This is a genomic window from Rudanella lutea DSM 19387 (genome assembly GCF_000383955.1).
In the GTDB taxonomy this organism is placed as follows: domain Bacteria; phylum Bacteroidota; class Bacteroidia; order Cytophagales; family Spirosomataceae; genus Rudanella; species Rudanella lutea.
The window spans coordinates 4,395,442-4,453,112 of sequence record NZ_KB913013.1 but is presented as its reverse complement, the minus strand read 5'-3'; the positions used below and the strand labels follow the sequence as shown (position 1 = coordinate 4,453,112).

Genomic DNA, 57,671 nt, shown 5'->3' with positions numbered 1-57,671 from the left:
AAAAACGTTTCATCCGGCGGATTAATTCGTCCGCCGGATGAAACGATGCGGTTGATTACTCAACCGTGGCGTTTTTCACGCTTGATTTTACCTGCTCAACAAAAATTTTAGCCGGCTTGAAGCTGGGGATAAAATGTTCGTCGATTACCATGGCCGTATTTTTGGAAATGTTCCGGGCGACCTTCTTAGCTCTCTTCTTATTGATGAAGCTGCCAAACCCTCTCACGTAAATCGGCTCCTCTTTGGCCAGCGACTCCTTCACCACCGTGAAAAAGGTCTCTAACGTGTGCGTTACTTCCGCCTTGTCGATCCCGGTTTTCTCGGAGATTTCTGCGATTACGTCTGCTTTCGTCACGACTTATTAAAACTTTAACGTTTACTGAGTTGTTGAAAATTCAGGTGTCAAAAATGGGAGTACAAAGGTAGAGCTTTCCGCCCAAAATCAAAAAGTACTGCTCACTGTTTTTCCACCTAACGTCTTATTGCTCTTAATATTTTGCCTTCACAATCAGACTTTAATCAACCGGAAGAGTCCAATTTTGCCCCCGTTTTAGCCCATTGGTATGAGCATCACAAACGTGACCTTCCCTGGCGGCATACGCGCGATCCTTACCGCATCTGGCTGTCCGAAATCATCCTTCAACAGACCCGCGTTGCGCAGGGAATGCCGTACTATAAACGGTTCGTCGAAGCCTACCCAACCGTAACCCACATGGCCGAGGCTGATGAGCGTGACGTACTCCGACTTTGGCAGGGGTTGGGCTATTATTCGCGGGCTCGCAACCTTCATCAGACCGCCAAACTGGTTGCTAACGAACATGCAGGTCTATTTCCGGGCACATACCATAAACTTTTGACCCTCAAAGGCATTGGCACCTACACAGCAGCCGCCATTGCTTCCTTTGCTTTTGGTGAACGGGTGGCCGTAGTCGACGGCAATGTGTACCGGGTGCTGGCCCGTGTTTTTGGCATCGAAGACGACATTACAACTACGTCGGCGAAGAAGCGTTTTGCCGCGCTGGCAACCCGGCTGATTGCCCACGCCGACGACCCGGCCACCTTCAATCAGGCCATCATGGAGTTCGGTGCCATTCAGTGCACGCCAACATCGCCCGACTGCCTGTTGTGCCCCTTACAGCAACAGTGTGTTGCCTTCCAGACCGGCCGACAACAGGTGCTGCCCGTGAAGGCAAAAAAAGCGGCTGTCAGGGAGCGATTTTTCCACTATTTCGTTTTTCGGAACGGGGACCGGCTGGCTCTTCGCGAACGAACAGAGCGCGACATCTGGCAAAACCTGTACGATTTTGCCCTTGTGGAAACCGACAAACCCAAAACGGGGTTTCGCCAACTGGAGTTGGAAAAAAAACTCGAACAACTGGTGCTTTACAGTACGCAAACTGCCGCACCGACCAAGGCCACGCAGTTGCTTTCGCACCAGCGAATACGGGCCACATTTTATGAATTTGTCGTCCCTGATCGCCTGACCGACGACTTATTCGATGGTTTAAGCTGGTTTTCGGTCGATCAGGTAGCCGCTTTACCGAAGCCTCTTTTGATCGTAAATTATTTGAAAACTCACTTGGAAAAGTGAGCCTGACTGAGTAACTTTAGTACGCTTAAACCCACAGTGGGTTTTACATTTAACCAGCAAAACCAAGCATGGCAAGTCTGAACAAAGTCACGTTGATTGGCAATTTGGGGGCAGATCCTGAAGTCCGCTACCTCGACGGTGGAGCCGTAGTTGCCCAGTTTAACGTGGCCACTACGGAAAAGTACACCAACCGTAATGGTGAGAAGGTTGAGCAAACCGAGTGGTTTCGGGTCGAGTTATGGAACGATCAGGCCAAGATCGCTGAGAAATATTTGAAAAAAGGTAACCCAGTTTACATTGAGGGCCGTCTGCGGACCGAAACCTGGGTAGATAAAGAAGGAAAAGAACGATTCTCGCTTCGGGTGCGGGCCAATACCATGCAATTGCTGGGATCGCCCGGCGAGCGCGACCAAAACGAAGGTGGATACGAGGCTCCACGTCAGCAGCAGGCAGCACCGGCACCACGTCAGCAACAAGCGGCACCGGCACCCTCGGCACCCGCTCCACAGCGGCAGGCCCGTCAGCCCGAACCAACCCCCTTTGATGGAAACAGTGGTGACGACGATTTGCCGTTCTAACCCCTGTTATTGTCCCACTTAATTTGACCTGAATGGACCCTGGTGATCCACTTCCTCGACAGGTGCTCCCGACGGACGACGTCTGGAGCACCTATTTTACTTCATACGGCCCTGTGGCTGCCCTCATCCTTCTGTTAGTGACGCTGGCCTCGCTGGTGTCGGCAACAGAAGTTGCTTTTTTTACCCTCTCTGCGGACGACCGGTCTTCGTGCCGGGAAAGTGCCGCCCCGGCCGACCGGCGCATTGCCATGCTTCTTGACCGTCCGCGTCGGTTGCTGGCCTCACTCGTGATTTTCAATAATCTGCTCAACATTGCCATTGTGGTTATGGCAACGTATCTGACCTGGGAGCTGTCGCAACTGGCTCACGCGTCGGCGGTTGTTTTATCGGGTATCACGTTTGTACTTACCCTCGTCATTGTACTCTTTGGAGAGATTATTCCCAAAGTATTTGCCAGCGAAAACAGCCTGGCCGTAGCCCGCCGAACTACTCCACTGGCCCGTATGGCACTGCTGGTGTTTCGGCCGCTTTCGTCGATGCTGGTCAACTTGAGTACACAAATTGACAAACGACTCCCCAAGCAAGGCTACAAGTTATCCGTAGAAGAACTGAATCAGGCGGTTGAAATGACCGGGGCCGAAACCACCGTCGAGGAGCGCGAGATTCTGAAAGGAATCGTCAACTTTAGCAATCTGACCGCACGGCAGGTGATGCGCTCACGCATGGATATTACGGCTTTTGAAGACGATCTGACTTTCTCCGAACTCATGAGCCGGATCAATGCGTCGGGCTACTCACGGGTACCGGTATTCAAAGAAACCATCGATCAGATTGAAGGAATTCTCTACCTCAAAGATTTGCTGCCCCACCTCCACAGCGATGATTCTTTTGCGTGGCAAACGCTGCTGCGACCCGCTTTTTTCATCCCAGAGACGAAGAAAGTAGACGATCTGATGCAGGACTTTCAGCGTCGACGGGTGCACATGGCTATTGTAGTTGATGAGTACGGTGGCACCCGCGGGCTGGTTACGCTTGAAGACATTATTGAAGAGATTTTCGGAGACATCAACGACGAATTTGACGACGATACCCCAGCCGGGTTTCGGCGTATTGATGACCATACAGTCGTGGTAGAAGGGAAATTGCCTCTGACGGACGTATGCCGGGTTCTCGACGTAGATGCCACAACGTTTGATGACGTTCGGGGAGATAGCGAATCGCTGGGAGGCTTGTTGCTCGAACTGTTTAGTCGGTTACCACAGCCCGGGGAAGAGGTACAGTACGAACAGTTTCGTTTCCATATCTTATCAGCTGACAACAAACGCATTAACGAGGTGCGAATTACCGAAACACCCTTATCGCTTCAGTAACGTAACAAATACGATTTAGTTAACGGTTTGATACTTATGGTCAATTAAGTTAGTTTTATCACCTGACTAACTTAATTTGTCTACATGACTACGTTTACCAGCCGTTTAAAATCAGCCGTCAAACGCGTGTTTCGCCCAGCGCCGAAACCTATGCGCGAGTTTGACTACAACACCCTGCCCTGGATCGACAAGAAACAGGCCGATATAGGCGGGTTTGTGAAGCAATATAATCGCCAGCAAAACCTACCCTACGACCTGACCGAGAAACTCGAATTCTGGCGACAGAACGGCTACGTGATTTTGGAGCAGGCCATCCCAGCCGCCTGGGTCGATCAGCTTTGGAGTGAGGTCGAAGAATTATTCGAGCACAATGAAAAATATCGACTGAAGGTTCAGGTGGACTTACCCGAGTATGCGGGCCGCGAGGTGCAGGAAGCCAAAGATCTGCCCAAAAACGTAATAAACGGGAAGCACATTAAGATTATGGACTTCCACAACAGCTCTGTGATAGGCAAGAAGATTATGCTTCACAACAGTATCGTGGCGTTTCTGGAAGCGGTTTTCGGTGAGCGGGTTGTGGCCATGCAGAGTTTGTTGTTTAAATACGGAAGCCAGCAGCCCACTCATCAGGACTTTGCCTATGTGGTTTCTGAAAACCCCAGTCACCTGGCCGCATCGTGGATAGCCCTCGAAGATGTGCAGCCCGACTCCGGGCCGCTCTATTACTATCCCGGCTCACACGTAAACAAGAAGTTTGATTTTGGCAACGGGATTTTTTACAACCACGAATCGACCCACGACCCGAACGACTTTGCCCGTTTTATTGAGGCCAATTGCGAACGGCTCGGGCAAACCCGTAAGCCGTTGCTCATAAAAAAAGGGGATGTACTCCTGTGGCATGCCGCCCTGGCACACGGTGGCGATGCCATTACCAGTCCTGACCAAACCCGCAAGTCATTTGTGAGCCACTACTCGTCGGTTAATGCATACCGGCACCACCGGCAACAGCCGGATGCCGAACCTGTGCGACATTCTTACAACGGGGCCGATGTGTTTGCTCATCCCAAACTACAGGATCACGAGGATATTTTCGATACAGGTCGGGGAATGAACTGAGATTGAATACGTCAGGGTTGCAGCCCTGCACTCGGTAAGAGGCTATACCCAAAGCCCTTTGCCATTGTTGTACTGCTTGCCAATCTGCCGGATATCAGCAATGGTATAAGAGACAATGCCTTGGGTGTGTAAACGCTCAAGGCATTGTTTTTCGGCCCATGACAGACGTCCGTCAACAAGGGCGGCAAAAATAATCAACCGCTCAAGCCCGCTACGTGCTTCAGCCGACAAGCCAGGCACCCGGTTGAACCATTCGCCTGAGGGAGTGTCCAGTTTGATACCGAAACGGTCTTCGATCGACTCAAACAGGAACAGGTGCGCGTAATTGTATTGTCGGCGTTGCACCCCAATACACCGGAGGGCTTCCGGAATAAGTTGGCAGAATGCTTCATCGCCCCCCAGTTCTTCGTGAAGCTCGTCGACGAAGCTACGAATGGTCAACGGCGCCATGACCCGTACCTGTGCTTCACGTAAAATTTGAAACGAAGCGAAGGCATTCCAGAACGCAAACACGGGCATTCCGATCAGATCGGTTACCTGCCGGAAAGCAAACCGACCCAGAAACCGGAACATCAACGTGCGCAATACCAGATCACTGGCAAACGCCTTAGCTGTATTGAACCAGAAAAACGACGTGAGACCCCAGCCGGGTCGGCCGAAGTGCGGATCGGAACCCAACGAAAAAATACCGCCGTATTTCCAGCTTAGGGCCACACTGGCAATCGCTTTCAAGTGCCGGTCGTACTGCGCATCATGGGCACGGGGAAACTGGCAGATAGCCATGATTGTCCGAATAGCGTTGAGAGTGACGTACATGAGCACGTACACTTCCACGTATACGAGCAACATGCCATACAGAATCGAGATAACCGGCACATCGTAGCTCTCGCCCAGAATCGTAAACGTGAATTCCTGAAAAAAAGCAGGCCAGAAATACTGAGGCAGATATAACAGCAAAACCGCCAGGGCACCCAGCGCAGCCGCCAGCGCGATGGTACGACGGCGTACCCGTCGGATAACCCACGCTTCAACCTCGTTCAGGACGTACGGCTCGTCGGTCGGGTGCGACACATCGAGCACCCGGCGGAGATAACGCAGGGAAAGATGGTCGAGTGGGCCGGACGAATCGTTCGGGGGTTGATTAGACATACAAAGTGATCGTGGTGGTACTAAACTACCAACTACCGATAAGGCCGAGTTGTTACGGCAATACCACTTGGGCCTATCGACTAATCGATATTAATGTCGTTCTGACGGGTTAGAACGGCCGTTTCAGCCAAAATTCTTACATTTGCCTACTTCACAACAAACTGTTCATTGTTTCTGGCAACGTACTTAGCGTAGCTCCGGTTGTTGGCAACTCTCTGATACTGATAACAACCCGCTTACCGGGTGTTCAGAAACCATGAGCAAACAATTTAAAACCACTGATTAAAGGGACAAAACCTGATTATTTATGACAACGGACGTGATGCAGATTGAATTTCGGAAGACCGAGCGCTCCCGGATTCAGGAAGTTGACTTCAATAACTTACCGTTCGGCAAACACTTCTCGGATCACATGTTTGTGGCCGACTTTGTGGACGGACAGTGGCAGAATGGGCAAATTCTGCCGTTCGATAATTTTACGCTGAGCCCGGCCCTTTCGTCGCTGCACTACGGTCAGTCGATCTTCGAAGGTATGAAAGCCTACAAAAACGAAGAGGGCGAAGTACTCATGTTCCGTCCGTTGGACAACTTCAAGCGGATGAACGAATCGGCTAAGCGGATGTGCATGGCCACCCTCACCGAAGAGGTGTTTATGGGTGGTTTGGAGGCTCTGCTCCGCGTGGATGCCGACTGGGTTCCGTCGACACCCGGTAGCTCCCTGTATATCCGTCCGTACCTGTTTGCTACAGACACGTTCTTGGGGGTAGCTCCTTCTAAAACATATCGGTTCTGCATTTTCACCTGTCCGGTAGGCACCTATTACGCTAAGCCGCCTAAGGTAAAAGTAGAAACCGAGTACATCCGGGCGGCTGCCGGTGGTGTGGGTTACGCCAAATGTGCGGGCAACTACGCCGGTTCTATGTACCCAACCATGCTGGCCCAACAGGCTGGTTACGATCAGATTCTGTGGACCGACGCTAAAGAACACAAGTACTTTGAGGAGTCGGGTACTATGAACGTGATGTTTGTGATTGATGGCAAACTGGTAACACCCGCCGTTTCGGATACCATTCTGAAAGGCATCACCCGCGACAGCATTCTCCAGATTGCCCGTCAGCTGGGTATTGAGGTCGACGAGCGCCGGGTATCGGTCGAAGAGGTCATCAGCGGCATCGAATCGGGCCGCCTGACCGAAGCCTTCGGGGCCGGAACAGCCGTGGTAGTTTCGCCTTTCTCGGTTATTGGCTACCAGGGTAAAGACTACATGCTGGCCGAGCATCCGGCCGAGAAGTCAATTGCGGTACGCATCAAAAATTACCTCACGGATATCCGTACCGGTAAGGTAGATGATACATTCGGCTGGGTGTACAAAGTGTAATTGCTACCCGTACAACTCAACCTAAGAAGGCCCCGAAACGCTCAGTTGCGGGGCCTTTTTGATTTTACAACGATGGGCCTCAGGCCGACGTACTACCCGCAATGCGGACTTTAAGGCCATAATCTTTACCCTTCGATACGTTTTTAAGCGTGATCGTCTGCCCCCGGTCGCCCTGCCAGATACCAGCCGTAGCAGTAGCCTTGTAGCGGGCATCAAAGTACCGCTTCAGGTCGGTTTGGTAAGCATCTACCGATTGGGCATCGTTCAGGTACAGGTCAACCTCGATACCACTCACGGTTTGGTTCGCACCCAGCAGATACAGCATATCGATGGATTCGAGATTGGCAAATTCGACAGTGTAGCCCAGATGTTTGGCGTCCGTTTCAAACAGGGTCGCCTTTTCTTTTTCCTTCACAGTAGCAGCGGCATCGCCCAGCCGGATGCCGCGCCAATCGCTATCGGTGGTTAGGCCAATATCGCGCAACCGCGACGAAAGAGCGGCCTCGGAAGCAGGCGGCACGGCCGATGTACCGGCGGCCGTCAGGGTGCTATCCAGATTGGTTTTCTCCGATTGTGAGGTACTCTGGCATGCCTGACTCAGCAGAGCCATTGCCAGCAAGACTTGTAACAGGTGTTTTTTCATGAGCGTCAAACGAATGGCACAAAGGTATGTGGTAGTTGCACAACTGTTGTAAGAATGCCCCGAATCCACAGCGGCTCCAGAACGGGCCTGATGCTCACTCTTGCCGCACCAGCCTGGTTGGTGCCATAGTCCTCAGGGAAACCACCGACGCAGAAAATACGGGCGAAAAAGGCAAAATATGGGGCTTCGAGCAAACAGGAGTCGTAGTCTATTCGTTTTATAGATAACAGTTTACAACAACGATCAGGTTTTGAATTTCTCGCATACAGAGACCCGCTTCACAGCCGAAACATCTGTAAACGGGAAAAGAAAAACCGCCAACTACCTATGAGAACGAGTAAATTTAAATCCGTTGGCGCGGGGGTAGCCCTCGCGCTCTGGGCAGCTTTGAGCACCACACTTGTCTCCTGCCGCGATCAGGCCCTCCGCGATCTATCGCCCGACGATAGCCGGGTGTACATCACCAACTACGACCGGTCAGCCAATTTCAGTCAGTTCCGTACGTTTAGCCTGCCCGACTCCGTCGTGATTGAATCCAACGACCGGGTTCGTACGTCGCTTTCACCCGTTGAGGGCCGGTTTATCGACCGGCTGGCCGAAACACTCACCAGCCGGGGGTACCAGCGGGTCAATATCGGGCAACCGGCCGACATGGGCGTGGCCGTGATCCGGGTTTCGAACCGATACACCGGCGTAACAACTAACCCCTACGCTGGCTACTATACGAACTACTGGTACGGGGGCGGTTTTGGCTTTGACCCGTTTTACCCGTACTACCCCAATTATTACCAGTTCTATACCGTACAGGAGCAATTCTGGCAAATCCAGATTGTGAACCTACGGGCTCAGCCCGGTTCGGGCAGCAACGGCCAGAACCAACTTCCGGTTATTTTCCAGGCCGACATCCGGGGTGATAACCTGACCGACAACGAGGCTGTTGACCGGGCCGTTGAAGCCATTTTTGCCCAATCTTCATTCTTACAGGCCGGTCGGTAAGCGGCTTGCTCATTCAGACACACATCAACCATGAAACTCTTTCAGATAGCAATAGCCTTGCTGGCATTGGGCGGAGCGGCCCATGCGCAGGGATACGACGATAGCGACCTCCGGCCTTACTCGCCCTACAGTGTGGGCGTCACCTACAGTGTTTCGGCCAGGTACGGCGTGAGCTTGCCCATGGGTAGTCAGGCCAATTATATCGACAAGGTGTCGCCTACGAATTTGGTGCTTGAGGGGCAGTGGAATTTCCCCGGCAAACTCTCGGTCGGGATTCAGACGGGCTACCAGTACAACCAACAGCGACTGGGGCGTAGTGTGACGCAGTTTGGCGACGAAACCGTTTCGGCCGTACAGACCCGCACCCTCACAACCATTCCGGCACTGGCCACTGTGGCCTATAATTTTACCAATGCCGGGGCCGCTTTTCGGCCATACGTGCAGTTGGGCGCGGGCGGTGCTTACGTCGATTACACCAATTTCTACGGTGTGCTGGCCGACCGAAAAAATGGTATCAACGCGGCCGTTGCCCCCGCCGTTGGGCTAAGAGTCTTCGGGCGGCAAGGCAAGGGGCTTGGGGGCGATATTCAGGCGCAGTACCAGCACGTTTTCTTCAAGTACAACGAGCTGAACAACAGCCCCTCGCTCATACTGTCGGCAGGTTTGGTGTACCGGTTTTATTAGTAAATTGATGAGGTTGCCGAGATGACATCTTGTTTGGAAAGATGTCATCTCGGCAATAACTACGGGTAATCTCTTTGGCGTTTTAGTCTCTACCGTCAGCAGACTTTTCCTAACTTTGTACAAGTGGCCGCCGAACGATTCCGATTGTGAAGCCGTTTGGTCTATACGAGTCATCAACCAAGCAACCAACGTCTGGCCCCGGCTAACCTGCTATGAGCGACGCCATCAAACACGAGTGCGGAATTGCCCTCATCCGCCTTCGCAAGCCCTATCAGTATTACATCGACAAGTACAAAACGCCCCTGTACGCAGCCCGCAAACTGTATCTGCTCATGAACAAGCAGGTAAACCGGGGGCAAGATGGAGCTGGCGTAGCCAACATTAAGCTCGATGTACCGCCGGGTCACCGCTACATCAGCCGGTACCGTTCGGTGGAGCAGCAACCCGTGACGGATATCTTCGAGAAAATCGACAAGAAAGTCCGGAAAGCGCTCAAAGGCCACAAAGAGTTTGCCAACGACGGCCATTGGTTGCAGGAAAACGTAGCCTTTACGGGCGAAGTCTGGATGGGCCACCTGCGGTACGGCACGCACGGGGCCAACGAAATTGAAAACTGCCATCCCATGCTCCGTCAAAGCAACTGGCGCAGCCGGAATCTGGTAGTAGCGGGCAACTTCAACATGACCAACGTGGATGAGCTGTTCGATAAGCTCGTTTCGCTCGGTCAGCACCCCAAAGAGTATGTCGATACAGTAACGGTCATGGAAAAAATTGGCCACTTTCTCGACGAAGAAAACCAGCGCGTATTCGACCGGTTCAAAGGCATTTACGAGAACCCCGACCTCTCCGACATTATCGAAGACAACCTTGATCTTCAGCGGGTTCTACACCGCTCGTGCCGCGATTTCGACGGTGGCTATGCGATGGTCGGTATGACCGGCTACGGCGCTTCGTTTGTGGCCCGCGACCCGGCCGGTATTCGGCCCGCTTACTATTACGCCGACGATGAGGTGGTGGTAGTGGCCTCCGAAAAGCCCGCAATCAAAACGGCCTTCAACGTTGAGTACAATCAGATTCAGGAGGTACAGCCGGGTCATGCGCTGATCATCGACAAGTACGGCGAGTACGGCGAGTATGAGTTTCGGAAGCCCGTCGAGAAAAAATCATGCAGCTTTGAGCGCATCTATTTCTCCCGCGCTACCGACCCCGACATTTACAACGAGCGGAAAACACTGGGCAAACTGCTCATTCCGCAGATTTTGAAAGAGATCGACTACGACCTCGAAAACACCGTCTTCTCGTACATCCCAAATACGGCCGAAACGGCTTTCTTCGGCATGGTCGAGGGCCTGGAAGACTACCTGGCCAAGCAACGCAAGAAGGCCATTATGGACGGCATTCTGTTTGAGCAAGACCTCGAACGGCTGCTCACCTTCCGGCCGCGCATCGAAAAGCTGGTGTCAAAAGACGTTAAACTACGGACGTTCATCACCGACGATGCTCACCGCGACGATATGGTTTCGCACGTTTACGATACCACGTTCGAGGTTATCAAAAAAGGCAAAGACAACGTGGTGGTGGTCGATGATTCGATTGTCCGGGGAACTACGCTTGAGAAAAGCATCTTGCGGATGCTCGATCGGCTGGGTCCGAAGAAAATCGTGATTGTCTCGTCGGCTCCACAGATTCGGTTCCCCGACTGTTACGGTATCGACATGTCGAAGCCGAAGGAGTTCGTTGCCTTCCGGGCGGCTTTGGAGCTACTGAAAGACCGTGGTCTGGAGCATCTGCTCGACGAAGTGTACGCTCAATGCGTGGCTTCTATTGAAACGGGCAACGCCAATGCCGACAACTACGTGAAGGCCCTTTTCGACCCTTTCACCCACGAGGAATTGTCGCGTAAAGTGGCCGAGATCATCACCCCGCCCGACCTGAAAGCCGAAGTTGCAGTAGTATATCAAACGGTTGAAAACCTGCACGTTGCCTGCCCTAACCATTCGGGCGACTGGTACTTCACGGGCAATTACCCTACCCCCGGTGGCAACAAGGTGGTTAATAAGGCCTTTGTAAACTTTATGGAGGGCAAACTGGTGCGGGCTTACTAAGCATTGGTCTTCTGTACGATTTAAGGTGGTATGGCTCCGGGCTTTACCACCTTTTTTATGCGTCGATGGCTCAAAACTTACCCACCTGTTACCCAGAAATTTTTACCTTACAGCCCTGTACTAAACCATTATATCATGAAATTACACTACATAGGCGTAGGCTGCCTTGCGGTAGCGCTTCTAACAGGTTGTGGCGGCAAAAGTGAAGAAGAAAAAGCCGCCGAAGAAGCTAAAGCCTCGGTTTCTGATGCTGTCAACTCCATGCAGCAAATGGCCGAAGAAGCCGAGAAAAACGGCCCTGTTGAAACCGTTGATTTCCGGGCCCTCAAAGAACTGTTGCCCGCCGATGCCGATGGGTTGCCCCGCAAAGAGGCTACGGGCGAAAAAGCGGGCGCTATGGGCTTTAAGATCTCGACAGCTAGCGGTGAGTATGCCAACGCCGAAGGCACCGAACAAATCGACCTCGACATTGTGGATGCGGGTGGCACCGGCGCCCTGATGGGACTGGCAGCCTGGTCGATGATTGACGTGGATAAGGAAACCGAAAACGGATACGAGCGCACGGGTAAAGTTGGCGATTACAAATCGTATGAGAAATACGACAATGCCAACAAGGACGGTGAAATTGCCGTTTTGGTGAAAAACCGGTTTGTGGTCACGGTCAAAGGAACTGGCGTATCAGCCGAGAAGTTGAAAGCTACCCTTGAGGATGTAGACCTCGACAAACTGGCTGACATGAAATAATCGGAGGCTTAAAAACGAAACCGGGTCGGGGGCTGACGTCAGCACCCGACCCGGTTTCGTTTAGGCCAAATACACTATATGCTGATACCCGTTGGTAACGGCCCTTTGCGGGTCAGCTTCATTACGGCGACATCGGCGCCGGCTTCGGCGCAGGCCGCCGGGTTGCGACCGTCGAGCCAGGCCGTCAGGAAACCAGCCCAGTAGGCATCGCCCGCACCCGTTACGTCGATAACATCAATGTTTCGGCCGGGGAGCTGCACCCGGTCGGCCCCGCCATTGGTCGACACCAGGCTGCCCTCGGCGCCCAGCGTCAGGCATACAAGCGTGGCCCCCATCTCGTGAAAATCAGCGATAATCTGATCTGTACCAGCGGGTTGACCATACAGCCGGGCGGCATCGTCTTCGCTCAGTTTCACCAATGCCCCCGCCGAACAATAGGCTTTAATGACCTGCCAGGCCTGCTCGCGGTCGGGCCAGATGCTCGGGGCGTAATTGCAATCGATACTCACCTGACAACCTACACGCCCCGCCCGCGCGGCCGCATCGACCAGTGTGCTTTGGGCGGGCTCCTGACTCAGCGCAAAACAGGTGGTATGAAACAGCCGGGCCTGCGTGAGCAAGGTGTCGGGCAGGTGATACGGCATCAGTTGGCGGTCGGCCTGCCGGTACGCAATGAAGTCGGGGGTTCCTTTGCTCCGCGACACCAGCACGATACTCGTAGGTTCGTGAGTAGAGCGGGCAATATGCTCCGTATCAACGCCAGCGCGCCCAACCTCATCGACCAGATACAGACCCAGATTATCGTTGCCTACGCAGGCTACCAGAGCCGCCCGGTTGCCCAACCGGGCCATGTTGGCGGCCATATTGGCGGGCGAGCCTCCCTGAAACCGCTCAAACGTGGGCGTATCGAGCAGGCTGTCGTGCATTTGTTGCCCAATGAGGTCAGCGAGCAACTCACCTACGGCCAGAATATCAATTGTCTTTTCCATCATTCTACCAACAAAGAGAAACCCGGAACGGGAAAAATGCAAATGCCATACCGACTCCGATATGGCATTCGTACACCTAACTCGTCAGGCAAATCAATGCCCTCCCGCACCAACGGGCAGAGCAGCATCCTGACTTTGTTTAACTTCTTTCACCAGGAAACAAGACCCAGCTGCCAGCAGCAAACACACACCCGCCAGCACCAGCGCGTTGCGCGGGTCATCGCCCAGAATAGGCTTGTAATACAGCGGTACGGTGAGCATACCAATGAATTGCGGTACGCAAATGAACCCGTTGAAGATACCCATGTAAACGCCCATCCGCTCTTTCGGAACGGCGCTCGCCAGCATCAGGTACGGCATTGACATGATTGATCCCCAGGCCAGGCCAATGATGGTCATGCCGATGAGGTACACCAGTTTATCATTGGAGGTAAGCGTCAGGAAGAAGCCCATAGCGCCAATGGTGAGAAACACGGCATGGGTCAGCCGGGCACTCCCGATGGCCCGGGCAATCCGGGGAATAAAAATCGAAATGACCGCGCACGAGATGCTGAACATAGCAAAGCAAAGGCCACCCCATTTGGTACCCTCCTCAAACCCCGCCTTGTTGGAGAACGCGTCGGGTGCATTGAACGCATACCGGGCCGCCGACAGCGACAGGTACTGCCACATAAGCGGGAGACCGTACCAGGTGAAAAACTTGACCCACCAAAGCTGACGCATCACCGTGGGCATGGCCGAGAGCGACGCCAGGATTTCTTTAAAAATCGGCAGCATCAGAATCAGGTAGCTACCCGCCAGAATCCCCCCGCCCCACAGCAGGCCAGCCGACACACCACCCACCCGGGCGGCAAAGAAAAATGCCAGAATGGCGGCTCCGGCCGACAAAGCCAGATGCCAGAACGAGATCGACTTTTTCTCCTCGTCAGTAAACACGTGCGGCTGTTTGTAGCTATCATCAACGGGCGGGTGCTCCTTGGTGGTGCGGATTGTCCAGAGCACCGAAATCACAATGGCAGCCCCACCGATATAAAATGGGTACCGCACTGAGTTCGGAATGCCGTTGGCCAGTTGCTCGTCGGACATCACCATTGAGATACCGAGCAACGGCAGAATGTACGGCATAAGGTTGGCCAGGGTTTGCCCAAAGCCCACCATAAACGACTGAACGGCAAAGCCCGTTGGCCGCTGCTCATCGTCGAGCATATCGCCCACAAACGCCCGAAACGGCTCCATCGCTGAGTTAAGGCCCGCATCGAGCATCCACATCAGACCGGCCGCCATCCAGACATAGGGGGAGTTGGGCATCAGGATCATAGCAATGCTACCAAGCAGCGCACCCGCCAGAATAAACGGTTTCCGACGGCCCCAGGTCGGCGACCAACTCCGGTCTGAAACCGCGCCAATGATAGGTTGAAGAAGGAGACCGGTGAGCGGACCGGCCAGCCAAAGGCCCGGAATGGATGCTTCGTCGGCGCCCAGATACCGGTAGATCGGGCTCATGTTGGCTTGCTGGAGGCCGAAGCCGTACTGGATACCCAGAAATCCGAAACTCATGTTCCAGATCTGCCAAAAACTTAGTTTGGGTTTACCTTTCGTTTGCATTATGCCGTAAGAAAATTAGACAATGATACGAAAGGAGACGCTATGAATCGGGCTTGCGAACCATAAATTTCGCCTGTATGGCCCATTTGCAGGCTTCTGCCGGTGGCCTATCAATCGCAACGGGCTGCAAAACCGTATCTTTACCTCGATTTACACCCCAATAATGCCCGTCGTCAGGTTCGTCTTTTTTTGCTTGTTGTGTGTGGGTTTGTTGCCCCCAACCCATTCGTTGGGGCAGTCGGCCCGGCTCGATTCGAGCGTTGTGGTTCGCAACATTGTACTCACAGGGCATGTGCGTACCCGAGAGCGCATCATTTTTCGTGAACTCGAAATAAAACCGGGCGACACCATCCGGGTGGCCGACCTACCCGGCAAACTAGCCTGGGATAGCCGAAAACTGAATAATACCAACCTCTTCATCACGGTGAGCGTAACCGCCAGCCGTATTGCCGACTCTACGGGCATTGGTCAGCCGGAGCCCGTTCGCTCAGCCAGAGCCCGCCCGGCAGGCCCTACTCCCGTCGATGTGTTTGTGACCATGAAAGAGCGCTGGTACGCGCTGGCGTATCCCGTGTTTGATCTGGCCGACCGTAACTTCAATGAGTGGTGGTACGACCGGGGCCGAAGCCTGCGCCGGGTGATTTACGGGGGGCGGCTCGATTACCGCAACGTAACGGGCAACAACGACCGGCTGGGTGTGATTGCGGAGTTTGGGTTTCTGCGCCGTTTTTTTGTAACCTACCAGCGGCCCTACATCGACCGGGCGCAACGGTTGGGCTTTCGGGTCGATGCGCTGTATCAGACCAACAAGGAGATTGCCTACCGGTCGCGATTTGATAAACTGGTTTTTTTGCGCTCTGAAGAACTCCTGCGCCGACGCCTGTACGTGGGGGCATCGCTCACACACCGCAACGGATTTTACCAGTTTCACGGTCTGGGGCTGCGGTACGTCGACAATCAGATTGCCGATACCGTAGCGCGGCTCAACCCGGCGTACTACGGCGATGCCCGCACCCGCCAACGGTACCTGCAACTCAGCTACGGCTACCGGTTCGACCGGCGCGACAATGTGGCTTACCCGCTGCGGGGTTCGCTCATCACGGGCGATCTGATCTGGAACGGTCTCTTACCCCGCGACGATCTGCGGCAGGTGGAGCTGGTGGCTTCGGCAGCCCGATTCTGGGCACTGAGCCCCAAACCCGACAACCGCTGGTACGCCAGTTCGGGGGTGCGGGGACAGGTTATTTTTCCCCAATCGCAACCCTACAACGATCTGCGCGGGCTGGGCTATTTGCAGGAGGTGGTGCGGGGTTACGAGCTGTACATCATCGACGGACAGCATTTCGGACTCTGGAAAAACAGCCTCCGGTACAATCTTTTCAATACCGTTAAGCACCTCCGCTGGGTGAAGGTAAAGCAGTTTAGCACCTTCCCGATTGCCGCCTACCTGACTGGCTTCGTCGATGCGGGTTATGTGTCGAGCACGATAGCCCGCCCTTTCGAGAGCCGACTCGCCAACCGACCTTTGCTAGGCACCGGCCTGAGCCTCGACGTGGTCACGTTTTACAATGTGGTCGGGCGGTTCAGCGCAACGGTCAACGGGCAGGGGCAGCGCGGTTTTTATTTCAACATCGCGCAAGAATTTTAACAGTGAGCAGTGAACAACGAACAGTGAACAGTTCAAAACCAGTATTGAATGAGGGTTAGAACAATTCGTAATCCGTCGCTTACTGATAATTGTTCACTGTTCGTTGTTTACTGTTCACTGTTGGTTGTTCGTTGTCACTGTGCTACCATTTTCTGCGCGACTGCCTTTACGGACGCATTATTGCCGAAGCTCAGGTACGCCCTGGAGAGGTCGCTGGCATCGCGGTTGTACTCAGTCAGGAGCGTGTTGAAGTCTTCATCCAACTTCCCGGTCAGTTTGGCGGCCACGCCATCGGGTTGCATTTTCAGTACAATGGCCTCAATCTGACGGCTCTGCTGCTGCACATATGCCTGATTAGGGCGGCTTGGGCGCATCTGACGTTGTAAAGCTTCCAGATCAGCCAATTCTTTCTGCTTGGCATCGACAAAAGCCTGTGCTTTCTGCTTCGCGGCCGGGTCGGCCCCCTGCTGAGCCTCTACTTTGGCCATTTCGAGGGCGCCCTGGCTTAGCAAACGCATCCGAAACACATAGTCATAGTCAGGGTCACCGGTCACCTGTACCGATTTCAATTTCGAAGCCGCCTGCTGCATGGGGGCCATTAGCGGACTGTTAGCCGTTTGAGCAAAAGCCGAAAGCGAAAAAAAGAAGATAAGTTGCCATACGGCAATACGCGTTAGTCGTTTCATAACATTGCTATTTTAGGTGAACTAATCCTGTGTTAGACAGGCCAAAGCGCCACCGGTTTAATCTCGGCTCCGACAAAAGCCCGCATCCGCCAGTTGGCAAAACCAGCTGACCGCATTCTTTTAAACGAAATCAGAACGTGAATGTGCTCAGAAACTGAGCCTATCGCCGAAACACCAGAAACTGCACTCGCCCGGCCATTGGCAAACGGGTTTCGGCACGGGGTGGCCCATAGTGCGCGTAAAAAGCCGCCCGTTGCTCTGCCGACAGCAGATCGGGGTAGAGGTTGATGCCCGCAAACCGGTGCTGTTGCAGAAACCGGTCGAGAAATTGCCAGTCGGCGGGCGTAAATACGTATCCCGGTCGCAACAGCCGGTCCCAGTGGTCGCGCAGAAAAGGCTGAATGTAGGCCGGCAACAAGCGCCCCCAGTATTGCCCTACTACTTTTTTCTGGTGAAACCGGCGGAAGGTAAACACCGCGTTTTGCTCGCGGTAGTACGGGCAGAGCCCTTCGACCGCCCCCACCCCATCGGCCCCGATAGTACAAAACGGAAAGTCGAGCACAGCCTCACCCGGTGTAGTGCGCACCGTTTGCATATATGCTTTCACCGACTCCGACACAATCTGCGGCTTGTACAGATGCGGGTACCGATACCCCCAGCTCCACTCGGCCAGCATCAGCACGAGCAGGGGAGTCAGCGCCAACCAGCCCGCCCGGGTTTGGGGCCGGGGTGCCCACAGCGCCAGCAGTCCAAACAGCAACGGATACACCATGGTCGCCCGCCCGCCATGCCGATTGAAACTGAACCACGGAAATACCTTGAGCGTAGGCAACAGCACCGGGTGGTACACCACACACAAGCCGAGCATAAGTACCACCGGGCCCCACAAAAGCGGTTTCCGGCGAATAGCCCAGAAGCCTACAACCGCCAGAATAATCAGATACAAGCCCGGCCGGGTTTGCCCGTAGCTCTCGTAGGTATCCCGAAAAATACGGTCGTACCGAATCGAAAACTCATCGACACCGGGCAGATACGGAATCAGCAACCGGAGCGGGTGCGACCAGGAGGGCGGCATCTCCACCGAGGAATCGGCATAGGCCTGAGCGCCCAAAAAAATCTGAATGGTTGGCGGCAGATACAACCACGTGCTGATGCCAATGAGGCTTACCAGGAGCCAAATGTACGGTTTATGCCCCGGCGCAGGCCGAAACAATCCCGGGATAACCACCCGGCGCTGCCAGAGAGACCACGCCAAAAATGGCGCACAAAGCACCGTAAACGTCAAGGCAAACCCGGCCACATACCCCAACTCCTGCGACAACACCTGCACATGCAGCCACACCCAAAGCAGCCACCACGGCAAGGGAGGCAACGGCTGTGTTGGGGCCGAACGCGGTACACACTCGTACAAGAGCCGGTACGTAGCCAGCATACACAGGGTTGTCCAGTGCAGCACGCACACGTTCAGGTGAGTGGGGTATTTCCAGATGCAGTAGAAATTAAAAACCGAGACAATCAGCCCGGCCACCCACGCCCGGCCGTCGCCAAATACCCCGCGCAGCAGCCAGAATGCCCCTAAGGCTGTAACGAGCAGACTGTACACGTAGTAATACTGAAGGTACGGCCCCGGCTCACCCTTGCCAAACAGCCAGTAGCAGAGTGCGTACCAGTAATCACGCTCCCAGCCCCAGTCGAGCAGGGTATGGTTGGCCCCGTACGGATAAAACGTCTGATTATGCAGCAGATTGAGGTGCGGAACCGGCCAAAAGGTGAGGTTGTGGGCCACATAATAGCCTACGTACTCGTAAAAGTCGGTATCACCCCCGTCGGACAAGGGCCCCGAAAAATCGTCGACGAGCCAAACCGCCAGCCCCCCTACCAAGAGAGCCAACAAGATCGGAAGTATAAGGCGACGGAGGTGGGTCATGACCGAATGGGGTAGCGATCTCATCTTTCCGGGCAGATGACATTGCTCAGAAGGGGGCAAATGTCCACCGAATCGGCTATTTTTGCAACCCGAAACGATTTTGCATACGTAACGAGATAAGGTTTCAGGGTTAGAAGAGCCAAACAGCCGGTAAGGTCAACCCCCTTTCCTCCCTTCGCCCTCCGCCTTTGCTCCCCTATTTATATGGCCGATTACAACCACCGCGAGACCGAACAAAAATGGCGGCAGTTCTGGGACGAAAACCAGACGTACCGTACCGAAACTGACCCCGCCAAACCCAAGTACTACGTCCTCGATATGTTTCCATACCCGTCGGGGGCGGGGCTACACGTCGGTCACCCGCTGGGGTACATCGCGTCGGACATTGTGTCGCGGTACAAGCGGTTGCAGGGCTTCAACGTGCTGCACCCAATGGGCTTCGACTCGTTTGGTCTGCCCGCCGAACAGTATGCTATTCAGACGGGGCAACACCCGGCCATCACAACCGAGCAAAACATTGCCACGTACATTGAGCAGCTAAAACAAATTGGGTTCAGCTACGACTGGAGCCGCGAGGTACGCACCTCTGACCCCGGTTACTACAAATGGACCCAGTGGATTTTTATGGAGTTGTTCCGGTCTTGGTACAACAAAGACACCGACCGGGCCGAGCCCATCGAAACCCTGCTGCATAAGTTTGCCACCAACGGCACCACCGACGTAAACGCGGTTTGTGACGAGGAAACGCAGGCCCTCCAGTTTACGGCCGCCGAGTGGAACGCCCTGTCGAAGGAGCAATCCTACGAAATTACGCTTAAATACCGGCTCACCTACCTGGCCGATGCCGTGGTGAACTGGTGCCCGGCCCTCGGCACGGTACTCGCCAACGACGAAGTGAAAGACGGCGTATCAGAGCGGGGCGGCTACCCCGTGGAGCAAAAGCTGATGCGCCAGTGGATGATGCGCATTACCGCCTATGCCGACCGGCTCCTGAGTGGTCTCGACACCATCGACTGGTCGGAGTCGCTCAAAGAACAGCAACGCAACTGGATCGGCAAGAGCGTAGGGGCCAGTGTAAAGTTTCAGATTGAAAGGAGTGAGGAGCGAGAAGTGAGGAGTGAGGAGAAAGGGCTGGCGCAAGCGACTCCTCACTCCTCACTTCTCGCTCCTCACTCCTTCATTGAAGTGTTCACCACCCGCGTCGATACGATTTACGGCGTGACCTTCATGGTTCTGGCCCCCGAACACGAACTGGTACCCAGCCTCACCACCGACGCTCAGCGCGAGGCCGTTGACGCGTATGTGCAGGCCGCCAAAATGCGGTCGGAGCGGGATCGTATGGCCGATACCAAAACGGTTTCGGGTGTATTTACGGGCAGCTACTGCCTTAATCCGCTGAACAACGAGAAAGTCCCCATCTTCCTGGCCGATTATGTGCTGGCCGGATACGGTACCGGAGCCGTTATGGCCGTACCCTCGGGCGATGCGCGCGACTATGGCTTTGCGAAGCAGTTTGGCCTGCCTATTATCCCCGTTCTCGACGCCCAGAAAGACCTCGATCAGCAGGCCGACAACACCAAAGAAGGCCGGTACATCAACTCGGGTATTATCAATGGCATGACCTACCAGGAGGCCACGGCCACCCTGATTGCCTGGCTCGAAGAGCGTGGTCTGGGCCGTGGCAAAGTGAATTTTCGGATGCGCGACGCCGTGTTTAGCCGCCAGCGCTACTGGGGCGAGCCGGTGCCCGTTTATTTCAAAGAAGGCGGTTCAACAGGTCAGTTGCCGTACCTGATCGACGAGGCCGACCTGCCACTTGGGCTACCCGCCGTAGATAAATACCTCCCTACCGAAACGGGTGAGCCCCCGCTCGGCCGCGCCGAAGACTGGAAATACCAGGGAGAATATGAGTACGAACTGAGCACCATGCCCGGCTGGGCGGGGTCGTCGTGGTATTGGTATCGGTACATGGACCCGCAAAACCCCGACGCCTTTGCGGGCCCCGAAGCCATTCAGTATTGGGAAAGTGTCGACCTGTACATGGGCGGCTCCGAGCACGCAACGGGCCACCTGCTCTACAGCCGTTTCTGGAACAAGTTCCTTAAAGATCGGGGCTACGTAACGCAGGAGGAGCCATTTAAAAAGCTCATCAATCAGGGCATGATTCAGGGCCGGAGCAACTTTGTGTACCGGCTCAAAGGCACGGGCTCAGAAGGAGTAGCGCCGGTTTTTGTGTCGCTGAATAAAATTGCCGGTCGCGAGGTTACGCCCCTGCACGTCGACGTGAATATTGTCCACAATGATGTGCTCGACGTTGAGGCTTTCCGCGCATCGCGGCCCGACTTCACGCAAAGCCCCGACGGCCTGCCCGCGCAGTTTGAACTCGAAGACAACGGCACGTATGTATGCGGGGCTGAAGTCGAGAAAATGTCGAAGTCAAAGTTCAACGTCGTGAACCCCGACACCATTGTGGAGAAGTACGGGGCCGATACGTTGCGGATGTACGAGATGTTTCTGGGCCCTATTGAGCAGGCCAAACCCTGGAACACCAACGGTATCGACGGTACGTTCCGCTTCCTGCGTAAGTTCTGGCGTTTGTTCTACAAAGATGCACCCGCTGCCGATGGTCAGCCCGAAACAGGCCGCTGGATTGTGACCGATGCAGCTCCTACCCCGGCCGAACTGAAGGTTTTGCACAAGACGATCAAAAAGGTGCAGGACGACATCGAAAACTATTCGTTCAATACCTCGGTCTCGGCCTTTATGGTGTGCGTGAACGAACTAACGGCCCTCGACTGCCACAAGCGGGCAATCCTGTCCGATCTGGTGCTTATTCTGTCGCCCTACGCACCTCACATCTGCGAAGAACTGTGGGCGGCTCTCGGCAACGAACCCGGCAGTGTGTCGCGGGCCAGCTTCCCGGTCTTCAACCCGGCGTATCTAGTCGAAGACAGCTTCGAATACCCTATTCAGATTAACGGCAAAGTGCGGACAACCATCAGCTTCGCCGTTGACCGGGCCCCGGCCGATATTGAGCAGGCCGTACTGGCCGACGAGGTGGTGCAGAAGTGGCTCGATGGCAAAACACCCAAAAAAGTGGTGGTTGTGCCGAAGCGGATTGTAAACGTGGTGCTGTAATTGGTTTTATGTCTGTCGTTTTGGGGTTGTAACTAAACACCAGGCGACAAACCAGGTTTCATAGCCCGTACCGAGTGCCTGGTTGGCAATTGGTACGGGTTTTTATTTGCGCGCAATTACAGCGGGGCTTCGTACAGTTCAGGGCGCGTTTTTTGCCGTTCGCAACAAGACACGTTTTGGGAGGCTCCCGGCTGAGGCAACTTTGGCCATTGGTTTTCCGTCAACAACCCCGGTCATGCGTTTCTTTCTCTTTACTTCGCTCTTTCTTCTGCTTGCTCTCGGTGCTGCTCACGCGCAAACGCACACCCTTCAGGGCCTCATCACCGATCCCGACCGCAAACCGATTGAGGGCGCCGTGGTAGCGGTAGTCAAAGCCGCCGACTCAACCTTTGTCAAAGCAGCCCTGACCGATGCAAGCGGTCAGTTTCTGGTTGTAAACCTGCCAACCGGATCGTTTCGGGTGTCGGTGAATTACCTGGGCTATCAGCCTTACCTCAGTGCCCCGTTCGGGTTTGAAGCCGGACTGTCTACGCACACCCTTCCCGATATTCGGCTGGTACCGGCCGAAAAAACGCTCGGCGAAGTGCAGGTAACCGCCCGAAAAGCTTTTGTGGAGCAGCGCATCGACCGGGTTACGGTTAATCCGGACGCCCTCATCAGCAATGCGGGCACCACGTCGCTCGATGTGCTCGAAAAATCGCCGGGTGTGCAGGTCGATGCCAACGGCAACATCAGCCTGCGGGGGCGGAGCGGAGTGGTCGTATTCGTCGACGATAAGCCCACCTATCTGTCGGCCGCCGACCTGGCCAATTACCTCCGGTCGCTACCAGCCGGCTCGGTCGAAGCCATCGACATTATGACCAACCCACCCGCCCGGTACGATGCGGCCGGTAACGCGGGTGTGATCAATATCCGGCTCAAAAAAACGAAAGCCCGTGGTTTCAACGGGGGACTCAACCTGAGCTATGGGCAGGGCCGTTACCACCGGAGCAACAACAGTGCGAACCTCAATTACCGAACGGGTAACCTTAATTTCTTTGGAAATGCGAGCCTCAACACGGTGAACATGTACCAGGACCTGACCATCTGGCGCGAGTATTTTCTGCCCAATGGCAACCTGGAGTCGCGGTTCACCCAAAACTCATACATCCGCCGTCGGCTCAACGGAGCCACGCTCAAGGCCGGTTTCGACTGGCTCATCACCCCAAAATCGACGTTCGGGGTGGTTTTAAGCGGTTTCCGCAACCCCACTCTGGCCACCATTACCAACAGCGCCCGCGTGAGTGATGCAACCGACAAACTAACCGCGCGCGTTGAGGCCCTCAGCCGAGCCGATAAGGTGCTCCGAAACGGCAGCGTGAACCTGAATTTTACCCACTCGTTCGACAGTACCGGGCGCGAACTCACCACCAACGTCGACTATCTGACGTACCGTTCTGACCTGAGCCAATCGCTCGCCAATCGGGTATTCGCAACCGGGCAGACTAACGAGAACACCCTACTGGATTCGTCGCTACCCACTTCCATTGATATTCTGACGGCCAAGCTGGATTATGTGCATCCGCTGGCAAAAGGAAGTAAGCTGGCAGGCGGGGCCAAGCTAAGCCGTATTCAGACGGGCAACCGAGCGAGCTTTTTCGACGTGATCGACGGACAGCCGCGGCCCAACTACACCTTTTCGAACGCGTTCAACTACGCTGAGCGCATTCAGGCCGGGTACCTCAATTACAACGTCGAACGCGGGCGGCTGTCGGTACAAACGGGGCTTCGGTTTGAGAACACGGCCATTGAAGGCCACCAGTTAGGAAACCCGGAAGTAAAAGACTCGTCGTTCACGCGGCAATACAACAATCTTTTCCCGACGGTTTATGCCACGTACCGGCTCGACTCAGCCGGCAAACATCAGCTTGGGCTCTCGTTCAGCCGCCGAATCGACCGGCCCGACTATCAGGCCATGAATCCCTTCACCTACCCCCTCGATCGGTTTACGCTCTACGGTGGCAACCCGTTTTTGCGACCTACGTTTTCGGGCAATCTGGAGATATCGCATACCTGGAACAGCACCATCACAACAACCCTGCGTTACAGCCGGGTAAAAGACGTTATCACCGAAACAATTGAGCAGCGGAGCCCCGTGTTTTACAGCCGCCCCGGCAACATCGGCCAACAGATCAGCTACGGCGTGGCAATCAATGGCTCGTACCAGCCCGCCAAATGGTGGACAATCCAGTTTTACACGGAGGTGATGCACAACCGTTTCCGCGCCCAACTGGGCACTCAGTTGCTCGACAATGCGGGTACGTACTGGCACGTAGCCCCTACCAATCAGTTCAGGCTGAGTGCCACCTGGAATGCCGAGCTGGGCGGGATGTACCAGACCCGCGCTTATTTCGGGCAGTTTGTGGTGATTCCGGTGGGCCAGGTTCGGGTAGCGGTTTCGATGAAGGTGCTGAAAAATAAGGGGACGGCCAAGCTGGCTCTGAGCGATGTGCTGTACACCAATCAGGTTGGGGGCACCATCAAAGGGCTGGCCAATTCGACCGCCCGCTGGTACAGTTATCTGGACAGCCGCGTGGTAACCGTCTCTTTCTCGTACCGGTTCAGCAATGGTCAGACGCTCAAACAACGGCAAACCGGCGGGTCAGACACCGAACAACAGCGGGTAAAGAGCTAATCGGGAAGTAGGACAAACCGCCTACTCCCACTCCCAGGCATCGTCGTTGATGAGTTCGGCCACCACGGCTGTCCAGCCGGTTTGGTGACTAGCCCCGATGCTCCACTGGCTATGTTCAGGCAACAGCAAACCCCATTAGTTCCCGCTCAGCTGGGGTCCGATACGCTACAACAATGTCTTCTCGAGGAACTCCTTTGTTCAAGAGCATGACCGGAATACTTTCTTCGGTTCCGTCGCGTTGTATCCAGAATTTGCCACCGATAATATCAATATGTGCAATGATACCGTACACGCGCCCCGTACGGTCCCAGCCCACATCGGCAAGCATATACCGGTCGTTAGCTGTATCAAAAATGGTTTCAATAGTTATCTCTCCGTATGCATACGGCACGCTGGTTTGTTCAATCAATAGTTGTTGAATCAATTGGCGGTATCTATCTAGTTTATCCATTTTGTCACTTGGTTTGATAGCGGATCAAAAATCAGCACTCGAATAGCCAGCCGACTAAAGAAGTCACTAATTTGGTCTTCGTCAATAATCTGCCAGGCTGTCGATGGCAACGCTAAATAAAGCACCGTACCTGGCTCACGCTCTGCGAGTGCGAGTCGATAAAGCTGATACTGCCCCACAGCATGGTATAGATCATCTAACAAAGACGGATTCAAAAAGCTTTTGATCTCTACTGCGATGGTTCTCCCGTCGCGTTCGGCCCCCACCAAATCTTTAGCCCCTAAATCAATGTAAGCCTGCCGACGGCCAATAGCAATTCGTAACGGATCGTGCGTGATGGTCCATCCATCCTGAATAAGCGCTTTTTTAGCCGCTTCATGGTAAAGATCTCTTGCCATGTCAGCTAAAATACACAAATTTCCCTACTCCCACTCCCAGGCATCGTCGTTGATGAGTTCGGCCACCACGGCTGTCCAGCCGGTTTGATGTTAGTATAAACCAAGTGAGTTTTAACGTATCTTTGGTAAAAACAAACAAGCCCAAACTATGTATACGGCGGTTAATGGCATCTACGAAAACGGGCAGCTAACGTTGACAGAACGTCCTCCTACCACTCGAAAAGCAAAAGTTGTTGTGTTGTTTCTGGACGAATCGTCAACAGACTCTGTACCTCTGCGGAAAGGCGTTCGATTAGGCAGCCTGGAAGGACAGTATAGTATACCTGATAATTTCAATGAGCCTTTAGATGATTTAAACGACTATATGTGATGGAGCAATCGTATCTGGCCGATACGCAGATTGTGATTTGGAGTGTCATTAACCCTTCAATGATTATTCCTGCTGTACAAACTATTTTGCAAGAAAATGTCATTCTGGTTAGTGAGGTTAGCTTGCTTGAAATTGCAATTAAACAGAAAATAGGGCGGCTGCCAGGCTTGGCCCTGTCGACCGATGCCCTTGCCGATCAGCTACAGTCTGACGGATTTCACCTCTTACCCATCGACCGTAAGCATATTACCGCTTACGACCGTATTCCTTTGTACGGCCAACATCGTGATCCTTTCGACCGATTGTTATTAGCCACAGCTTTAGTTGAAGGCACTCCGCTTATTTCGGCCGATGAGCATTTCCCGCTTTACTCGCCCTTCGTGCGAATCATTCAGGCATAGTCACTCCCACTCCCAGGCATCGTCGTTGATGAGTTCGGCCACCACGGCTGTCCAGCCGGTTTGGTGACTGGCCCCGATGCCGGCCGCCGTATCGCCGTGGAAGTACTCGAAAAACAACAGCAGATCGACGTTTTCGGGTCGACTGTAAAATGAGTTGTACGGCCCGTGAACCGGCCGGTTGCCCGTATCGTCGCGCTCAAAAATAGACACCATCCGCCGGGCCAGCCGGTCCGATACCTCACGCAGGGTGAGCCGGTTGCCCGACCCCGTTGGAAACTCGACCGTCAGCGTATCGCCGAAAAACTGATGGTACTTTTTCAACGCCTTGATGAGCAGGTAATTGATCGGCATCCAGACCGGCCCACGCCAGTTGGAGTTACCGCCAAACATGCCCGTGTCGGAGTCGCCGGGGACGTACCGGATACTATGAAGCTCACCGTCGATCTGCACACTGTACGGATGCTGTTCGTGGTATTTCGACAAAGCCCGGACGCCCCCCGGCGACAAAAACTCCGACTCATCAAGCATCACCTCCAGCAGTTTCACCAGCCGCTCTTCCGAAATCATCGACAGCAGAATGTCGCCCCCGGCATTGACCCGCTGCTCGGGCAGGGGCCGACCGAGTTCGCGGTGGTATTTCTGGAAAAACCGCATCCGCTTCAGAAAATCGGCCAGCGGCTGACTCTTTTCGTGCTTGATCACCGACACGGCAAACAAGACCGTGAGCCCCACCACCGAGCGTACCCGTAGCTTGGTCGAAGGGCCTGTGTTGGGGTGCAGCAGGTCGTAGAAAAAGTGTTCGTCATCGTCCCACAACTCCCCGTTCAGCGACTCAGCAATGAGCACGTACTGTTCGTAAAACTTGGTGGCCACGTCTTCAAACGTCGGATCGAATTGGGTGATCTCCAGCGCAATGTCCATCATGTTGAGGGCGTACATGCCCATCCAGGCGGTGGCATCGGCCTGTTCGAGCAGCGTACCCGGCGGCAGGTGGCTCCGGTTAATGACCCCAATGTTGTCGAGCCCCAGAAAGCCACCGCTAAACACGTTGTTTTCTTCTTCGTCCTGCCGGTTGGCCCACCACGTAAAATTGATCAGCAGCTTCTGAAATACCCGTTTCAGAAACGACACGTCGGCGTTGCCGTGCAAGGCCCGCTCAATCCGGTACACCGACAGGGCCGCCCAGGCATGAACAGGCGGGTTTACATCCGAAAAATTCCATTCGTAAGCCGGTATCTGCCCCTGTGGGCTCATGTACCACTCGCGCATGAGCAAAATGAGCTGATGCTTGGCAAAGCCTGGATCGACCATCGCCATCGGAACACAATGAAACGCCAGATCCCAGGCCGCGTACCACGGGTACTCCCACTTGTCGGGCATCGAGAGGACGTCTTCATTGTTGAGGTGTTCCCAACGATTGTTGCGGCCCAGCACCCGCTCAGGCGGAGGAGGCAGGTGGCCGGGGTCGCCGTGGAGCCAGCGCGGTATGTCGTAGTGATAATATTGTTTCGACCAGAGCAACCCCGCCAGTGCCTGCCGCTGAATCAGCTTCTGCTCGGCCGTGGCCTGCGCCGGAACCAGCCGGTTATGGAATTGGTCGGCCTCGGCTATTCGACGGGTAAACACCTCACCAAATTCCTCGTCAAACGGCCGGGTATTTGCCTCTTTCGACAGCCGCAAACAGACCGTTTTTGCATCTCCAGCCGGGATACGAAGCCGGTACACGGGCGCAAACTTGGTACCCGTCGGGTTTTCGCGGAGCAGCGTACATAGGTAATCGTTTTGAGCAGCAATGGCCCCATGAAACGCATCTTTCACAAACGGATTCTCATTGGGCATGTTGAATAACCGACTCGTGTTGGTTTCGTTTTCGGTCATCAACGCGGTGTCGGTTGGCTGGTAGTAAAAGTAGTAGTCGCCCAGCCGGGGGTGTTTCAGGTGGGCCACTCCGCCCATGGGCATATCGGGCCGCCGGTTGATAAGCGGTTTTTCGTAATTCGGCTCGAAAGCCCAGCGGTTGCGGCACCAAAGAGTGGGGAGTAATGTCAGGTCGGCCGGTTGCGGCCCCCGATTGGTGACCGTGATACGAATACACACATCGTCGGGGTTATTTTTGGCATATTCAACAACCACATCGAAGTAACGCCCCCCGTCGAAAATCCCCGTATCGAGCAGTTCAAACTCGGTATCGTTTCGCGAACGGCGGGCGTTTTCGGTCAGCAGTTGTTCGTACGGAAACGGGCCCTGCGGATACTTGTAGAGGGCATTCATGTACGAGTGTGTGGGCGTGTTGTCGAGATAATAATACAGCTCCTTCACGTCTTCGCCGTGGTTACCCTCACCATTGGTCAGGCCAAAAAGGCGTTCTTTCAGAATCCGGTCGGAGTGGTTCCAGAGGGCGAGCCCGAAACACACATGCTGCCGCCGGTCCGAAATACCCAGTAGCCCATCTTCGCCCCAGCGGTACACCCGCGCGCGGGCATGATCGTGCGGGAAGTAGTTCCAGGCATCACCATTGGCCGAGTAATCTTCGCGGACGGTGCCCCACTGCCGATCCGACAGGTACGGTCCCCATTTTTCGAGGGGCACCGGCTTTTGATCGTTGGCCAAAACACGCAGCCGTTCGGCGTCAGGTTGGGGAGAAGAAGTAGGCATGGAGTAGGTAAAAAGAGTGAAAATCAGACCTGCAACTTTCCCTATCAACCGCCCGTGGCAAAGCCCTCAAACACGGTCATGCCACCGTCGATGAAGATGCTTGCCCCGGTGATGTAGTCCGAATCATCGGAAGCCAGAAAAACGGCCAGTTTTCCCACGTCGTCGGGTTGGCCGATGCGGTTGTACGGGATGAGCGTCATCAGGCTGTTCAACGCCTGCGGAGTGCTCCAGGCCGCCGTATTGATAGGCGTCTGAATGGCACCGGGACAAATGCTGTTGACCCGAATCTGCCGGTCGCCGTACTCCTGCGCCAGCGACTGCATGAGCATTTTGATGGCCCCTTTCGACGAGGCATAGTTCACGTGGCCCGCCCACGGAATTAGTTCATGCACCGAACTCATGCAGATAATTTTACCCGTAGCCCGCGACACCTCCGGGCGCGGCCCTCGGCGCAAAAACTCGCGGATAGCCTCACGAGCGCACAAAAACTGCCCTGTCAGGTTCACGTCGATCACGGTTTGCCACTGTTGCAGGGTCATGTCATGAAAGGGAGCATCACGCTGAAGCCCGGCATTATTCACCAGAATATCAATCGTCCCGAATTGCTCAACGGCCTGCCGAAACATGGCCTGTACCTGATGTTCCTGCGACACATCGGCCCGGATAGCTATGGCCTCCACGCCCTGTTGCTTAATTTCGGCCACAATGGCCTCAGCCTCATCGGCGTTGCTGACGTAGTTGACCACCACATTGGCCCCCGCCTGTCCGAGCGCCCGGGCCACACCAGCTCCAATTCCAGAACTCGCTCCGGTAACAAGGGCTGTTTGCCCACTTAATTTATGTTCTGCCATGCCAATCGGTTGCGTAGGTATTAGGCCAAATCAGAGGCCTACTGACCATGAAACCAGAAAGCCGAGCCCGTGTTTTTGCCATCCTACCGTGCGCGCTATATCTTGCAGGATGAAGAATTCTACCCATCCGTCTCGCTCCTCCTTATTTTTCCTTTACGCCCTGTTTTTCCTGTCCGGTTTTGCGGCCCTGCTTTATCAGGTTATCTGGCAGCGGCTCATTGTTTTTTACACCGGCTCCGACACCGTTAGTATCAGCCTGATTGTGTCAGCGTTCATGACGGGACTGGGTCTCGGCTATCTGGTGGGTGGCCGCCTGTCCGACCGGGCCTCGGCCGCCCGCAACCTCCGGTATTTTCTTCTGGCCGAAGCCGGTATTATGGGCTTTGCCGCTCTGAGCAAATGGGTCCTGTACGATGTGTTGTACGTGAACAACCCGGTTGATAGCAGTAGCCCGGTGGTGATGTATGTGGTGGTATTTCTGGTGCTGCTGCTGCCCACGTTTCTGATGGGGTTTTCGCTGCCGGCTCTCTCGCGGGGATTTCGGTTCAGCGACGGCCCCGCCCAGGCACGCTACATCAGCCTGCTCTACTTTGTCAATACCCTTGGTGCGGCCGTGGGCGCGTTTATCACGGGCTTTGTGCTGGTTCGGCAGATGGGGTACGAATCGGCGATCTGGGTGGGTGTTTTGTTTAACGGTCTGTGCGTGGTGGGTGCCTGGGGGATGGGTCGCGGAGGCTGGAGCACCGAAACCGAAACAGCAACCATTCAGACAGACGTAGCCACCGAGCCGATGCGCTTTACGCCCGCGCTCACAGTCTGGTCGGTGCAATACCTTATATCGGGGCTGGCGGCCCTGTCGCTGGAGTTGATCTGGTTCCGGGTTCTCGAAACCCTCATTAAGTCGGTATCGCTCACGTTCTCGGTGTTACTGGCGGTGTACCTTGGCTCCATGGCCCTCGGCACGCTGGTTGGCGTGGGGCTGGGCCGCAACGCTCGTTTTAAGGCCCCGGCCTCGCGGGAGCGGCTGTTTTTGTGGGCGCAAACCGTTTTGTACGTGTACACGGCGGCCTCTGTCGGGGTGTTTGTCAACGCCATTGGCCGGGTACCGTCGCTCGATTTTCTGTGGCAGTATTTCAAAAGTGGCGAGCCGGTTCTGTCGCCGGGTTTTGCCGTTTTCACCTACGGGCTCATGCCGCTATTTTTGCTCTTTGTACCTACGTTTCTGATGGGCCTGAGCTTTGCCGTATCGCAATCGCTTATTCAGGATCGGTTCGAGGAAGTAGGCCGTAAGGTCGGCTGGCTTCAGTTTGTCAACATTGTTGGTTCGGCTATTGGGGCGTGGTGGGTTACCTGGATCGGGTTTCCGGTGTTGGGCACAGCGGCCCTGCTCAAACTGATTGCGGGGCTGGGCGTGGTGTACGGCTTCGTCCTGTTTGCCCGGAAACACCTCAACACGCTGGCCGTTTCGGTGCTGACGGTAGCGCAGGTCCTTGCCCTGCTGCTCATTCCCGACAATACCCGATTCTGGCAACGGCTCAACGGCGTTGATGTACCCGAAGACATCCTGTTCAACGAGAACGCATCTGGCGTATCGGTTATCAAACTGCTGCCCAATCATAAATCGGGTGTGGTGTTTGTGAATGGGCTGGGGCAAAGTGGCCTGCCCTTCTCCATCGACCCGGTACACACCCTGCTGGGAGCCTTGCCCGTCATGATTCACCCCAACCCTGAGCGGGTCGCCGTAATCGGGCTGGGGTCGGGCGGAACGGTGCACGGCATGGCCGGCCGGGCCGAAACCCGCCGAATCGACTGCTTCGAGATTGTGAGCAACCAAGCCCAGATTGTGGCCGACTACGGTGCCGAAGCCAACGATAGCGCCGTAAACAATTTACTCATCGACAAGCGGTTACGACTGATCTTTCGCGATGGCCGCTACGCCCTGCAACACAGCGACGAGCGCTACGACGTGATCGAGGCCGATGCGCTCCGGCCGTCGTCGGCCTTTTCGGGTAATGTGTACTCCCGCGAGTATTTTCAGTTGCTGCGGTCGCGGCTCCGGCCGGGTGGCTACGCGGTTACGTGGGCACCCACCACCCGCATTCGCAACACGTTTCAGTCGGTATTCCCGTACGTGGTGTACGTTGACCAACTGGTGTTGATTGGTAGTAATGAGCCTATTAAGGTCGACTGGGCGGCCATTCGGCAGCGGATCGAAAGCCCCTACACACAAGCCCATTACCGCTCGGCAGGAATTGATCTCTGGGGGTTACTGGCCAAATATCAATCGCACACGCGTACCCTGCCGGGCAACGTACCGGTAGGTCCCGAAATCAATACGGATCTATTTCCCAAAGACGAGTACAGCATCCGGCAGCGGGACAAACTCTGAACTTTGATGGGTGTGTTTGAATTTATTTGCTATGAAAAATACCTTTCTTTTTACCCTGCTGGCCGTTTCGCTGGTAACCTGTACTCCCAAGGCAAGCCTGCGCACACCGGGCAATGGGGCTTATGAGTTTTTTACCTACAAACCCGGCCAAACGGCCCGCATCTCGGTACACCGGGGCGGGGGCGATCTGAAGGGGTACCCCGAAAACTGCATCGAATCGTTTGCGTATGTGGCCCGGCAAATCGGGACGCGGGAAGCCCCAGCCATCATTGAGTGCGACATCGACCTGACCAAAGACAGTGTACTGGTCATGATGCACGATGCTACCCTCGACCGCACCACCACCGGTACCGGCAAACTGATTGAGCAGACCTACGCGCAGATTCAGCAGTACCGGCTCGAGGATAATCTGGGGACGCCTACCCCATACAAAATTCCGAAGCTGGAAGAAGTACTCCGCTGGGGCCGCAAGGCGGGTGTTTATTTCACCCTCGATGTAAAGCGCAACGTGAGCTTCGACAAAGTGGTGAACATGGTTCGGCAAACGGGTACGGGCGACATTGCGGCCGTTATCACCTACAATGCGGCCGATGCGGCCCGGCTCCACAAGATGGCCCCCGAACTGATGATTTCGGTGACTATTCGGAATCAGGCCGAGTACGACCGGCTACGCGAGCTGGACATTCCCGACAACCGGATGGTGGCGTTTGTGGGCGTCCGCGAACCCGACAAAGCGCTGTACGAGTTTCTGCACGCCAAAGGTATCGCCTGTATTCTGGGTACGCTGGGTAACCTCGACAAGCAGGCCGCCACCAAAGGCGACGGCCTCTACAAGGAATGGGCCCAAAACGGAGCCGATATCATGAGTACCGACCGCCCGCTGGAGGTATTCCGGGCGGTCCGCCAGTAGACTCAACGCAACAGGTCTACCCGCTGGGTAGCCCTGTTTTTTTTACACGATTAAGACCGCTCCGGCAAGATGTCATCGTTTACGGCGTTACAATCTGAATGGGCGCAACGTATTCAGGGTCGTTATCGTGTGAGGCTTTTTTGGCCGTGCGCCGGGATGCCTTCTTCAGGCTTACTTCGTACAAATCGGGTCGGCGATCTTTGAGGTTCTGCACCGATCCGTATTCGTGCAACTCTTTCAGCAGCGACAGGTCGACGTCGGCGAAGAGTACCATCTCGGTGTTGGTGGTCGCTTCGGCTTTGACCGCGTTGTTGGGAAACTGGAAGTCAGAGGGCGTAAATACCGCCGACTGCGCGTAGTGAATATCGGTATTGGGTACGTTGGGCAGGTTACCCACGCAACCCGAAATAGCCACGTAACACTCGTTTTCGATGGCCCGCGCCTGAGCACAGTTCCGCACGCGATAGTAGCCATTCTGGGTATCGGTCAGAAACGGCACAAATAGAATCTGGGCCCCCTGAGCCGCCAGAATCCGCCCCAGTTCCGGAAATTCGACATCGTAGCAGATCATCATCCCGATTTTACCGCAGTCGGTATCAAACACCCGCACCTCGTTGCCACCCACCATGCCGTAGTACTTCACCTCGTTGGGCGTGATATGAATTTTACGGTATTCCTCGCAGGTACCGTCGCGACGGCATAGATAAGCCACGTTGTACAGCTTCCCGTCGTCCATGAGCGGCATAGACCCCCCCACGATATTGACATTGTACGAGATCGCAAACTTCACCAGCCGTTCGCGAACCTCCTCGGTGTACTCGGCCAGTTTCCGAATGGCTTTGGGCTCGGGCATATCTCGGAACTCGGCCATCAGGGGTGTGTTAAAAAACTCAGGCAACACCAGAAAATCGGCCTTGTAATCGCTCACTACATCCACAAAGAACTCAACCTGATCGAAAAACGCTTCAAGCGTCGGGAAATGGCGCATCTGCCACTGCACCACCCCCAGCCGGATAATGGCATCGGAATGAGAGCGTTTTTTCTTCTCATCCACGTAGTAAATGTTGTTCCACTCCAACAGGGTCGCGAACTCTTTCGACTCGGTATCGCCGGGCAGATAGCCGCGCAGGACTTTCTTCACGTGAAAGTCGTTGGAGAGCTGAAAACTGAGCGTGGGGTCGTAAATTTCCTTTTGCCGGACCTTGGCGATGTAGTCGCGGGGAGAGAGTTTGTCGGCGTAGCTGGCGTAATTCGGAATCCGGCCCCCAGCCATAATACCCTTCAGGTTCAGTTGCTCGCACAGCTCCTTGCGGGCGTCGTACAGGCGTCGGCCGAGCCGTAAATCGCGGTAATCGGGATGCACAAACACCTCGATACCGTAAAGCCAATCGCCCTTGGGGTTGTTCGTGCTGAAGGTATAGCCGCCCGTTATTTCCTCGTAGGTGTGGTTATCGCCAAAATCAGAATACTTTACCCGGATAGCGAGCGCGCAGGCCACCACTTTATCGTCGACCTCCACGCACAACTGCCCTTCCGGAAACACCCGCAGCAGCTTGTCGATGAGGTTTTTCTCCCAATAATCGCCCCCGATGCCACTGTATGACTCAATCATGGCCTCTTTCAGGTCGGCGTAATCTTCTCTCCGTAAGTTTCGGGTATCAATGCGCATACGTGTCGGTCGTTTGTCAATCGCTGTCGGCTCGCCAGAGCTACATGCCTTTACTAACCACTGTAGGCTTGTCGGTGGTTCCGAACGGGCTGAGGTTTTACCCCGGTTTACACCCTGCTTTGAGCGGTTTACTCCTTTGTTTTGTCCATTCACTCCCCGCGGCCCGACAAGCGTTTAGGCGGGCCGGTTATAGCCGTGATTGTCTATTTTTTTACCACATTCTTCAACATAGGAGTAGCCATGAAAAAAACCTTCACGTTTGTCATTGCCATAGTCTTCACGGGCCTGTTATTACCACTAAGCAGCTGTGAGCGCGAACCCGCTGCCGACCTTCGCCCCACCCGTCAGGGTGCAGCCCGCGTAGGTACCCAAAGCCTGGCCGAAATCGTAATCAACAGTCCGGTTCATACCCTGCTCGAAGCCGCCGTGATCCGGGCCGGCCTGGCAGGTACGCTGAGCAACCCCGGCGATTTCACCGTGTTTGCCCCTACCGACGACGCCTTCCGGGCGGCCGGCTTCCCCAACGAAGCCGCCATCAATAGCGCGCCCATTCCGGCTCTGCGCCGGATTCTGGGCTACCACGTTATTCCCGGCAATCGGTTTTTCTCGGATATTTTCCCGGAGGTCGAAGTAGGCTTCAACACACTTATTTCTCCGCAGTTTCACGTAACCCGTCGCGGCATGGGCGTTACCGTCAACGGGATTCCTGTGGCGCAGGCCGATGTGCTGGCCTCCAACGGGGTTATTCATATCCTCAACAGCGTATTGTTGCCACCGGCCGGTAACATTGTCGAAGTAGCTGCGGGCAACCCCAACCTGACGTATCTGGTGGCAGCCGTGCAACGGGCTTCGCAAGGATCGGTAGACGTGCAGCGCGTATTGGGTACAACCCCGCTGCTCACGGTATTTGCGCCCACCAACCAGGCTTTTATCGATGCAGGTTTCGCTACCATCGACGCCATTCGTGCCGCCGACCCGGCCGTGCTGACCAATATCCTGACCTACCACGTGTTGGGGCAGCAGGTGTACTCGCCCAATGTACCCAACAACGCCGACGTACCGACCCTCAACGGGGCAACGCTCCGCACCACCGTTTCGGGTAGTGGTGTACAGGTAAAAGGCCGTAGCAACGCCATGGCCTCCAACGTGGTGATCGCCAACGTGCCCACGCTCAACGGGGTTGTGCACGTAATCGACCGCGTTCTTCTTCCCTAAGTTCTATTCGCACCTTCAACAGGTAATGCCACCCTCCGCCGTGGGGGTGGTATTCCCTTTTTAGGCGCTGGCAAACAAAGTAGCTTATTGCCTGCTTTTTAGAGCACTCCTTATCCACCATGTTTGCGCATCGTTACCGGTACTTGTTTGTAGCCTTGCTGGCAGGCTACTCGTACCTGAATCTACATTTTCTCGACACCCTGCCCCGCTATCAGATTACGGCTCCCAACTGGGTAGCGGCCGGGGTTGTGCTGGCTATTGTCTGGCTTATCTGGGAGGGCAATCATCTGTTGAGTCGGGGAATTCCGGCCGCGCAACGTCGGTGGCCGTGGCCCTGGCATCCGCTGCTCATCCATTTTGTATTGAGCCTGCTGCTGGTGCTGGTTGTGATTGTGCCAATCGTGTGGTTTGTGGGCGGGGCCTTCGAGGGGCATAGCCTCACCAACCTCGTGCTGGTGTTTAAGCTGTGCCTGGTGTTTGGCTACCGGGTCAACCTGTTTATTAATATCCTGAACGCTGTCGAGTTTCTGTTTCGTCAGTACCGCCAGTCGCAGCTGGAGGCCGAACAGTTGAAAAAAACCACCGTTCAGGCCGAACTCCAGGCGTTGAAAGCGCAGGTGAATCCGCATTTTTTGTTCAACAACTTCAACGTACTGAGTTCGCTGGTCGACAAAGACCCTGCTTCGGCCAAGGAGTTTATTCAGCAGTTGTCCAACGTGTACCGGCACGTGCTCGATCAGAGCAACCGCGAACTGGTATCGCTCAGCGAGGAGATGCAGTTTCTTGAATCGTACAGCTATCTGCTCAAAACCCGTTTCAATGGGGGTCTACGTATTCAGCTAAACGTACCGGAGCCGTACCGCCACTACTACATTGTGCCGGCGGCCCTGCAAATGGTGCTGGAAAATGCCATCAAACACAACATAAGCTCCCACAATCGCCCGCTTACTATCAACGTCTCGGTCGAAGATTCGCCCGGCTTAGTGGTAACCAACAATGTACAGCCCAAAACCGAAGTCGAGGGCTCTACGCGGGTGGGCCTCAGAAACATTAGCCAACGGTATCGGTTTATTACGCAACGCGACGTGTCGGTGGTGCAGCAAGACGGCACGTTTCGGGTTACTCTTCCACTGATCCGCCTTTCCAAACCATGAATGTGTTGCTGATTGAAGATGAAGACCTGGCGGCCGAACGGCTGGCCAAGCTGATCCGGGAGCACGACGATAGCCTGACCATTCTGGGGCCGCTCGATTCGGTCGACGATGCCGTCGACTGGTTTGCGACTCACCCCCAACCCGACTTGTTGCTGCTGGATATTCACCTCTCCGACGGTCTTAGCTTCAGCATCTTCAACCGCACGTCGGTGCACTGTCCGGTTATTTTTACCACCGCCTACGATCAGTACGCCCTGCGCGCCTTCTCGGTCAACAGCGTCGACTACCTGCTCAAACCCGTTGACCCCACGCAATTGGGCCGGGCGCTGAATAAATGGCGCAGTCGGCTGATGCCGGTTCCGGTACTGGCTCCTGATCTGATCCGTCAGTTGAGCCGCGATATTGCGCACCTCTCACGGGCCTACAAAACCCGGTTTCTGGTCAAATTTGGTGACCACCTCCAGTTTCGGAATACCGACGACGTGGCCTACTTCTATGCCGACGGCAAGATTGTTTACCTCGTCTCGACCGACAACCGCCGGTATGTGATCGACTACACGCTCGAAGAACTCGAGATGCAGCTCGACCCCCGGCAGTTTTTCCGGGTAAACCGCAAGGTAGTGGCCCGTATCAACACTATTCGGGATATTCGGACCAACGTGGGTGGCCGCCTGCGCCTGCACTTTCAGCCCGCCCCCGACGACGAGGTGTTTGTGAGCCGCGAGCGGGTCCCCGAGTTTAAAGCGTGGCTGGAGCAATAGCCACCCGAGGGCGCCCGCGCCCGTATGTCAACTATCCACTGTTCTCAATCCGATGCGCCATCCCGTACTCACTCTCCTCGTTGCCTTTTTTGTTACTTCTACCGTTTACGCCCAAATAACAACCGCCCCCGAAACAACCGATGTACTAGCTCTCCGTAATGGCTGGGTACTACGCGGACGGCTACTGTCGGCCCCTTCAGACGCCAGCGTGACCATTGAAACCCGCGATGGCAACCGGTTTGTCTTTCCGCAAACCGACGTCCTGAGCATACGGCACGAGAAAGCCCCGACTACACGCAGCCGGGGCTATGGTCTTTTTGTTGAACTCGGTCCGTTGGCGGCTCGCAACACAACGGCGCAGGCCGTTACAACAGCCGCTATCACGTTTCACATCATCAACGGGTTTCGGTTTAGCCGTTGGCTATACGCTGGCCTCGGCACCGGGGTCGACCTGTACGCAACCCAGACGTTTGTACCGTTTTTTGCCTCTGTCCGGGGCGACTTGTCGGGGCCTTCGCTACGGCAGGGGCCGGTGCCTTTCTATTTCGTCGATGGCGGCTACAGTTTCAACGCAACCGTAAACGACACCCCCGGCCTGAACTACATTGGTGGGGCCTACACCTCAGCCGGGTTAGGCTTGCGGTTTCCGTTTGTGCGCAACACCAGCTTCCTGTTGAGCGGTGGGTACTATCTTCAACGGTCCATCATTGAACAGCCCGACCGGAGTTCGCGCCAATCGGCCGATTTTAACCGGGTAGCTATCCGCGCCGGGTTTACGTTCTAACGGGCCATTTCTGCGATCAACGCACCGCACCACGTGCTACACGGCCAGCCGCTTTTCCAGCTCGGTCAGGTGCTCGTCGGTGAAGTCGAGGTGGGTCACAAACCGAACCAGGTGTTTGCCAAACGTAACCGCCCGGATGCCCTTTTCGGCCAACTGATCCACATAGTCAGCGGCCAGAATAGACTCGGGCAACCGGAAAATAACGATGTTTGTGTCAATCGGATAAATCTCTTCGACCTCAGGTCGTTTTTCGAGTATCGCCCCGATTTTGCGGGCGCGGGAGTGGTCAATTTTAAGCCGGTTCACGTGGTGATCGAGGGCGTAGATGCCCGCGGCCGCCAGAAAACCAGCCTGCCGCCAGCCGCCCCCCATCAGTTTCCGGTACCGACGCGCCTGCGCGATAAAATCACGCTTACCCAGCAGCAGTGAGCCCACCGGGCACCCCAGCCCCTTCGAGAGGCAAATACTGATTGAGTCGAACAGTTGGCCGTAGGCTTCGGGGCTATCGCCGGTTTCGATCAGGGCGTTAAAGAGCCGGGCCCCGTCGAGGTGCAGCACCAGCTTATGGTCTTTGCACACCTGCTGAATGGCGGCAATTTCGGGCACGGTATAATAACAGCCGCCCCCTTTGTTCATGGTGTTTTCGAGCGACACCAGCCGCGACAGGGGCCGGTGCGGATCGGCGGGGTTGTTCACCGCATCGCGAATCAGCTCCGGGGTTAGTTTACCGCGCACACCCGGCAGCAAGGCCACCGACACCAGCGCATTTGCCATGGTACCGCCCCCCTCGTACAGGTAGATGTGCGAGAGTTGATCGCAGATTACCTCGTCGCCGGGACGTGTGTGCGTTCGAATAGCCAGTTGATTGGTCATGGTTCCGCTGGGGCAGAACAGGGCAGCCTCCATACCAAACAGTTCAGCGGCTTTCGTCTCCAGCGCATTTACGGTAGGGTCGTCGCCGAAAACATCATCGCCCAGCGGGGCCGAAAACATAGCCTCGCGCATGGCGGGCGTCGGTTGCGTAACGGTATCGCTACGAAGGTCAATTGTCATGGTTTATAGTTTCTGGTTTACAGTCTTCAGTGTACGGTTTACAGTTGGCTAACGCGTGATCAGACCGCTTTGCGCAACTGAAAACTATAAACTGAAGACTGTAAACTTTCTTAGGCCAACCTCAGTACAGTCTCAGCGTCGACACCGAGCCGTAAGTGTATTCGTTTTGCCAGATCCAGATTGGGCTTGCGCTTTCCCGACAGCACATCCGATAAGCGCGCTTCCGATACGTTAAGAATCCGCGCCAGGTCGCGCTGTTTCATCCGCTGCTCGTACATTTTGTGCTCCAGAATATCCACCAGATTTTTCGGGGGCGGCACGGGCAATGGCATAATAGGGATGCTGTCTTCGTAGGCTTCAATAGCTTTTGCCAGGACTAAGAACCGGGCTTCCCGCTCTTTATCTCCCTCGAAGCCTTCGGCAATCAGCTTATCCAATTCAGCAAATGCAGCGCTACATTCTATGGCGTCTGTGATTGTCATTGCTTTTTTTGGTCTATGGTTTTAACATCAACTCTGTCATACTCTGTGTGAGTACCGATGAATTTGATATAGACAGTCCTTACAGAAAAAAACGTCAAGGCTACCAGACGATACTGATTCCCTTTCAGGTTGAAAACAATACGCTTATCCCCTACGTAATCAGCATGATTAAACGTTTGCCTGACATCAGCGAACGATTGCCAATCGGCACGGCTCACTATATCATACCACTCATTGAGGGCATTGGCGACATCGGGGTGCCGTTGGGCAAACTCATTCAATATTGTTTTGCTGATGATGACCATGAGCAAGGCATTAAGATCACAAGTGACGGGGGCAAATAGTTCGCAAAGTAAAAAATAATTCCGATTTGCGGAACTATACCAAATCCCAGCCCTTCCGGTTTTCGCGGGAGAGCAGCGCATTGGCCGCCCGGTTGTGCCGGAACTTCTCTTTGCGGGGATTCCACTCCAGGGTTTCGCCGAGCCGCCACGCAATCAGGCCCAGGTGCATAGGCAGGGTCATCTGCCGGGCGTAGGCCAGATTCGATTCGGGTTCCTTCCGCGACTTCACCGAGTCGATAAAGTTCTGCTGATGACCGGGCGAGCGTTCGAGCGTAATCGGAACCTCAGGCACATCGTTCATCGTGACCCCATTAATCGTGATTTCGCGGGTGCTGTAATCACAGAGTAGAGTGCCTTTGTCGCCCTCAAAATAGGCCCCAATGCCCCGTTTTTCGGCACCCGGCACGTTGGGGGGCGTACTTGTCCAGTGCAGGTTCAGCCCCTCGAACGCGTAGTCGATGTCAATCCATTTCGGGGCATCGCCAATGCCCTCGGGGGCCTCTCCCCTGGCGCGTACCGTCCGTAGCCCCGTTGGGTTCAGCGCCCACCAGACCACATCGGCAATGTGGCACCAGAAGTCCTGAAACACCCCGCCGGAGTAATCCAGAAAGTACCGGTACGTGAAATGGCAACGCTCCGGCGTGTAGAGCGACGCGGGCGCGGGTCCCTGCCACATGTCCCAGTTAAGTGTGCTGGGTGGAGTCTGGTAATTGGCCGGGCCCAATACGGGCGGGGTGCCGGTTCGCCAAAGCCGCACGGTATGCACTTTACCGATGGCGCCCGCCCGGATCAGTTCGACAACCCGGTGGTAATTGTCGCCGGCATGAATCTGGGTGCCCAGCTGAAAAATACGGTTGTAGCGTTTTTGGGCTTTGAGCATCTGCTGCCCCTCGCGCACGTTGTACGAGAGCGGTTTCTCCCCGTACACATCTTTACCCGCCTGAAACGCCATAATGGCAATTTGCGCGTGCCAATGGTCGGGGGTAGCGCAGGTGATGGCGTCGATGTCGTTGCGGTCGAGCAGATACCGGAAATCGGCGTAGGTTTTGGCCGTCGTATTGGGGTGATGCCCTTTGAGCGTCGCGAGCGCTTTGTTTAGGTGATTTTCGTCCACGTCGCACAGGCCCACCACGTCTACATCGGGCAGTTTGGCAAACCAGTTGAGGTGAGCGGTACCCATGCCGTTGAGGCCAATATGGGCCACGCGCACTTTGTCGGAGGGGGCCACGCGTCGTTTGAAACTCGGCAACAGGGCCAAACTGAGGGCGGCTGCACTGCTTTGCTGCAAAAACGCCCGGCGATTCATAGAGTTGTTCATGGAGGGGACTTTAGAGTTAAATGTATAATGTATAGTGCAGAAAATGAATAATATACTGATAGTCAAACACATAAACCATCATTGATTATTCATTCTCCATTCCTTGTAGACTCGCACCGTCTGTAGACCTATTTACTCCGCTCCGGCGGGCAAAGGGCCATTGACGTAGATTTCTTTTCTTCAGAGACCGAAACCACCTACATTCGCTTCTGTAACCTTAACTGATTATCACAATGGCTGTCAATGCAAAACACCTCGCCACCTTTATTCTGGGTGCTGCCGCCGGGGCGGCTCTGACCAAGTATCTGCAAACCGAAGAAGGCGAAAAACTCATGGCCGACCTGAAGGAAAAAGGCAACCAGTTTAAGTCGGAAGCCGAGGCCGCTGTGGATAATGCCCCTGAGTATTTCGACAATCTGCGCAATCAGTTGGCCGATATGCTCAAAAACAATTTCCCCAACGCCGAACAGGCCATCAACGACATCCTCGGCAAGAAACCTGAACTCCCAACCACCGAAACACCCAACCCGTCCCCGACGTCGCCCAATCCGGCACCCGATCAGGTTTAAAATTGGAATCGTTTCCGCACCACCGTCTGATTACTGCCCCGCCCCTGCTCGAAAACAACCTCAGCCGGACGAGGCACCCGAATCAGATCGGCGGGTAACTCGTTCGATTCATCGTATAACAACAATTGGAATGACGCTCCCGGTCGCAGCTGCACAGTGAGCGTCATTTCTTTGTTGACGGGCAGGCCGTGGCACACCACCGTCGACAGGGTTTGCTGCCCCGCCGATGCCACTGTGGGTTTCACCGGCTCGTTGTTTATCCGAACCGACCGGATGGTGGTCGTGTCGGGCGTCAGTAGCCCAATCTCGAACCCGGCCGCTCCCCGCACCGAACGCAGCCGGAGTTGTACCGTTCGGCCAGTAGCCGTGCTGCTATCCCGCAATAACTCGGCCGTAGGCGCCGGTATGGCTAAGGCGCGGCCTTCGCTCCAGCGCCGACGACGCCCGGTAGCCGGGTAAAACGCCTTGAACAGCCCCACGCTGTCGGTGGCAAAAAATTGCTTTTTCCAGGGGTCCATTTCGAGCGATTCGGTGGCCCAGTACGCCCGGCCTGCGTCGGCATCGAGGTAGTAGCTCACGTGTGAATGCAGCGGCTGGGTAGCACTCGGGGCCTCGGCCCGCACCGCCCAGACCGTCAGAGCCAGCCCGGCCACCAACGCCAGCAGCGGCACGGTGGGGCCATTGCGCCAGCGCAACTCCTGCTCAATTCGCAGCCCAAGCGGCAACAGCAAACCGAGGGTAATTACCAGCCCCAACACGGCTATCACGATGGGGAGCTGCAGGTCGAACGTGACAAACAGCAGCCGCACCAACGGAATCAGCAGCAGCGTGGGCAGCATGGTCAGTACACCCAGCAATGCCTGTTTGGGCGAAAACCGACGCTGATACCCCTCCGACCGAAGCACGAGTAGCGTACCCAACGCACTGAACAGCAAGGGAAACAAAAGCTGAAAGGTAACCGAGGGCAACGCAACCGCTTGCCACAGAATAAGTCCGTACAGAAAAAAATACACGCCCATCACAAACGCAAACGGCCGAATCCAGCGCAGTACCAGCCGGGTCAGCAAGCCAAATACCCCTACCGTAAGCAGGGTGTAAGCGACCAGAAACCGGTCGGAACCGTAGATACCGTTGATGTACGCCGAGAGCGAAAACAAGGGGCCTTCCCAGAGAGTCAGGTGGTAAGCCGGTGGCAGATAAGCCCGTACGCCCACCGTAATGGGCCAGAACAACGCCAAAATCAATATCAGCATCAGCAAAAACAGGCCCGCACCGGCCAGAGTTTGCCCCACGGTAAGCACCTTTTTGCGGAGGGCCGTCGCCAGCGTAAAGGCCAGTACGGCCGTGAGCAAGGCCACCAGCCCCCAATTATAGGCCATGGGGTACTGCACAAAATGATACCCGAGCGTATTGAAGAAAATTTTGTCGGGGGCTTTGGTCTGCTCGAGCGATTGGCTCGCCACGTAGCGCGTCATAGCCAGCAGATTGCTACCGTGGTGTTGCATACTACCGAGGTCCAGGTTTTCGGGCGAGTCGGTCAGTTTGTGGTAATGCACAAAGCCGTCGATGTAAGCCGAGTTGATGCCCGTGTAGCCCGCGTTTCGAAAAATGGTGAAATCGGTATTGTTGGGCAGGCTCCGGTAAATTTCGTACATCAGCGACGACGCCAGTGGGTACGGGGCCGCTTTGGCAAACGCTTCTACGGCCCAGCCGTTTTGCGGGCTGATCTCAAACGTCATGCTCGGGCCACGGGTGCCCCGCGCTTCGAGGTTCATCACAAACCCCACTTCACCCGCCCACGGGTGCCGCAAAAATGCCTGCGGGCCATAGAGGCCGTACTCTTCCCCGTCGGTAATAAGCACAATCACGTCGTGCGGCAGGGGCGGCCCCGCGCGCAGGGCCCGTACGGTTTCCAGGATCGCGGCCACGCTCGATGCGTCGTCGGCAGCTCCAATGGCGTTGGGTTGCGAATCGTAATGCGCCATCAGCAGGGCCACTTTGCCCGGTTGCTGCCCCCGCAACCGCCCCAGCAGGTTGTACACGTACCCCACGCTACCCCCGCGCCGACCCGCTACGGGCGTTTCCTGCACCTGCGGGTTGAGGCCCAGCGCCCGCATCTGATCCAGCAGGTACGCACGCACCGACGCGTGCGCGGCCGTGCCCATCGCGTGCGGGGCCACCGACATGGCCTTAACGTGTACAAAAGCACGTTCGGCCGAAAATTCGGTCGTGGGTGCAGTGGCTGGCAGAGGTTTGGGAGGCTGCATGAGCTGAATCAGACCCAGCGCCAAGCCGGTCAGCAACAGCAGGGTCAGCAGAGCGACCCGTTTCGGAAGAGAGAGCATTCAGGTAGAGGGGAAGAAAAAGGCAAGTTAGCAAACAGATTTTTTATTATTCCGCGACAATGTTAACCTTTTCTAATACAGGGCTTGTCACATGGTTTTTTCCACCAATTTTACATCCGAAAATATTCCTTTCGTGTGTCTCGGGAGAAGCCCCACAGGCTCGGCGGCCCAACCGCACACGTTCACTCTTTCGCTCTTTATTCGTCCATGAAAACAGTTGATTCGTACAATTTCGCCGGCAAGAAGGCGCTCGTTCGGGTAGACTTCAACGTGCCCCTCGACGCACAGTACAACATCACCGATGATACCCGCATCAAGGCCACCATTCCAACGATCACCAAAATCCTGAACGACGGTGGTTCGGCTATTCTGATGTCGCACCTCGGGCGGCCCAAAGACGGCCCCACGGAAAAATATTCCCTTAAACACCTGGTGCCCACCCTGTCGGAAACGTTTGGCCGGGCCGTGAAATTTGCGGATGACTGCATTGGCCAATCGGCTACCGACCTCGCGGCTTCGCTGCAACCGGGCGAAATTCTGTTGCTCGAAAACCTGCGTTTTTACAAGCAGGAAGAAAAAGGTGATGTCGAGTTTGCCGAAAAGCTCTCAAAACTGGGCGATGTGTGGGTAAACGACGCCTTCGGAACGGCGCACCGGGCCCACGCCAGCACGGCCGTAGTAGGGCAGTTTTTTCAGGATCGGGTGTGCGGCTACGTGATGCTGGCCGAAATTGAAAACGCCGATAAAATCCTGAACAACGCCGAAAAGCCATTTACGGCGATCATGGGCGGGGCCAAAATCTCCGACAAAATTCTGATCATTGAGCGCCTGCTCGACAAAGTCGACAACCTGATTATCGGCGGGGGTATGACCTACACCTTCGTGAAAGCGCAGGGCGGCAACATCGGTAAATCGCTGCTCGAAGCCGACAAACAGGATCTGGCTCTCGATATTCTGAAAAAAGCGGCCGAAAAAGGCGTGAAGATTATCATGCCCGTTGATAACGTTTGCGCCGACGACTTCTCGAACAACGCTAACCGGCAAACCGTGGCAGCGGGCCAAATTCCCGACGGTTGGGAAGGTCTCGACATTGGCCCCGAAACAGTAAAGCTGTTTACGGAGGTAGTTGCCAACTCAAAAACCATCCTCTGGAACGGCCCGATGGGCGTTTTCGAGTTTGAAAACTTCGCAACGGGCACCAACGCCATTGCCGAAGCGGTAGTGAAAGCAACCGAAGAAAACGGCGCGTTTTCACTCATTGGCGGGGGCGACTCGGCCTCGGCCATAAATCAGGCCGGTTATGGCGACCGGGTTAGCTATGTCTCGACCGGTGGCGGTGCCCTGCTCGAATACATGGAAGGCAAAACCCTCCCCGGTGTAGCCGCTTTGCAGTAGCATAACACAACCTTGAAAAAAGGGATGACAGCTCTCCCAGCGAGCTGTCATCCCTTTTCCGGTCTTTGCACAAGCGATGACATCTTGTTCGGAAAGATGTCATCGCTAACTTGGCCTTTGTATGCTCGAAACTCTTCATCAGCTCGATACTGACCTATTTCTGCGGCTCAACGGGCTGTACGCCCCCTGGCTCGACCCGATTATGGTCTGGATTACGGAGCGTAACTCCTGGTTTCCCTTCTACGCCCTGCTGCTGGGCTGGCTCGGGTACCGGTTCCGTTGGCAAGCCCTTCCGCTTATTCTGACCCTCGCCGTAGCCGTGGCCCTGAGCGATCAGACGGCCTCAGCCCTGCTCAAGCCCCTTACCCTACGGCTCCGCCCCTGTCATGTTTCGGCTTTACAACCGCTCATCCATCCGGTGCTGCCGTGCGGAGGGCAGTACGGGTTTGCGTCATCTCATGCTGCCAATGCCTTTGCCCTGGCTACCGGATTGTGGCTCCTGCTGGGCCAACGTTACGGGTGGCTTCGCTGGACATTCGTGTGGGCGTTTCTGCTTGCTTACAGCCGCATTTACGTGGGTGCCCACTACCCACTCGACGTTCTGGCGGGTGCGGGCATCGGCGTCGGGATGGCGGCCCTGAGCGTCACTCTCTACCGCCAGTTCACTCCCGCCCACCTCCGCATTGCGGCCCTCTGAGCCGTTTTGGAGTTGGGTTTATGAGTACGCCGAAACAGTTCCGCGAATGCTACCCATAAACCCAAAACGTCGGTCGCCACGAACTCTTAGTTAGCCCGGCGTTTTTCGTCTTCGGCTCCGCCCGTCCGCCGACGCGTAGGTGCCACTTTATCATTGCCAAACCGGTACGAGAACGACAGGGTAGCTACCCGCGAATCGCGACGCTGGTAAAACCGCTCCACAAAGTTGTCGTAGGCCGAAGTCGCCCGCACTTTGTTCGTGAAAAACAAGTCGGCCACACTGAACTTGAGCGAACCCTTACGATCCCACAGGGCTTTTTGCACTCCGGCCGTCACCTGTCCGTTGGGCCGGACCCGCAGAAAACCGTACTGCTCGCCCGACTGGAAGCTGCTGTTCAGCTCACCCGACCACCCCTTACCGAATGTAAACGTGTGGTTGCTGCTCAGGTTAAACGCCGGGCGACCTTTGTTCAGGGCCGTACCAGCCAGATTACCCACAAAATGGCTGTAGTAGAACACCGCGTTATTGTAAATCTGCCACCACTTGGCGGGTTGCACCGGTACAGTAAACGTCAAGGCAAAGTAATCCTGCCGGTCGAGGTTCACATTGGTCGAGATGACTGTTGAGTCGGTTTCGGGCTGAACCACACTGATCATGGGCAGTGAAGTGCGGCTGTAGCTCAGACCGGTGGTGTACTTGCCTTTGAACGTATGCGAAAACTCCAGATTATAGCTCGTTTCGGGGCGTAGGTTGGGGTTACCTGAGCCTGAGGTTGTGGGGTCGATAATGATTCGGAACGGGTTCAGTTGCCCGTACGAAGGCCGGTTGATCCGGCGGCTCAGAGTCAGGTTGAGCTCATGGTTTTTACCAAATGCCCGCTTCAGAGCCGCGCTCGGAAACAACTGAGCGTACCGGCGCGTGAAACTGCTGTCGCCCACCACCTGCCGCCCCTCGGCCAAGGTATGCTCAGCCCGCAAACCTGCCTGCAAATTCCACTTACCCACCGTGCGGTTCCAGTTGACGTACCCCGCCGTGATCGACTCGTTGTACTTGAACCGGTTGGTTCGGTTGGGGTCAATGGTGGTTATATCGCCTTCAGTGAACCGAAATACCACGTCGTTGTCCGACGATACCCGGCTAAACTTGGCACCGGCCTCCAGTCGGCCGCCGTTGCTCAACGGGCGCGCATAGTCGGTCTTACCCGACCAGATGGTCAGGTCGCCCTGCTGATCGCCCACCAGCAATACCGAGCGCCCCGTTAGTTTGTACAGCGTTGTCAGCTCCTGCAAGCGGTCGGAGGTGTAACGGGCGTAGTCGACGTCGGCGGTGAGTTCGGGGCTGTTGGCATCGGCCGAAACGTTATGCTTAAAATTCAGGTTGGCCGACAGGTTAGGCGCATCGAACGAGCGCGTGCTCCGGGCCTCGTACCGGTCCGTAAGCGTACCCTTTTCATCGAAGAGGCTCGTCTGATTCAGACCATTACGGGCAGGGCCCACTACTTTCTGCGCATTGACCACTGCCCCCAACACCGTTTGTTTCGACAGGGAGTAATCGATACCGGCCCGCACCGAATGCGACTTAAACGCCATCGGCATCCGGTTCGACTGATCGCTCGTACCTGTCAGGGTCTGGGTCCGGTTGGGGCCCACGGCAAAAAAGTCGCGGTGCATATCGAGCATCGAGATTCCGCTCCGGTCTGAGTAGTTGTACGACCCAAAGAGGTTAACCGACTGTCCCGGCCGGGTAGCCTGCCGGTTGTTGAGCGTAACCCCGGCCGTGTATTTGTCGTACTGACTACGGCCGTAACTGGCCTGCACCGAGCCATTGGTGCCCATTCGTCCGTCTTTCTTGAGATTAATGGCAATGACTCCGGCAGTACCCTGTGCATCGTATTTGGCGGGCGGGTTGGTAATCAATTCAATACTTTTCAGCTGATCGGCCGGTAGGGCACGCAGGTAATCGGCCAGTTCGGTACCGGTCATAGGCTGCCGTTTGCCATCAATCAGTACCAGCACATTCTGCCGACCGCGCAGAGCGAGGTTATCGTTGTTATCGACGGTCACGCCCGGCGACCGCGCCAAAATATCGAGCGACGTGTTGCCAGCCGCCAGCGGGCTCCCTTCCACATTGACCACCGTGCGGTCGGCTAAACGCTCGTAGAGGGGTTTCTGGCCAATTACTTTGACTTCTTTGAGGGTCGTACTACCCGCTGCCGACAGTTTCAGGGCCTCAACCGTAACCGGCTCGGTACCCACCGTAATCGGCGCCGACCACATCCGGTTGAGGCCCACCTGCGAAGCCGACACCCGGTACTTCCCGGCCACTGGCAGCGAAAACCGATACGTACCCTGTGCATCAGAAAACTCCGCTTTCACCACGCTCGAATCAGCCACCCGGTGTAGCGTTACGGTGGCAAACTCCAGCGGTTTACCGGCTTCGTCCTGCACCAAACCGCTTAGTTGCGCACCGGTTTGCGCATGGCTCATTGGCACAAAAAACAGGATGAACAATAGAGATGCCAGCACGGTCCGTACTGGTTTTAACAGATGGCCCAACGAGGTGGGCTGTGGCTGAGATGAGGATAACGTTTGCATAGCGACAGCAAATCTATGATATATCATTAAATAAAAGACGTATGTTGCGGGCTCGAGCGCGCATCTATTGGTTGAATGAGCTAAATCCGGGATAAACGGTCGAATCCCGAGCATTTTATTTAAACTTGCGCCTTCCCAGATTTGACGGCTATCTCCATGCTGAACGACATTATTTTTTATACGCTTGACAAAACGATCAAGCAATACCGACAATTTGCACAAGCCAATATTGATCGGGCTGGTTTTGACATTACCATTGATCAGTGGCTGGTACTAACCGTGATTGGAGAGTCGCCCGAATCGGGGCAGGCCGAAATAGCCGATCGGGTCTTTAAAGATCAGGCATCGGTAGCCCGTATTATCGAGTTGCTGGTTAAAAAGAATCTGCTGCACCAAACAGCGAGCCAAACCGACCGTCGTCGAATTGTGCGAAAGCTTACCAAGGAAGGCAAACAACTGCTCGAAGCGGTGGCCCCTATCATCAGCCGCAACCGGTCCATTGCCCTCGATGGGCTTGCGCAAGCCGACATTGATCAACTCCGGCACTCCCTGGAAACCATCTTTGCCAACTGCCGATTCGCCCATAAACTCGCTAGCGAGCACATCTCGGATTAAACTCTGCCTCGGAAAACTTGCACAATACGTTGTTTTTTGCCTGTTCGGGTTAAAGTGTCGGTTGGGATTAAAGCATTCGAAGGAATTGGCCCATCTTTTCCGTACCTTTGCGGAAATTTTTCCGGCACACGATGGCTTCGTTCAATCCGGTGAAAATCTTTTCGGGGAGTCAGTCAACCTACCTCGCTGAGAAGATTGCGCACTACTACGGTAAAGAGTTAGGCGGCTATACTTGCCGCCGATTCAGCGACGGCGAAATGTCGCCCAGCTTTGAAGAATCAGTTCGCGGTTGCGACGTGTTTTTGGTACAATCCACACTCCCGCCCGCCGACAATCTGATGGAACTCCTGCTGATGGTGGATGCCGCCCGGCGGGCCTCAGCCCACTACGTAACCGTGGTGATTCCGTACTTCGGGTACGCCCGGCAGGATCGGAAAGACAAACCCCGGGTGGCCATTGCGGCTAAGTTGGTGGCCAACATGCTCGCTGCAGCCGGTGCCGACCGCCTGATGACGATTGACCTGCACGCGGGGCAGATCCAGGGCTTTTTCGACTTTCCGGTCGATCATCTGGAGGGAACATCGGTTTTTGTTCCGTACATCAAAAGCCTGAATCTGGACAATCTGGTCATTGCCTCACCCGACGTAGGTGGTGCTAACCGGGCCCGTACGTTTGCCAAGCATTTCAACGCCGACATTGTGCTCTGCGACAAGCACCGCAAGCGGGCCAACGAAATTGCTTCGATGCAGGTGATTGGCGATGTTGAAGGGGCCAACGTGGTACTCATCGACGACCTGATTGATACGGGGGGCACACTGGCGAAAGCCGCCCAGATTATTCTGGACAAGGGGGCCAAGTCGGTGCGGGCCATCTGTACGCACCCGGTTATGTCGGGCAAAGCGCACGAGAACATTCGGAACTCGGTGCTGGAAGAGTTGGTTGTTTCGGACACGATCCCGATGCGGGAGATGAACGAAAAAATTAAGGTGCTGTCGGTATCCGAGCTTTTTGCCAAAGCCATCGGCCGCATCCGTGATCACGAATCTATTAGTTCGCTTTTTATAAAACACTGAGCGAACGAGTGAAAGATCGAAACAGTGAGAGAGCGAGTTGGCTCCGTCACTGATTCGCTCTTTTGCTCGTTCGATCTTTCACTTTTTTATTTTTTGCATCATGAAGAAAATCGAGATTGTAGGGTACAAACGAGCGAATCTCGGCCCCACTCAGGCTCAGGCCATTCGTAACGAAGGCAACATTCCGTGCGTATTGTACGGAGGCTCAGAGCAAATTCATTTCTACGCACCCGCTATTCTGTTCCGCCCGCTGCTGTTCACGCCCGACGTGTACGAAGTGACGCTGAACATCGAAGGCGATGAGTATCAGGCGGTGTTGCAGGAAACGCAATTCCACCCGGTAGCCGACAACCTGCTGCACGCTGACTTCCTGCAAATTGTAGAGAACAAGCCCATCAAGGTATCGGTACCCGTTCGGTTGGTTGGTAATGCACCAGGCGTACAAAAAGGTGGTAAGCTGGTAACCCGCGTTCGCAAACTGCGTGTACGGGGTCTGGCACAGGATATCCCTGATTATATTGATGTAAACGTAAGCGACCTCGATCTGGGTAAATCAGTACGGGTTGGCCAGATTCAGGCTGGTAATTTCGTTATTCTGGAAAGTGCATCAAACCCAGTTGCTTCTATCGAAATCCCACGTGCACTGCGGGGCCAGATGGCAGGCAAGTAATTTTTGTCGCAAGACTAATTGTAAGGCTAATAGATACGAAAAGCCCGTTTCCTCTCTGGAAACGGGCTTTTTTGTTTAGAATGGTTGCTCTCGTTGCCTGTACAATTAATGGATAATGTACAGTGTAAAATGAATAATGTATCAGCTGAAATCAACCCGGGAACGCATTATTCACTGTGCATTTTACATTATGCATTATCCATTTTACATTACCCATTATCCATCCAATTCCCCCTAATGCCCCAAATGAAGCATGGCGGCTTCGTTCAAAATCAAGTGTCCACCGATGGCGTAAATGAGCTTTTTGGCGTTGGCCATCTGCTGCACGGTTACCGTGACCCGGTGGCCAATCCGGACGGGGTTACAGGCCGCTGGTACACAGCTGCATGACCAGGTTGCCGGACTATTCCAGTCGCCATCTTTGACGCTACTGATTTCGGGGCCTTCCATACCTTCCATACAGTGGTTGGCCGGTTCGCTCACAACGAGTGTCAGCGTTGTACTGGCCGATGCGCCATACGGATCTACAACGGAAATTACGATTGTCTGGCTACCCGCTTGCGTAAGCGTGCCCGACAGGACCCGCGTGGTTTTATTGAATACCAGCCCAGCGGGTAGTCCAGTAGCCGACCAGGCCAATAACCCATTTTCGGGATCGGCGAAGGTGCTATCGGGCACAGTGTACGAGAACGACATCCCAACCGTTGCCGACAGGGGGGCGGGCACCGCATAAACCACCGGCGGAAGATTAGCACACACAGCTGTCAGATCGAACGGCCGCGAAACTTCCACTCCGTTCTGACGAGCCATCAGGGTAATCAGGCCAGGGTCGCTTCGCAGCTCGGCGTCGATGATATGCGTAGGTTCCGACGTCCAGCCAGTAATCCCTGTCGCCATGTATTCAATGGGCGAGCCATCGCCACCCGTTGTTCGGAACGTGAGCGCGCCCGTTTGGCAGTTGTACAACGGCTGCACGAGCGTAAACACACGCGGGCCGTCGGGCAATACCGTAAACGAAGCTACGTAGGTTGTATCCTTCGGAGGGATCACAACATATCCATCGGCCGGTACAGCGGGCGACCATTCGGTAAACTCGTAGGCACTGTCGGCCAGCATCTGTACACCCGTGGTTGCCAGATTGATTCGCATACCCACCACAAACGACTGACTATACGGGGCCGTATGCGGGTGGCCGTCGAGGTTAATCTGCATACCAGGCGGGTTGGTAGCAACCGTCAGCTTCACAATAGTCGGGTCAATATCAACAGTGTCGCGAGCTGATAGGCCTTTCGAGTCGGTCACAGTCAGAATAAGCCGGTACCAGACATTAACAGCCGTTTCGCCCTGATTCGGAATCGTAAATGTGCCGCTCGCAGCCCCTGTGGCAATGGGAGGTCCATCGTGATAGTGCGTGTCGTGGTAGAGGTACACCCGCCAGGTAAACGCGCTGGGAGGCAACACCCCGTCTTCAGCATCGACGGCGGTACCCGAGAAACTGATGGTTGTGCCCGCCGTATATTTGGTATGGTTGGCGGGCGTAAGGATGTCGGGCACCGGCGCGGCATTATAGCCCAAGCTAACGAGGCTCACCGTATTGCTGGTGACGCTACCGTAGCCGTTGCTAACAATCACGCGGTAATTTCCCGCCACAGCCGACGATACACTCGGTATCGTGTACGAGGAGCCGGTAGCAGTAGGAATATCTTCTTCATTCAGCTGCCACTGGTAGGTAATGGGTGTGGCCCCCGATACCGAAACCCCAAACGAGGCCGGTTGCCCATCGAAGGCCGATACACTCACCGGCTGAGCCGTAATAGCCGGGGCCAGTTGGTCGCTGTAAATAATCCGGTACAGATGGCCGCTATCCCGGGTGATGAAATACAGGTTTCCGTCGGGGCCGGTGCTGATACCGAGGGGCGATGAGGGTATGCCCGTTGCAAACGAACCCCGTACGGGTGTTGGCCCGGACAGGTCGAGGTAGTTGATCCACTGGTTACAGTAGTCATGGAAGAAATAGCGCCCTGTCCACTCGGCTGGATAACTGGTCTGCACCGGATTGAAAAACGTGCCTCCTGTAATAGCGCAGCCCACACTATCGCCATCGCCATGCCCGTATGTATAAAACGGATTGGTGAAGGCCGGGTTATAGTCCACACCCTCGGCCTGTGGCCAACCGAAGTTATGGCCCGGTTGGGTAGCATCGTTGATCTCTTCCCAATTCAAAAAACCCACATCATTGACAAAAATACGACCTGTAACCGGCTGCACCGCGAGGGTAAACGGGTTGCGTAAGCCCATAGCCCAAATTCGCTGCCGGGCCTCCGATCCGGTTTGATTAGGATTATCGGATGGTATGGTCCCGTCCGGGTTGATCCGTAGCAGCTTACCCCAGTGGCTATCGGGATCCTGGGCGTTAAGGGGCGAGGCATGGTCGCCAATGCCGATGTACAATTTTCCGTCAACGCCAAACCGCATCGACCCACCATTATGAAATTCACCGTAAAGCGGTGGTTCCAGATCCAGTAGGATAGTCTCGCTACCGGCAACTACCACATCGCCGTTGGCCGTAAACCGGCTAACCCGGTTATGGGCCGGGCTGCCCGGCACGGTGTAGTAGAGGTACACGTAGCCGTTGCTGGCAAAGTCGGGGTCGAGGGTGATACCATCGAGGCCCCGCTCGCCGTTGCTGTCGACGGTAAGCTCCAGAAACGGCGTTGGCAACAAGGCTCCATCCTTAAAAATACGAACGGTACCGCCTTGCTCTGTGATGAAAATGCGCCCATCGGGGGCAAACGCCATGGCAGTGGGGGTACTGAGTCCGTCGCTAAGTTGAACCAGATTAAATCCCGCGGGTAAACTCTGTGCGTTGAGAACGGTGCCAGTCAGCAAAAAGAGCCAGAGAAGTAGGCCATACGAAGCGTGTAGCACCCGAGAAATCGGTACACAGATACGGGTAAAATGGAGCATAGTTAATGTGTCGTTACGGAGGGGCTACAAAAATCAACCACAAGTTTACACAAACTTGGGAGTCAGTACAATGACGAGTGCCATTCGTAGAGATAATACAGCACTGGAGTAACTACTGTATTGGTCTTCCACACTTGCACTCCCCCCGGTTTTTTGTTGTTTTGCGCCATGAATTACGCCCGTAGCTCCGCTCCTGCTTTGCCCGATTTTTTTTTCAACATTTTAGTAACCGTTGGGATTGTCCTTAACGCACTGGGACTGTTCAGCTTGATTATGGAGCCCGATGGTGCACTGTACGCAACCATTGCCAAAACCGTTGCAGAATCAGGTGATTTTGTGAACCTGATCGTGGAAGATCGGGATTGGCTCGACAAACCGCACTTCCCGTTCTGGGTGGCGGCCATCAGCTACAAAATTTTCGGCATCAACTCGTTTGCCTATAAGTTTCCGGCGTTTCTGTTTTTTCTGGGGAGCGTATGGTACACCTATCAGTTTGCCCTGTTGGCGTATAGTCGGCTGGTAGCCCAGATTTCGACCCTGGTGATGCTCACGGCTTTACACCTCGTTATTTCTAACAATGATGTACGGGCCGAGCCGTACCTGACCGCTCAGGTGATCGGGGCGGTGTTTCATTTTTTCCGGCTTTACCGCTCCGACCGCCCGCTGGATCTGGTGCTGGGTGCTCTCTGGACGGGTATGGCCCTGATGACCAAAGGGCCCTTTGTGGTTGTTCCGATTGGGGCCGGGCTGTTTATTCATATTGTACTCACCGGCCAATGGCGGGAGTTTTTACAACTACGCTGGTACCTGGCAATTGTGCTCTCACTGCTGTTTTGCCTGCCCGAACTGTACACGCTTTACCTTCAGTTTGACCTGCACCCCGAGAAAGTAGTGTTCGGTAAAACGGGCAACTCCGGCATCCGGTTTTTCTTCTGGGATAGTCAGTTCGGGCGGTTTTTCAACACCGGCCCCATCAAAGGGTCGGGCGAGAAGACATTTTTCCTGCACACCACCCTGTGGGCATTTGCCCCCTGGGCCTTACTGTTGTATGCCGCCGTAGGGCGCGCCGTTCTGCGGCTGATTGGGCGCATACCGTACCTGCCCGAATACGTTTCGCTGGGGTCAGGGCTGATGACCTTTCTTCTGTTTTCGCTGTCGGGGTTTCAATTACCGCACTACCTCAACATTGTTTTTCCTTTTTACGCCGTACTCACCGCCCATTTTCTGACTACCCTGCGCAACAACGTAACCCATCGGCGCTGGCTCCGAACCATCCAAATACAGTACCAATTACTGTTGGTTATTGTAGGCGGGCTTATCTGGTATTTTCGGCCACAACCTATGGCGGGGGCCATTATCTGGGCCGTGTTGGTCACCGTGGTCACGGCCGTACTGGCGCGGGGGCGCTGGCTTACGGCCCTGGTGGGCTGGGCCGTAGGTAGCTCGGTGCTGGCGTTGGGTTTTTACAACCTGTTTCTGTACCCCCAACTGATGCCCTACCAGGCTGGTGGCGAAGCGGCTTTTTACATCAACGAACACAACACCCCCGAGCAACCCGGCGGTATGCGGCTGGCGGGTATGTACGTCGAAGACCAGTATTCGTTTGAGTTTTACCTGAAGCAGCGGGCTTACTATTGGCGTACCAAGGCTGACCTGAAAGCCGTAGCCGACAAAGAGCCCGTTTGGATTCTGACGAGTCCTACCCACCTGGATACCCTCCGGCAAGATGGCTGGCGGGTGGCCCCTATCGACACGTTCAACTTTTTCCACGTCACCAAGCTCACCGGCGAATTTCTGAACCATCAGACCCGCGCGCAAACCCTGAAACCCAAAGTATTGGCCGAGGTCCGTAGCCGACCCTGAGCGTAGTCGGATAGCCCTAAAACAAAACGGGCCGGAACCGTTTTGGCCCCGACCCGACGCACTAAATCAAACCAGTGTGCTTACTTACCGTGGTCCATCACCGGAATTGATACCGTCATGTTATCCCAGGCAATCGCAATGCTGTTGTTGGCAGGCGTGATGGTCAGCTTCTCGATAGGCGTTTTGTTGCTCGATACTTTGGCCTTCACATCAACCACATTGTTAGCTTTGTTTTTCTCGTACTCATACGCCCCCCACTGTCCGAGCGTTGAGTTGAGCACAACTCCCCACTCTTTTTCACCGGGGAAGGTAACCAGCGTGTAGGTGCCTGCCTTAACGTGCTTACCGCCAAACATAACGTCGTTTTTAAACGTCACCTCGGTAGCTTCGTTGGCACCGGTACGCCAGGGCTTACCGTACTTCTCCAGACTGGCTGAACCCTCAGGTCCGAAGATGACCCGGCCGCGCTTTGAAGGCTGACCGTACACAACTTTAATGTTTTTGTTCGGGCTCTCAGCCGTGATACGGGGGCTGGCGGGGGCTTTCTGACCCTGGGCCATGGCCACCGTCAGGGTGGTTAACAGCAGCAGAATGAATGCGCTAAATTTTTTCATGTTTGTAAAAAGTGGTTTGTATTAACAACGCAACGTAAACGGC

The 57,671-nt window shown here is 55.1% G+C and carries 46 protein-coding genes; 26 read left to right on the top strand and 20 right to left on the bottom strand.

Features of this window, described 5'->3' with window-relative positions; translation table 11 throughout:
* Window positions 1–55: 55 nt before the first annotated feature.
* Complete coding sequence (locus tag RUDLU_RS0118465; protein WP_019989896.1) at window positions 56–355, bottom strand: HU family DNA-binding protein; 300 nt, start codon at window positions 353–355, stop codon at window positions 56–58.
* 141 nt (window positions 356–496) lie between these two features.
* Between RUDLU_RS0118465 and mutY the strand changes: the two genes are divergently transcribed.
* The 4 genes from mutY (at window position 497) to RUDLU_RS0118445 (ending at window position 4,655) form a co-directional block, all read left to right on the top strand.
* Window positions 497–1,591, top strand: a complete 1,095-nt coding sequence (mutY, locus tag RUDLU_RS27740; RefSeq protein WP_083940599.1) for an A/G-specific adenine glycosylase — start codon at window positions 497–499, stop codon at window positions 1,589–1,591.
* 68 nt (window positions 1,592–1,659) lie between these two features.
* Entirely contained in the window at window positions 1,660–2,169 is a 510-nt protein-coding gene (locus RUDLU_RS0118455; RefSeq protein WP_019989894.1) for a single-stranded DNA-binding protein, read from the top strand.
* A gap of 32 nt (window positions 2,170–2,201) precedes the next feature.
* Complete coding sequence (gene gldE / locus RUDLU_RS0118450) at window positions 2,202–3,539, top strand: gliding motility-associated protein GldE (RefSeq protein WP_019989893.1); 1,338 nt, start codon at window positions 2,202–2,204, stop codon at window positions 3,537–3,539.
* 150 nt (window positions 3,540–3,689) lie between these two features.
* Window positions 3,690–4,655 (top strand): phytanoyl-CoA dioxygenase family protein, encoded by a 966-nt coding sequence (locus RUDLU_RS0118445; protein ID WP_019989892.1) that lies wholly within the window; start codon window positions 3,690–3,692, stop codon window positions 4,653–4,655.
* A 42-nt stretch (window positions 4,656–4,697) separates the two neighbouring features.
* On the opposite strand, the gene RUDLU_RS0118440 is transcribed toward RUDLU_RS0118445, so the two are convergent.
* The gene (locus RUDLU_RS0118440) at window positions 4,698–5,804 is read right to left on the bottom strand and encodes an LBF_2804 family protein (protein ID WP_019989891.1); all 1,107 of its coding nucleotides are present in this window, start codon (window positions 5,802–5,804) and stop codon (window positions 4,698–4,700) included.
* 307 nt (window positions 5,805–6,111) lie between these two features.
* Between RUDLU_RS0118440 and RUDLU_RS0118435 the strand changes: the two genes are divergently transcribed.
* Entirely contained in the window at window positions 6,112–7,182 is a 1,071-nt protein-coding gene (locus tag RUDLU_RS0118435; protein WP_019989890.1) for a branched-chain amino acid aminotransferase, read from the top strand.
* 79 nt (window positions 7,183–7,261) lie between these two features.
* On the opposite strand, the gene RUDLU_RS0118430 is transcribed toward RUDLU_RS0118435, so the two are convergent.
* Window positions 7,262–7,825 (bottom strand): hypothetical protein, encoded by a 564-nt coding sequence (locus tag RUDLU_RS0118430; RefSeq protein ID WP_044129555.1) that lies wholly within the window; start codon window positions 7,823–7,825, stop codon window positions 7,262–7,264.
* A 327-nt stretch (window positions 7,826–8,152) separates the two neighbouring features.
* Between RUDLU_RS0118430 and RUDLU_RS0118425 the strand changes: the two genes are divergently transcribed.
* From RUDLU_RS0118425 to RUDLU_RS0118410, 4 genes are all read left to right on the top strand, one after another.
* On the top strand, window positions 8,153–8,821 hold the full coding sequence (locus tag RUDLU_RS0118425; protein ID WP_019989888.1) for a DUF4136 domain-containing protein: 669 nt from the start codon (window positions 8,153–8,155) through the stop codon (window positions 8,819–8,821).
* Between the two features lie 30 nt (window positions 8,822–8,851).
* Window positions 8,852–9,505 carry a hypothetical protein gene (locus RUDLU_RS0118420; RefSeq protein WP_019989887.1) on the top strand — a complete coding sequence of 218 codons (654 nt, stop codon included), beginning with the start codon at window positions 8,852–8,854 and terminating at the stop codon, window positions 9,503–9,505.
* A gap of 212 nt (window positions 9,506–9,717) precedes the next feature.
* A complete protein-coding gene (locus RUDLU_RS0118415; protein WP_019989886.1) occupies window positions 9,718–11,610 on the top strand; it encodes an amidophosphoribosyltransferase in 1,893 nt (630 codons plus the stop codon).
* 135 nt (window positions 11,611–11,745) lie between these two features.
* On the top strand, window positions 11,746–12,354 hold the full coding sequence (locus tag RUDLU_RS0118410; RefSeq protein WP_019989885.1) for a hypothetical protein: 609 nt from the start codon (window positions 11,746–11,748) through the stop codon (window positions 12,352–12,354).
* 74 nt (window positions 12,355–12,428) lie between these two features.
* Here RUDLU_RS0118410 and RUDLU_RS0118405 read toward each other — a convergent pair whose 3' ends face one another.
* A complete protein-coding gene (locus RUDLU_RS0118405; RefSeq protein WP_019989884.1) occupies window positions 12,429–13,343 on the bottom strand; it encodes a PfkB family carbohydrate kinase in 915 nt (304 codons plus the stop codon).
* A gap of 93 nt (window positions 13,344–13,436) precedes the next feature.
* Window positions 13,437–14,948 (bottom strand): MFS transporter, encoded by a 1,512-nt coding sequence (locus RUDLU_RS0118400; protein WP_019989883.1) that lies wholly within the window; start codon window positions 14,946–14,948, stop codon window positions 13,437–13,439.
* Between the two features lie 208 nt (window positions 14,949–15,156).
* On the opposite strand from RUDLU_RS0118400, the gene RUDLU_RS0118395 reads away from it, so the two are divergent.
* The gene (locus RUDLU_RS0118395; protein WP_245581689.1) at window positions 15,157–16,596 is read left to right on the top strand and encodes a BamA/TamA family outer membrane protein; all 1,440 of its coding nucleotides are present in this window, start codon (window positions 15,157–15,159) and stop codon (window positions 16,594–16,596) included.
* A 134-nt stretch (window positions 16,597–16,730) separates the two neighbouring features.
* Here RUDLU_RS0118395 and RUDLU_RS27735 read toward each other — a convergent pair whose 3' ends face one another.
* Window positions 16,731–17,282, bottom strand: a complete 552-nt coding sequence (locus tag RUDLU_RS27735; RefSeq protein ID WP_019989881.1) for a DUF305 domain-containing protein — start codon at window positions 17,280–17,282, stop codon at window positions 16,731–16,733.
* Between the two features lie 160 nt (window positions 17,283–17,442).
* A complete protein-coding gene (locus RUDLU_RS0118385; protein WP_044129553.1) occupies window positions 17,443–19,209 on the bottom strand; it encodes a hypothetical protein in 1,767 nt (588 codons plus the stop codon).
* Window positions 19,210–19,413: 204 nt separating this feature from the next.
* Between RUDLU_RS0118385 and leuS the strand changes: the two genes are divergently transcribed.
* Window positions 19,414–22,347, top strand: a complete 2,934-nt coding sequence (gene leuS / locus RUDLU_RS0118380; protein ID WP_019989879.1) for a leucine--tRNA ligase — start codon at window positions 19,414–19,416, stop codon at window positions 22,345–22,347.
* Between the two features lie 235 nt (window positions 22,348–22,582).
* Complete coding sequence (locus tag RUDLU_RS0118375) at window positions 22,583–25,021, top strand: TonB-dependent receptor (RefSeq protein WP_157580270.1); 2,439 nt, start codon at window positions 22,583–22,585, stop codon at window positions 25,019–25,021.
* Window positions 25,022–25,136: 115 nt separating this feature from the next.
* Here the strand turns inward: RUDLU_RS0118375 and RUDLU_RS0118370 are convergent, their stop codons facing one another.
* Both RUDLU_RS0118370 and RUDLU_RS0118365 read right to left on the bottom strand, forming a co-directional pair.
* Entirely contained in the window at window positions 25,137–25,472 is a 336-nt protein-coding gene (locus RUDLU_RS0118370; protein WP_027303194.1) for a XisI protein, read from the bottom strand.
* Entirely contained in the window at window positions 25,460–25,870 is a 411-nt protein-coding gene (locus RUDLU_RS0118365; protein ID WP_044129552.1) for an element excision factor XisH family protein, read from the bottom strand. Before RUDLU_RS0118365 ends, RUDLU_RS0118370 begins: the two co-directional genes overlap by 13 nt.
* A 369-nt stretch (window positions 25,871–26,239) precedes the next feature.
* Here RUDLU_RS0118365 and RUDLU_RS0118355 point away from each other — a divergent pair, with 369 nt between their 5' ends.
* On the top strand, window positions 26,240–26,641 hold the full coding sequence (locus RUDLU_RS0118355) for a type II toxin-antitoxin system VapC family toxin (RefSeq protein ID WP_019989874.1): 402 nt from the start codon (window positions 26,240–26,242) through the stop codon (window positions 26,639–26,641).
* Here the strand turns inward: RUDLU_RS0118355 and RUDLU_RS0118350 are convergent, their stop codons facing one another.
* Both RUDLU_RS0118350 and RUDLU_RS0118345 read right to left on the bottom strand, forming a co-directional pair.
* Window positions 26,642–29,296 carry an MGH1-like glycoside hydrolase domain-containing protein gene (locus RUDLU_RS0118350; protein ID WP_027303192.1) on the bottom strand — a complete coding sequence of 885 codons (2,655 nt, stop codon included), beginning with the start codon at window positions 29,294–29,296 and terminating at the stop codon, window positions 26,642–26,644.
* Between the two features lie 44 nt (window positions 29,297–29,340).
* Window positions 29,341–30,147, bottom strand: a complete 807-nt coding sequence (locus RUDLU_RS0118345) for an SDR family oxidoreductase (RefSeq protein ID WP_019989872.1) — start codon at window positions 30,145–30,147, stop codon at window positions 29,341–29,343.
* A gap of 109 nt (window positions 30,148–30,256) precedes the next feature.
* Here RUDLU_RS0118345 and RUDLU_RS0118340 point away from each other — a divergent pair, with 109 nt between their 5' ends.
* Both RUDLU_RS0118340 and RUDLU_RS0118335 read left to right on the top strand, forming a co-directional pair.
* Complete coding sequence (locus RUDLU_RS0118340; protein ID WP_019989871.1) at window positions 30,257–32,536, top strand: spermine/spermidine synthase domain-containing protein; 2,280 nt, start codon at window positions 30,257–30,259, stop codon at window positions 32,534–32,536.
* A gap of 31 nt (window positions 32,537–32,567) precedes the next feature.
* Complete coding sequence (locus tag RUDLU_RS0118335) at window positions 32,568–33,446, top strand: glycerophosphodiester phosphodiesterase family protein (protein ID WP_044130548.1); 879 nt, start codon at window positions 32,568–32,570, stop codon at window positions 33,444–33,446.
* A 79-nt stretch (window positions 33,447–33,525) separates the two neighbouring features.
* On the opposite strand, the gene RUDLU_RS0118330 is transcribed toward RUDLU_RS0118335, so the two are convergent.
* Entirely contained in the window at window positions 33,526–35,115 is a 1,590-nt protein-coding gene (locus RUDLU_RS0118330; RefSeq protein WP_019989869.1) for a bifunctional GNAT family N-acetyltransferase/carbon-nitrogen hydrolase family protein, read from the bottom strand.
* Between the two features lie 240 nt (window positions 35,116–35,355).
* On the opposite strand from RUDLU_RS0118330, the gene RUDLU_RS0118325 reads away from it, so the two are divergent.
* The 4 genes from RUDLU_RS0118325 to RUDLU_RS0118310 all read left to right on the top strand — a co-directional run bounded on the left by RUDLU_RS0118325 (window position 35,356) and on the right by RUDLU_RS0118310 (window position 39,029).
* Window positions 35,356–36,330 (top strand): fasciclin domain-containing protein, encoded by a 975-nt coding sequence (locus tag RUDLU_RS0118325; protein ID WP_019989868.1) that lies wholly within the window; start codon window positions 35,356–35,358, stop codon window positions 36,328–36,330.
* A gap of 119 nt (window positions 36,331–36,449) precedes the next feature.
* Entirely contained in the window at window positions 36,450–37,484 is a 1,035-nt protein-coding gene (locus RUDLU_RS0118320; protein ID WP_019989867.1) for a sensor histidine kinase, read from the top strand.
* Window positions 37,481–38,245: a LytR/AlgR family response regulator transcription factor gene (locus RUDLU_RS0118315; RefSeq protein ID WP_019989866.1), complete on the top strand. Its 765-nt coding sequence runs from the start codon at window positions 37,481–37,483 to the stop codon at window positions 38,243–38,245. Before RUDLU_RS0118320 ends, RUDLU_RS0118315 begins: the two co-directional genes overlap by 4 nt.
* A gap of 52 nt (window positions 38,246–38,297) precedes the next feature.
* Complete coding sequence (locus RUDLU_RS0118310; RefSeq protein ID WP_019989865.1) at window positions 38,298–39,029, top strand: hypothetical protein; 732 nt, start codon at window positions 38,298–38,300, stop codon at window positions 39,027–39,029.
* Between the two features lie 36 nt (window positions 39,030–39,065).
* Here RUDLU_RS0118310 and RUDLU_RS0118305 read toward each other — a convergent pair whose 3' ends face one another.
* The 4 genes from RUDLU_RS0118305 to RUDLU_RS0118290 form a co-directional block, all read right to left on the bottom strand.
* On the bottom strand, window positions 39,066–40,082 hold the full coding sequence (locus tag RUDLU_RS0118305; RefSeq protein ID WP_019989864.1) for a threonine aldolase family protein: 1,017 nt from the start codon (window positions 40,080–40,082) through the stop codon (window positions 39,066–39,068).
* A 110-nt stretch (window positions 40,083–40,192) separates the two neighbouring features.
* A complete protein-coding gene (locus RUDLU_RS0118300) occupies window positions 40,193–40,519 on the bottom strand; it encodes a helix-turn-helix domain-containing protein (RefSeq protein WP_169578053.1) in 327 nt (108 codons plus the stop codon).
* Window positions 40,520–40,560: 41 nt separating this feature from the next.
* A complete protein-coding gene (locus RUDLU_RS29360; protein ID WP_019989862.1) occupies window positions 40,561–40,869 on the bottom strand; it encodes a type II toxin-antitoxin system HigB family toxin in 309 nt (102 codons plus the stop codon).
* Window positions 40,870–40,942: 73 nt separating this feature from the next.
* Complete coding sequence (locus tag RUDLU_RS0118290; RefSeq protein ID WP_019989861.1) at window positions 40,943–42,226, bottom strand: Gfo/Idh/MocA family protein; 1,284 nt, start codon at window positions 42,224–42,226, stop codon at window positions 40,943–40,945.
* Window positions 42,227–42,459: 233 nt separating this feature from the next.
* On the opposite strand from RUDLU_RS0118290, the gene RUDLU_RS0118285 reads away from it, so the two are divergent.
* The gene (locus RUDLU_RS0118285; protein ID WP_019989860.1) at window positions 42,460–42,795 is read left to right on the top strand and encodes a YtxH domain-containing protein; all 336 of its coding nucleotides are present in this window, start codon (window positions 42,460–42,462) and stop codon (window positions 42,793–42,795) included.
* Here RUDLU_RS0118285 and RUDLU_RS0118280 read toward each other — a convergent pair.
* Window positions 42,792–45,140: a M28 family peptidase gene (locus RUDLU_RS0118280; protein ID WP_019989859.1), complete on the bottom strand. Its 2,349-nt coding sequence runs from the start codon at window positions 45,138–45,140 to the stop codon at window positions 42,792–42,794. The genes RUDLU_RS0118285 and RUDLU_RS0118280 overlap by 4 nt on opposite strands.
* Before the next feature lie 207 nt (window positions 45,141–45,347).
* Here RUDLU_RS0118280 and RUDLU_RS0118275 point away from each other — a divergent pair, with 207 nt between their 5' ends.
* Both RUDLU_RS0118275 and RUDLU_RS0118270 read left to right on the top strand, forming a co-directional pair.
* Window positions 45,348–46,535 carry a phosphoglycerate kinase gene (locus RUDLU_RS0118275; protein ID WP_019989858.1) on the top strand — a complete coding sequence of 396 codons (1,188 nt, stop codon included), beginning with the start codon at window positions 45,348–45,350 and terminating at the stop codon, window positions 46,533–46,535.
* Window positions 46,536–46,656: 121 nt separating this feature from the next.
* The gene (locus RUDLU_RS0118270) at window positions 46,657–47,232 is read left to right on the top strand and encodes a phosphatase PAP2 family protein (RefSeq protein ID WP_019989857.1); all 576 of its coding nucleotides are present in this window, start codon (window positions 46,657–46,659) and stop codon (window positions 47,230–47,232) included.
* Between the two features lie 86 nt (window positions 47,233–47,318).
* On the opposite strand, the gene RUDLU_RS0118265 is transcribed toward RUDLU_RS0118270, so the two are convergent.
* A complete protein-coding gene (locus tag RUDLU_RS0118265) occupies window positions 47,319–49,757 on the bottom strand; it encodes an outer membrane beta-barrel protein (RefSeq protein ID WP_245581688.1) in 2,439 nt (812 codons plus the stop codon).
* Window positions 49,758–49,982: 225 nt separating this feature from the next.
* Between RUDLU_RS0118265 and RUDLU_RS0118260 the strand changes: the two genes are divergently transcribed.
* The 3 genes from RUDLU_RS0118260 to RUDLU_RS0118250 all read left to right on the top strand — a co-directional run bounded on the left by RUDLU_RS0118260 (window position 49,983) and on the right by RUDLU_RS0118250 (window position 52,184).
* Window positions 49,983–50,441: a MarR family winged helix-turn-helix transcriptional regulator gene (locus RUDLU_RS0118260; protein ID WP_019989855.1), complete on the top strand. Its 459-nt coding sequence runs from the start codon at window positions 49,983–49,985 to the stop codon at window positions 50,439–50,441.
* Between the two features lie 131 nt (window positions 50,442–50,572).
* A complete protein-coding gene (locus RUDLU_RS0118255) occupies window positions 50,573–51,514 on the top strand; it encodes a ribose-phosphate pyrophosphokinase (protein ID WP_027303190.1) in 942 nt (313 codons plus the stop codon).
* Window positions 51,515–51,614: 100 nt separating this feature from the next.
* The gene (locus RUDLU_RS0118250) at window positions 51,615–52,184 is read left to right on the top strand and encodes a 50S ribosomal protein L25/general stress protein Ctc (protein WP_027303189.1); all 570 of its coding nucleotides are present in this window, start codon (window positions 51,615–51,617) and stop codon (window positions 52,182–52,184) included.
* A gap of 234 nt (window positions 52,185–52,418) precedes the next feature.
* Here RUDLU_RS0118250 and RUDLU_RS28855 read toward each other — a convergent pair whose 3' ends face one another.
* Complete coding sequence (locus RUDLU_RS28855) at window positions 52,419–55,151, bottom strand: PQQ-dependent sugar dehydrogenase (protein WP_019989852.1); 2,733 nt, start codon at window positions 55,149–55,151, stop codon at window positions 52,419–52,421.
* A gap of 168 nt (window positions 55,152–55,319) precedes the next feature.
* Here RUDLU_RS28855 and RUDLU_RS0118240 point away from each other — a divergent pair, with 168 nt between their 5' ends.
* Entirely contained in the window at window positions 55,320–57,014 is a 1,695-nt protein-coding gene (locus RUDLU_RS0118240) for an ArnT family glycosyltransferase (protein ID WP_019989851.1), read from the top strand.
* An 80-nt stretch (window positions 57,015–57,094) separates the two neighbouring features.
* On the opposite strand, the gene RUDLU_RS0118235 is transcribed toward RUDLU_RS0118240, so the two are convergent.
* Window positions 57,095–57,628 (bottom strand): DUF2911 domain-containing protein, encoded by a 534-nt coding sequence (locus RUDLU_RS0118235; RefSeq protein ID WP_019989850.1) that lies wholly within the window; start codon window positions 57,626–57,628, stop codon window positions 57,095–57,097.
* Window positions 57,629–57,671 lie beyond the last annotated feature (43 nt).

Coding starts and splice junctions, on each gene's coding strand:
- leuS (WP_019989879.1), top strand. CDS start 19,414: ATGGCCGATTACAACCACCGCGAGACCGAACAAAAATGGCGGCAGTTC.
- RUDLU_RS0118260 (WP_019989855.1), top strand. CDS start 49,983: ATGCTGAACGACATTATTTTTTATACGCTTGACAAAACGATCAAGCAA.
- RUDLU_RS0118330 (WP_019989869.1), bottom strand. CDS start 35,115: ATGCGCATTGATACCCGAAACTTACGGAGAGAAGATTACGCCGACCTG.
- gldE (WP_019989893.1), top strand. CDS start 2,202: ATGGACCCTGGTGATCCACTTCCTCGACAGGTGCTCCCGACGGACGAC.
- RUDLU_RS0118315 (WP_019989866.1), top strand. CDS start 37,481: ATGAATGTGTTGCTGATTGAAGATGAAGACCTGGCGGCCGAACGGCTG.
- RUDLU_RS0118445 (WP_019989892.1), top strand. CDS start 3,690: ATGCGCGAGTTTGACTACAACACCCTGCCCTGGATCGACAAGAAACAG.
- RUDLU_RS0118320 (WP_019989867.1), top strand. CDS start 36,450: ATGTTTGCGCATCGTTACCGGTACTTGTTTGTAGCCTTGCTGGCAGGC.
- RUDLU_RS0118285 (WP_019989860.1), top strand. CDS start 42,460: ATGGCTGTCAATGCAAAACACCTCGCCACCTTTATTCTGGGTGCTGCC.
- RUDLU_RS0118255 (WP_027303190.1), top strand. CDS start 50,573: ATGGCTTCGTTCAATCCGGTGAAAATCTTTTCGGGGAGTCAGTCAACC.
- RUDLU_RS0118370 (WP_027303194.1), bottom strand. CDS start 25,472: ATGGATAAACTAGATAGATACCGCCAATTGATTCAACAACTATTGATT.
- RUDLU_RS0118280 (WP_019989859.1), bottom strand. CDS start 45,140: ATGCTCTCTCTTCCGAAACGGGTCGCTCTGCTGACCCTGCTGTTGCTG.
- RUDLU_RS0118250 (WP_027303189.1), top strand. CDS start 51,615: ATGAAGAAAATCGAGATTGTAGGGTACAAACGAGCGAATCTCGGCCCC.
- RUDLU_RS28855 (WP_019989852.1), bottom strand. CDS start 55,151: ATGCTCCATTTTACCCGTATCTGTGTACCGATTTCTCGGGTGCTACAC.
- RUDLU_RS0118435 (WP_019989890.1), top strand. CDS start 6,112: ATGACAACGGACGTGATGCAGATTGAATTTCGGAAGACCGAGCGCTCC.
- RUDLU_RS0118415 (WP_019989886.1), top strand. CDS start 9,718: ATGAGCGACGCCATCAAACACGAGTGCGGAATTGCCCTCATCCGCCTT.
- RUDLU_RS0118340 (WP_019989871.1), top strand. CDS start 30,257: ATGAAGAATTCTACCCATCCGTCTCGCTCCTCCTTATTTTTCCTTTAC.
- RUDLU_RS0118355 (WP_019989874.1), top strand. CDS start 26,240: ATGGAGCAATCGTATCTGGCCGATACGCAGATTGTGATTTGGAGTGTC.
- RUDLU_RS0118430 (WP_044129555.1), bottom strand. CDS start 7,825: ATGAAAAAACACCTGTTACAAGTCTTGCTGGCAATGGCTCTGCTGAGT.
- RUDLU_RS0118240 (WP_019989851.1), top strand. CDS start 55,320: ATGAATTACGCCCGTAGCTCCGCTCCTGCTTTGCCCGATTTTTTTTTC.
- RUDLU_RS0118235 (WP_019989850.1), bottom strand. CDS start 57,628: ATGAAAAAATTTAGCGCATTCATTCTGCTGCTGTTAACCACCCTGACG.
- RUDLU_RS0118335 (WP_044130548.1), top strand. CDS start 32,568: ATGAAAAATACCTTTCTTTTTACCCTGCTGGCCGTTTCGCTGGTAACC.
- RUDLU_RS0118405 (WP_019989884.1), bottom strand. CDS start 13,343: ATGGAAAAGACAATTGATATTCTGGCCGTAGGTGAGTTGCTCGCTGAC.
- RUDLU_RS0118425 (WP_019989888.1), top strand. CDS start 8,153: ATGAGAACGAGTAAATTTAAATCCGTTGGCGCGGGGGTAGCCCTCGCG.
- RUDLU_RS0118365 (WP_044129552.1), bottom strand. CDS start 25,870: ATGGCAAGAGATCTTTACCATGAAGCGGCTAAAAAAGCGCTTATTCAG.
- RUDLU_RS0118385 (WP_044129553.1), bottom strand. CDS start 19,209: ATGACCCACCTCCGTCGCCTTATACTTCCGATCTTGTTGGCTCTCTTG.
- RUDLU_RS0118310 (WP_019989865.1), top strand. CDS start 38,298: ATGCGCCATCCCGTACTCACTCTCCTCGTTGCCTTTTTTGTTACTTCT.
- RUDLU_RS0118375 (WP_157580270.1), top strand. CDS start 22,583: ATGCGTTTCTTTCTCTTTACTTCGCTCTTTCTTCTGCTTGCTCTCGGT.
- RUDLU_RS0118455 (WP_019989894.1), top strand. CDS start 1,660: ATGGCAAGTCTGAACAAAGTCACGTTGATTGGCAATTTGGGGGCAGAT.
- RUDLU_RS29360 (WP_019989862.1), bottom strand. CDS start 40,869: ATGGTCATCATCAGCAAAACAATATTGAATGAGTTTGCCCAACGGCAC.
- RUDLU_RS0118270 (WP_019989857.1), top strand. CDS start 46,657: ATGCTCGAAACTCTTCATCAGCTCGATACTGACCTATTTCTGCGGCTC.
- RUDLU_RS0118400 (WP_019989883.1), bottom strand. CDS start 14,948: ATGCAAACGAAAGGTAAACCCAAACTAAGTTTTTGGCAGATCTGGAAC.
- RUDLU_RS0118440 (WP_019989891.1), bottom strand. CDS start 5,804: ATGTCTAATCAACCCCCGAACGATTCGTCCGGCCCACTCGACCATCTT.
- RUDLU_RS0118290 (WP_019989861.1), bottom strand. CDS start 42,226: ATGAACAACTCTATGAATCGCCGGGCGTTTTTGCAGCAAAGCAGTGCA.
- RUDLU_RS0118350 (WP_027303192.1), bottom strand. CDS start 29,296: ATGCCTACTTCTTCTCCCCAACCTGACGCCGAACGGCTGCGTGTTTTG.
- RUDLU_RS0118345 (WP_019989872.1), bottom strand. CDS start 30,147: ATGGCAGAACATAAATTAAGTGGGCAAACAGCCCTTGTTACCGGAGCG.
- RUDLU_RS0118410 (WP_019989885.1), top strand. CDS start 11,746: ATGAAATTACACTACATAGGCGTAGGCTGCCTTGCGGTAGCGCTTCTA.
- RUDLU_RS0118420 (WP_019989887.1), top strand. CDS start 8,852: ATGAAACTCTTTCAGATAGCAATAGCCTTGCTGGCATTGGGCGGAGCG.
- RUDLU_RS0118275 (WP_019989858.1), top strand. CDS start 45,348: ATGAAAACAGTTGATTCGTACAATTTCGCCGGCAAGAAGGCGCTCGTT.
- RUDLU_RS0118305 (WP_019989864.1), bottom strand. CDS start 40,082: ATGACAATTGACCTTCGTAGCGATACCGTTACGCAACCGACGCCCGCC.
- RUDLU_RS0118325 (WP_019989868.1), top strand. CDS start 35,356: ATGAAAAAAACCTTCACGTTTGTCATTGCCATAGTCTTCACGGGCCTG.
- RUDLU_RS27735 (WP_019989881.1), bottom strand. CDS start 17,282: ATGAAACGACTAACGCGTATTGCCGTATGGCAACTTATCTTCTTTTTT.